The following is a 43,877-nucleotide window of genomic DNA, read 5'->3' as shown; positions in this document are numbered from 1 at the left end:
CACCATGCGGGATTTGTTGATCCTGCCGCAGCGCAACTATTTGTGAGGGAGGTAAGGGAGTAGGGGAGTAGGGGAGTAGGTAAAAAGCTCTGCCCTTGCGACCGACCCCTCACGCCTGACAATCTTCCTACTCCCCTACTCCCCTACTCCCTTACCTCCCTCACAAATCGTTGCTCTGCGGCAGGATCACCAAATCCCGAATGGTGATGTTTCTCGGCCGCGTCAGCATGAACAGGACCGCGTCCGCGACCTCGGTCGGCTGCATCAGCCCGCCGGCCGCCAGCTCGTCCTCGAGCTTCTGCTTCGGCCAGTCGCTGATCAGCGCCGTCACCACCGGCCCTGGTGCTACGGCGCCGACGCGCAGGCCGTGCTTGGCCACCTGCCGGCGCAGCGTGTGGACGAAGGCCTGGATGGCGTGCTTGGAGGCCGTGTAGATCGGCTCCCAGACGACGGGCACCAGGCCGGCGATCGAACTGGTGACGACGATGTCGCCGGTCTTGCGCCCGACCATGTGCGGCAGCACCGCGTGCACCGAGCGGAACACCGAGTTGATGTTGAGGTTCAGCATGCGGTCCCAGGCGTCGGGATCGCCGTTGAGGATCTCGCCGCCGACATAGGAACCGGCATTGGCGTGGAAGATGTCGAGCTGGCCGGTCTTTTCGAGTATGCCGGGCAGCATGGTCGCCACGCTGGCAGGGCTGGTGAGGTCGACCACCAGCGGGATCGCGCCGGAGCCAAGCTCTGCGACGACCTCCTTGAGCCTGTCCTCGGCGCGGTCGACCAGCACGACGCGGGCGCCGGCGGCAAGCATCGCCCTGGAGCATTCGAGGCCGATGCCCGATGCCGCGCCGGTGACCGCGGCGACTTTTCCCGAAAGATCGTGAGCCATGTGTACCCTTCTCGTTTGAACTGTTCAGGCGCGGCCGTGCGAAGCACGGGAACGGCGCGCCAAGGAGTCGACGATCACGGCGATGGCGAGAACGGCACCGGTGATCATGTAACGAAGCGACGAGGACAGATCGAGCAGCGTCAGCCCGCTGGCGATCGACTGGATGACGAGAATGCCAAGCAGCGCAGCAGAGCCGCTGCCGCGACCGCCGAACAGGCTCGTGCCGCCGATGACCGCTGCCGCGATGGCGTTCAGGTTCACGTCGCCGGTGCCGGCCTGCTGGCTGGCGGAAGCGAGCCTGGCGGCCGCAAGCACGCCGCCGAGCGCGGCGAAGAGCGAGCATAGCGCGAAGGCGCTGAGGTAGATGGCGCGCACCTTGATGCCGGCGCGCCGCGCCGCCTCGCGGTTGCCGCCGACGGCGGTCATCGATCGCCCCCATTTGGTCCGGGTCAGCGCATAGTTCATCGCCACGACGAGCCCGACGAACAGGCCGAACATCCACGGGATGCCGCGCGCCTGGTTGAGGTAGGCGACGATCAGCTCGAGGCCGATGGTTATGGCGGCGACGCGCAGGATGAGCCCGGCCACGGACGGCGTCGACAGGTTGGCGGCGCGACGGCGCGCGACGGTGCGAAGCCCCGTGATCAGCATCGCCAGGCCTGGGATAACCGCCAGCGTGTGCGAGACCCATTTCGGCATCACCATCAGCTGGCCGAAATCCACTAGGGCCGAGCCGTATGGCAGGTTGATCGAGCCGGTGGAGCCGAGGATATAGAGCTGCATGCCCAGCACCGCGAGCAGGCCGGCAAGCGTCGAAACGAAGCTCGGCATGCCGAGCCGGTTGAACAGCAGCGCATAGAGCGAGCCGATCAGGACGCCGAAGGCGAGCGCGGCAATGATGGCGAGCGCGACCGGCCAGCCCTGGTTGACCCATAGCGTGCCGACCATCGCCGAAGCGAAGCCGCTTATCGAGCCGACGGAAAGGTCGATCTCGCCGACCATCAGAACGCAGACGATGCCGAGCGCGATGACGCCGACCGTCGAGGAGTCGAACAGGAGGTTGACCAGATTGCTGCTGGAAACGAACACCGGGTTGAGGCTGGTGAAGACGGTCCAGATGACGACGAGGCCGACGATGACCGGCAGCGAGCCGAGATCGCCGCTGCGCACGCGATCGAGGAAGGCGCTGACCGCGCCGCCGACGCCCGCCCCATGCTTCACCCGCGCATCGGCGCGGTCGAGCGCCAGCGGGGCGGAGGCGCCTTGCTTGACGTCCGTCATGGGCGCTGCTCCCCTGCCTGCGCGCTGCCGCTGTGATCGCGCTCCATGCGCAGGCGCTCGGCGCGGCGCGACACCGAATTGTTGGACGCACCGGTGATGGCGCTGACCAGGTCCTGGTTCGAGGCGTCGGGTTCGAAGACGCCGTTGTTGCGCCCCAGCCTGAGCACCACGATGCGGTCGGCGACGGCGCGAACATCCTCCATGTTGTGGCTGATCATCACGACGCCGAGACCGCGCGCCCGGACGCGGTCGATCAGGTTGAGCACTTCGGCCGTCTGGGCGACGCCGAGGGCCGCGGTCGGCTCATCGAGGAGGATGAGTTTCGGCTCAAGCAGCAGCGAGCGCGCGATCGCGACCGTCTGGCGTTGGCCGCCGGACAGCGAGGCGACCGCCTCGCGCACGCTCGGGATGCGTGCCGACAATTCGTTGAGCAGCGTCCAGGCCCGCATCTCCATCGCCACCTCGTCCAGCCGCAGCGGGCTGAGCTCGTTGCCGAGGAAAATGTTGGCGACGACGTCGAGGTTTTCGCAGAGCGCCAGATCCTGAAAGACCGTGGCGATGCCGAGCGTCAGCGCCGCGCGCGGGTCGGGCATCGTGACCGGCCGGCCACGGAAATTGATCGTTCCCGAGCTCGGCTGGTGCACGCCGGCCAGGATCTTGACCAGCGTCGACTTGCCGGCGCCGTTGTCGCCGACCAAGGCGACGACCTCACCGGCATGGACGTCGAAATCGATATCGGTCAGCGCCGAAACGGCGCCGAAATTCTTCGATATGCCGCGCAGGCTGAGCACCAGCTCGCCGACGGAAGCCGACTCTTCGGGACTTTCACTCATGCGCCGCCTTTCTTGACAGTCGTTCCCTGGCATCCGGCCGCCGACGGGCGGCCGGATGCCATGCGATCAGTTGGTGATGCCGAGCTTCTTGCAGCCCTCGGCATAACGGTCGACGCAGAGCTCGGCGGCCGTGTTGATCTTCTTGTCGATGATCTCGGCCTTGAGGTTCTCCTGCGTCACCACAGCCGGGGTGAAGAGCTGCGAGGGCGTGTCGTAAAGCGTCATCTCGGCTTTCGGCGTCTCGCCGGACAACAGCTTGACGGCGACGTTGGCAGCGGCAGCCGCGACAATCTCGCTCGGCTTGGAGATTGTGTTGTACTGGTCGCCGGCGATGATCAGCTGCAACGCCGCGATCGTCGCGTCGTTGCCGGTCACCGGCGGAACCGGATCGACGCCGGCCGCCTTGAAGGCCGCGATCGCGCCACCGCCGGTGCCGTCATTGGCGGCGACGACGCCGAGGATCTTGGCGCCGAAGCGCGTGACCTGGCCGCTCGCCCATTGCTGGGCCTTCGGCGGCGCCCATTCCGGCGTGTCGAACTCGGCCAGGATCGGGTAGCCGCTGTTGTCGAGACCCTCGTGGATGCCCTTCTTGATCAGGCCGGCTGCGGCATCGGTCGGCGAGCCGTTGATCTGCAGCAGGCCGCCACTGGCCGGATCGACCTTGAGAGCCTTGAGATGCTCGACCAGCGAGTCGGCGATGGCCTTGCCGATACCTTCATTGTTGAAGGACACATAGAAATCGGCGGGCGCCGTCGGGATGGGCCGGTCATAGGCGATGACCTTGACGCCCTGGCTCTGCGCGAGCTTGACCAGCGAGGCGGCGGCGGTCGAATCGACCGGGTCGAGCACGATCGCCTTGGCGCCCTGCGAGATCACCGAATTGAACTGCTGCTGCTGGCGCGCCGCGTCGGCATCGGCGTTCTGGTAGATGACCTTGCAGCCCGGGCAGAGCTTCTTCATCTCGGCGACGAAGCCGGGATAGTCATGCTGTTCGTAGCGGGTCGATGCCTGGTCGGGCATCAGGAAGGCGACCGTGGCGTCGGTGACGGTGCCGGCGAATGCCGCCGTGCTGCCGAGCAGCGAGGCCGCGAAAACGGCCGCGATCGTCGATTTCAAGGCGAACGGCGATTTCCAAGCATTTCTGGTCATTCGAATGTCTCCGTTTCGAGAAATGGTTCACGATGACCTGCGCGATGGACGGCGCGTCAGGCCTTGACTGCATGTCGAACTGTTGCAAGGAGTGTGATCGGCAGCGGCCGAGGATCCGATCCCGGTAGACCGCGCGAACATCCTCCTGGACGTGCTGGATTTCAGGACAAACGATCCCCAGCACAGGGTGCCTCGCACCCCGCGTCTTTCCTTCCCTGAATTCTCTTCGTTGCGACGCAATTCCGGATAGAACTCTTCCCGGCCGGAATTTCCTTTGGCTCCTCCCGCTTCCTCCCCTGTTAGGCGGCAATCTCCGCGTTGACGTTCTGCGCCAGCAAGGCCCTGAAGCGCGAAGGCGACATGCCTTTCTGCGCCAGGAACTGGCGGTTGAAATTCGAGATGTTGTTGTAGCCGGCGGCGTAGCAGATTTCAGTGATCGACATCTGCGCCTCGCTCATCAGCAACTGGCAGGCAAGGTTGACGCGCAGCCGGTTGACATACTGCACCAGCGCCATTCCGGTATGCCGGCGGAAGCTGCGCGAGAAAGCGCTCGGGCTGCGCCCGGCGATCTCGGCGAGCGTGCCTTCGCTGAAGGGCTCGGTCAGGTGGCAGTTGATATAGGCAAGCGCCTGGTTGATGCCGGCCGACATGAAGCCGGAGGGGTCGGGCAGATAGCCGGCGCTGGCCAGCGTGCGGACATCGCCGGCGCGGTTCAATATATCGAGCACGGCCATGAACAGCGACAGGCGGCGCACGCCCTGCGCCTCGGTCAGTTCCGCCAGCAAAGGCGCCGCGAGCTCTGCCGTCGCAGCCGAAAACAGCGCGCCGCGACGGCTGGTTTCGAGGACGCCGGCGCAGGCGGCAAGTTCGGGCAGCGCGGCGGAGGCGTCGGCGATGAATTCTTCCGAGAACTGCACGACGCGGCCGCGCAACGGCACGGTCTCGCCCGGCGGCACGTCGCTGACCCAGTTGTGCGGCAGGTTGGGCCCGGTGAGCACCAGATTGCCCGGCTCGAACTCGCCGATGAAGTCGCCGACGAAATAGCGACCGGTGGTGGCGACGACCAGATGCAGCTCGTATTCGGGATGGAAGTGCCAGCGGACGGTGCGAAAAGGATAGCCGTGGGCCCAGGCCTTGAACGACTCTCCTTGTCTGATCTGGACGACTTCCAGGTCCGGATTCATCTTCCTCTTCCTCCCCGCGCGGGTCCGGTCTTGTGACCGGTTGCTGCGCTTCGTCAGGCAGACCCGTGTATTCCCACTGGCCGCCTTGATTGAAAGCTTAGGCGGCAATTGAAGCGCCTGCCACCACGGCTTGTCCACCCGACCGATACTTTTTTGACGTTTTGGAGTGGACCGAAGCAAGCCGATGTTGTGAAAGCAATTCCTTAACCATGGCGGTTCAGGATCGTCCCCTGGTCAGTGGGGACACCCTGATTGAAAAAGCCGGCGCGCCCTCTTCGCCGCCTGGCGCTGATCGCTGCGGCGGTTGCGCTGGGCACGGCGGCAAAGGCCTCGGATTTCTCCGAGCCGTGGAAGAATGCCGACCGCCCGCTGGTGATCGACGCCTACGAATACAATTCGATCGACTGGCAGCAGCTCGTCACCGACAAGCGCATCGCCGGCTTCATCAACAAGGCGTCCGACGGGTTGCCGCCGCCCTATTTCTGCTTCGGGGCCGAGGCCGACGTCAAACTCTGCAAGATGCAATGGAAACGCTATGCGGTGACGCGCGAATTGTTTCAGACGCGCAAGGTGGTGGCCAAGGCGCTTGGCCTGAAATGGGGCGCCTATCACCTCGCGCGGCCCGGCAACCCAGTCGAGCAGGCCAATAATTTCATCGATTTCGCGGAACCGGCGCCGGACGAGCTGATGGCCCTCGACATCGAAGGCATCGACGCCACGCAATGGATGTCGCTGGAGGACGCCGAGGAATTCGTGCGCCAGGTGCATCGCCGCCTCGGCCGCTTTCCGGTGCTCTATGTCAACGGCAAGACCGCCCAGTACATCGCCGAAAATCGTTACCAGTATCGCCTGCTGTCGCGGCTGCCGCTTTGGTATGCGCGCTACAAGCCGGACATCGACGTGCATTTCCCGATGGGCAACTGGCAGGGTTATGCGCTGTGGCAATTCTCGGCGCAGGCCAATTGCGGCCGTTTCCGCTGCCCCTACCGGGTACCGGGCACGCCCAACGACATCGATGTCAGCGTCGCGCCGATGAGTGCCGACCAGCTGCGCCAGGAATGGGCTTTCGGCGGCCTGCTCGACGTGCCGGCCGACTACCTCGCCTCGATCCCGGTGCCGCTCTCGCGCGAAAAAGCCCTCGCCGGCAAGGTCACCATCACCTATGCCGACGTGGCGACGCCGCCGACCTTCGAGGAGATGGTGGCGGTGCTCGGCGCGCGTTGGGAAAAATTCCGCGACGGTTTCCGCATGCCGGTGGTGAAGACGGTGCCGCAGCGGCCGGGCTTCGGCATCGTGCAGTATGTCGCTTGGAAACGCTCCGGGCAGCGCACGCCCGAGCAGATCGACGCGGCTTTCGCCGCTGCGGCCGATGCGGTCAGCACAGCCTCGACCACGCTCGACGCCAAGCGCTGACGTCTTCCAAGAACCCACAGGACATCAGCGGTGGCTGCCGAGGCTCGCATACATGCCGGTGGTGCGGAACTGCGTCGGGTTGATGCCGTAGCAGCGGCGAAAGACCTTGGAGAAGTAGTTCGCGTCCTCGAAGCCGCACAGCACCGCGACCTCCTTCACCGGCAGGAAATCCGCCTTGGTCAGGAGCTTGGCTGCGCGCTGCAGCCGCTGCTGCAGGACGAACTCCGCCGGCGGCAGCCCTTCGCTCTCGGCGAAGCAGCGCGAGAAATGAGCGCGGCTGAGGCCGCTGATCTCGACCAGCTCGGCCACCGGCAGCGGCTTGTCGAGATTGGCGTTGATGTGGTCGATGACCGGCTGCATGGCACTCTGTTTTTCGGCGAAGGCATGCGAGCCGAACACGTCGTCGTAAAGCGCCATTGCCGCCTCATAGGCGATCGCCGAGGCAGCGCCGGACGAAGCCGCACCCTTGATGAGCCGCAGGCTGCAATCGGCAAGGTGATCGATGGTCGCCGGCTGCAGCCGGAACACCGGGCCCGAGACGCTGAGGATCGATTTGTGGATGCGCAGCGCCTCCTCGCCATTCATCGAGATCCAGAAATATTCCCAGCGGTCGCCCTTGGCCAACCAGTAGCGATGATTGTGCGGCACCAGAACAAGCAGCGTGTCGTTCGCCTGCAGGCGATAGCTGCGGTTCTCGTAGCGCAATTGACCGCTGCCGCTGATCGTGTGCTGGAGCACGGTGAACGGCGTCTGGCCGCGCTTTCGCCCGTCCCAGTCGTAGGTTTCGTCCTCGCGCAGCTCGTAGCCCGTGCTGGTTGGCATGGCATGCAGGCGCTGGCGACCGCGCGGCAGCGAGATCGTGCGCATCAGCTTTCCGTTGGCGATCAGGTCCCGCAGCACAAAATTACCCTCGAAAGCATAATCCTTCTCTGGCCGCGCCGGCGAATAAGCGCATAATCAGGCCCTCAAGAACGGGAATGACCCGCGGCCGAGGAGCGGGCGGGAGGAGAAAAGCCGGATTTCCGGCTTCGAGCGGTGCGTGCGCCAAGGCACGCGGCCGTATCCTCCCTTGCTGCTCCTTGCCTAGCATTCGATTGGATCGAGGTGAAGGTGATGAGCTTCAAAATCGCTATTGTCGGCGCCGGCAGCGTCGGATTCACCAAGAAGCTGTTCACCGACATCCTGTGCGTGCCTGAATTCAGGGACATCGAATTCGCGCTGACCGATGTCAGCGAGCACAATCTAGGGATGATCAAGGCGATCCTCGACCGGATTGTCGAGGCGAACAAGCTGCCGACCAAGGTGACGGCGACGACGAACCGCCGCGAGGCGCTGGAGGGCGCGCGCTACATCATCAGCTGCGTGCGCGTCGGTGGGCTCGAAGCCTATGCCGACGATATCCGCATTCCGCTGAAATATGGCATCGACCAATGCGTCGGCGACACGATCTGCGCCGGCGGCATCCTCTACGGCCAGCGCAACATTCCGGTGATCCTCGACTTCTGCCGGGATATCCGCGAGGTCGCCGAGACGAACGCCAAGTTCCTCAACTATGCCAACCCGATGGCCATGAACACCTGGGCCGCGATCGAATACGGCAAGGTCGACACGGTCGGGCTCTGCCACGGCGTGCAGCATGGCGCCGAGCAGATCGCCGAAGTGCTCGGCGCCAAGTCGCCCAAGGAGCTCGACTATGTCTGCTCCGGCATCAACCACCAGACCTGGTTCATCGAGCTCAGATTGAACGGCCGGCCGATCGGCAAGGACGAGCTGGTCGCCGCCTTCGAGGCGCACCCGGTCTATTCGAAGCAGGAAAAGCTGCGCATCGACGTGCTGAAGCGCTTCGGCGTCTATTCCACCGAAAGCAACGGGCATCTCTCCGAATACCTGCCCTGGTACCGCAAGCGCCCCGACGAGATCACGCGCTGGATCGACATGTCGGACTGGATCCATGGCGAGACCGGCGGCTATCTGCGCTACTCGACCGAGACCCGCAACTGGTTCGAGACCGAATATCCGCAATTCCTCGAAGCGGCGTCGAAGCCGATCGACCCGGCCAGGCGCTCCAACGAGCATGCCAGCCACATCCTGGAAGCGCTGGAAACCAACCGCGTCTATCGCGGCCACTTCAACGTCAAGAACGATGGCGTGATCACCAACCTGCCGCAGGACGCCATCATCGAATCGCCCGGCTTCGTCGATCGCTTCGGCATCAACATGGCGGCCGGTATCACGCTGCCGGAGGCTTGCGCGGCCACCTGCATGGCTTCGATCAACGTCCAGCGCATGTCGGTGCATGCCGCGATCGCCGGCGATATCGACCTGTTGAAGCTCGCCGTGCTGCACGACCCGCTGGTCGGCGCCGTGTCGACGCCGGAGGAGGTCTGGCAGATGGTGGACGAGATGGTCGTCGCCCAGGCCGCCTGGCTGCCGCAATATGCCGATGCCGTCCCGGCGGCGAAGGAGCGGCTTTCGAAATCCAAGGTCAAGACCCGCGAATGGGCGGGTGCCGCGCGCCGCAGCGTGCGCTCGATCGAGGAATTGCGCGCCGAAAAGGCGGCGCTCAAACAGGCCGGCTGACCGCTCGGAACACGGACCTGCAGGAGGGCAAGTCCGTCGGAAACCAGCCACCCGAAAATAAGAGGCGGGCAACAGAGACGTCCAAACATCTGGGAGGAGACTATGAGGAGTTTTCGTAGAATTGGCATTGCCGCCGGGTTGATGCTCGGCGTCTCGGTCCATGCACTCAACGCCTTCGCGTCCGAGCCGACCGTGCCACCGGAGCCGGCGACGTTCCCGGCCGAAGGCAAGATCCATTATGTGGCGCGCGACTCCATCCTGGAGTTCAAGGCGCTGCCCGACTATCACGAGCCGGACTGGGTGACGGAGAAATACGTCAAGACCGGCAAGCTGCCGCCGGTCAAGGACAGGCTGCCCAAGGAGCCGCTGGTCTTCAAGACCGGCAACATGCCGGATGGCATCGGCGTCTATGGCGACACGATGCGCCACGTCATCGGCGGCCGGCCGGAAGGCTGGAACTACGGCGCCGGCCAGACGCAGGGCTGGGGCGGTATCGACATCGGCCTTTCCGAATGCCTGACGCGCACCGCGCCGCTGTTCCAGGTCGAGGCCAAGGACACCGAGCCGCTGCCCAACCTCGCCAGGAGCTGGGACTGGTCGAGCGACGGCCACAAGCTGACCATGCATCTGATCGAAGGCGCCAAATGGTCCGACGGCGCGCCCTTCAATGCCGACGACGTCATGTTCTACTGGGACGACGAGGTCGTCGATCCGAACGTCTCGCCGCTGAACGGCGCCACGCCGGAAACCTTCGGCGTCGGCACGACGCTGAAGAAGATCGACGACTACACCGTCGAGTGGACGTTCAAGGGGGCGTTTCCGCGGCAGTATCTCTATGCCATGGCCTATGGCACTTTCTGCCCCGGCCCCTCGCACATCCTCAAGCCGCAGCATCCGAAATATTCGAAGAACACCTACGACCGGTTCAAGAATGCCTTCCCGCCGGAATATATGAACATGCCGGTGATGGGCGCCTGGGTGCCGGTCGAATATAGGCCGGACGACATCATCGTCATGCGCCGCAACCCGTACTATTGGAAGGTCGACGAGAAGGGCAACCAGCTGCCTTACCTCGACGAGCTGCAATACAAGCTCTCGACCTGGGCCGACCGCGACGTGCAGGCGGTGGCGGGCTCGGGCGACTTCTCCAACCTCGAGCAGCCCGAGAACTTCGTCGCGTCGCTGAAGCGCGCGGCCGACCCGAACGCGCCGGCCCGGCTTGCCTTCGGCCCGCGCCTCATCGGCTACAATCTGCGCCTGAACTTTTCCGCCAACGGCTGGGGCAACCCGGACGAGCGCAGCCAGGCGGTGCGCGAGTTGAACCGCAACGAGGACTTCCGCAAGGCCGTCACCATGGCGCTCGACCGCAAGGCGCTGGGCGACTCGCTGGTCAAGGGTCCGTTCACCGCCATCTATCCGGGCGGCTTCTCGTCGGGCACCAGCTTCTATGACCGCAAGTCGACCGTCTACTATCCGTTCGACCTCGAGGGCGCCAAGGCCCTGCTTGCCAAGGCCGGTCTCAAGGACACCGACGGCGACGGCTTCGTGAACTTCCCGGCCGGCACCGCCGGCGGCAAGAATGTCGAGATCGTGATGCTGGTCAACAACGACTACACCACCGACAAGAGCCTTGCAGAAGGCGTGGTGGCGCAGATGGAGAAGCTGGGCCTCAGGGTCGTGCTCAACGGGCTCAACGGCACGCAGCGCGATGCCTCGCAATATTCAGGCCGCTTCGACTGGCTGATCCGGCGCAACGACCAGGAGCTCACCTCCGTGGTGCAGAACACCGAGCAATTGGCGCCGGTCGGTCCCAAGACCAGTTGGAACCATCGCGCGCCGGAAAGCGGCGAGGTCGACCTGATGCCGTTCGAGAAGGACCTCGTCGACATCGTCAACAAGTTCGTCGCAACGCAGGACAACGACCAGCGTGCCGAACTGATGCGGAAGTTCCAGAAGATCTCGACGGAGCATGTCTACAATGTCGGGCTGACGGAATATCCGGGCGCGCTCATCGTCAACAAGCGCTTCTCCAACATCCCGCAGGGCACGCCGATCTTCATGTTCAACTGGGCCGAGGATTCGATCATCCGCGAACGCGTGTTCGTCAAGGCGGACAAGCAGGCCAAGTATGAACTCTTTCCCCAGGAACTGCCCGGCAAGCCTGGCGATAAGGGGCCGATGGATTAAGCTTTACCCTCCCTGACGAAGAGATGTCCGGCCGCGTTGCGGCGCGGCCGGACAAAGCAGATCCTCCAAACGCATCGAATGCGCGATCGGCCAGAAAGGAAGCGGACCGTCCATGCTGCGATTCCTACTCATGCGCATAGCGTCGGCGATCCCCGTCCTCGCCATCTTGAGCCTCGTCACCTTCGCCATCATCCAGGCGCCGCCCGGCGATTATGCGGACTACATCAAATCGCAGCTCATCAACCAGGGCGGCGCTTCCTACGCCGAGGCGGACGCGCAGGCCCAGGCCTATCGGAAAGAACATGGCCTCGATAAGCCGCTGCCCGTCCAGTATCTCAACTGGATCGGCGGCATCGTCACGCGCGGCGATTTCGGCTACAGCCTCTACTACAACAAGCCGGTGGCCGATGTGGTGGGCGAACGCCTGCCGCGCACCTTGCTTCTGGCGCTGGTCTGCCATCTGCTCGCCTCGGTGCTCGGCATCACTTTCGGCATATGGGCGGCGACAAGGCAGTATAGCTGGATCGACTCGACGCTTTCGGCGATCTCATTCCTCGGCATGACGGTGCCGCGCTTCCTGATGGCGCTGGTCATCGTCTATCTGCTGGTCTTCCAGTTCAACGTCTCCGAGATCGGCTCGTTCTTCTCGCCGCAATATGGCGGCGCGCCCTGGTCGTGGGCGAAGTTCGTCGACCTGGTCAAGCATGTCTGGCCGGTGGTGGCGATCGCGACCTTCGGCGGCCTCGCCTACAACATGCGCGTCATGCGCGGCAACCTGCTCGACACGCTGAACATGCAATATGTCGAGACGGCCAAGGCCAAGGGCCTGACCGGTGGCGCCGTAGTGATGCGTCATGCCGTGCCCAACGCGCTGCATCCGCTGGTGATGTATCAGGGCGTGGTGCTGCCCTATATGCTCACCGGCGAGATCGAGACGGCGATCATCTTCGCGCTGCCGACGGTCGGCCCGGCGATCGTCGGTTCAATGGCGGTGGGCGATGTCTATGTCACGGCGACCTTCATGATGGTGCTGTCGGCGACGCTGATCGTCGGCAACATCATCGCCGACATGCTGCTCGTGCTGCTCGACCCCCGCATCCGCCAGTTCGGAGAGCGCTAGATGCTGGCCCGCGATCCCTCACCCCCGCCGCCGGCCGAAGGCACCGTAACCGAATCCGCGCACGGCAACGAAAGCTATATCGCGCTTGTCTGGCGCCGCCTGAAGCGTTCCTGGACGGGCATGGCTGGGCTTTGCCTGGTCGTGCTGCTGCTGGCCATGGCGGTGTTCGCCGAATTCCTGGCGCCGATGGACCCGAAGGCGACCGATATCGCCTTCGCTCCGCCGCAGGTGCCCAGCTTCCACGACAAGGACGGCAATTTCGCTGCGTGGCCGAGGATCTATGCGCTGGCCGAGTCGGCCGATCTCGATCCGGTCACCTTCCAGCCGATCGTCGGCCCCGACTACGACCATCCGCGGCTGCTCGGCTTCTTCGTCGAGGGCGCGCCCTACAAGCTGTTCGGGCTCATCCAGGCGGATCGGCATTTCTTCGGCTCGATGGACGGCCAGCCGGTGCATTTCCTCGGCACCGACAAGTTCGGCCGCGACGTGCTGTCTCGCGCCATCCATGGCTCGCGCGTGTCGCTGATGATCGCGCTGACGGTGGTCTTCATCATCACGGTCATCGGCACCAGCGTCGGCATGGTCTCCGGCTATTTCGGCGGCAAGTTCGATATCTGGATGCAGCGCTTCGTCGAGTTGGTGCTCGCCTTCCCGCAATTGCCGCTTTATCTGGCGCTGACGACGCTGATCCCGGTCACCGCGCCGACCAATGTCTTCCTCGGTTTCGTCATCATCGTCATGTCGGCGCTGGGCTGGGCGCAGATGTCGCGCGAGGTGCGCGGCAAGACGCTGGCGCTGGCGCGCATCGACTATGTGCGCGCCGCCATGGCGGTCGGCGCCACCGACCGGCGCATCATCCTGCAGCACATCTTCCCCAATGTGATGAGCCATGTGATCGTCGCGGTGACGCTGGCGATCCCGACGGTGGTGCTGCTGGAATCCTTCCTCGGCTTCCTCGGCTTCGCGGTGAAGCCGCCGCTGATCTCGTGGGGCCTGATGCTGCAGGACACCGCCACCTATTCGGTCATCGGCACCTATCCCTGGATCCTGTCGCCGGTCGGCTTCGTGCTGATCACCGTCTTTGCCTTCAACGCGCTGGGCGACGGCCTGCGCGATGCCGTCGATCCCTATTGAGGTGGCCGGGATGACGACGATCGCGCTCGCAGACGATTTCGCACCGGCTCTCAGGCTCGACCATGACGTCCGTCATGAGCAGCCCATCATCGACGCCCGCAACATCGAGGTCGCCTTCAAGGTCGAGCACGGCACCGTCGAGGCGGTGAAGGACGTCTCGTTCCAACTCTATCGCGGCGAGACGATCGCGATCGTCGGCGAATCCGGCTCCGGCAAGTCAGTCACGGCGCGCACCGTCATGGGGCTGTTGTCGCGCCGGGCGACGGTGTCGCCGCGGTCGAGCGTCGACTATCTCGGGCAGAATATCCTGAAGTTCCCGGAGAGCTCGCGGCGCAAGCTGCGCGGCAACCGCATCTCGATGATCTTCCAGGAGCCGATGAGCTCGCTCAACCCGATCTACACGGTCGGCAGTCAGATCGTCGAAGCGATCCGGGGGCATCGCAAGGTGAGCCGCAGGGAGGCCTGGGCAAGGGCGCTGGAGCTTTTGCGGCATGTCCAGATCCCCGAGCCGGAAGCACGCATCAAGCAATATCCGCACCAGCTCTCCGGCGGCCAGCGCCAGCGCGTCATGATCGCCATGGCGCTCGCCAACGACCCCGACGTGCTGATCGCCGACGAGCCGACCACCGCGCTCGACGTCACCGTCCAGGCGCAGATCCTCAACCTGATCCGCAACCTGCAGAAGGAATTGCGGATGGCGGTGATCCTGATCACCCACGACCTCACGGTGGTGCGTAAGTTCTCCGACTACGTCTATGTGATGCAGCATGGCGAGATGCGCGAGCACAACGTCACCGAGCAGCTCTTCGCCAACCCCCAGCATCCCTACACGCAGCGGCTGCTCGCCTCCGAGCCGCGCGGGCGGCCGCAGCCGCTGCCGGAGGGGTCCGGCCCAATCCTCGAGGCGAACGACGTGCGCGTCTGCTTCATGCTGCGCCACGGCAGTTTCCTCAAACCGGACTGGCGCGAACTGGTCGCGGTCGACGATCTCGGCCTGAAGCTCTGCCGGCATGAGACGCTGGGGCTGGTCGGCGAATCCGGCTCCGGCAAGACCACATTCGGCCAGGCGCTGCTCAGGCTGCAGGACGCAAAACGCGGTGAAATAAGCTTCGACGGCCAGCCGATCGAGAAGCTGTCGCGCGCCAAGATGCGGCCGCTGCGCGCGCGCATGCAGATCGTCTTCCAGGACCCGTTCTCCTCGCTCAATCCGCGCATGACGATCGGCCAGATCATCGAGGAAGGACTGGTCGTCAACAGGCTGGGCGCGACGCGGCGCGAGCGGGTCGAGCGGGTGCGCGAAGCGCTGGTCAGCGCCGGCATGCCCGGCAACATCCTGTCGCGCTTCCCGCATGAATTCTCCGGCGGCCAGCGGCAGCGCATCGCGATCGCGCGCGCCATCGCGCTCGAACCCGAATTCATCCTGCTCGACGAGCCGACTTCGGCACTCGACCTTTCGGTGCAGGCGCAGATCATCGACCTGTTGCGCAAGCTGCAGGACGAGCGGGGCCTCAGCTACCTGTTCATCTCGCACGACCTCAAGGTGGTGCGGGCGCTCTGCCACCGCGTCATCGTCATGCAGCACGGCAAGATCGTCGAGCAGGGACCCGTCGACGAGGTCCTTTCCAATCCCAAGACCGCCTACACCGAACGGCTCGTCAGGGCCGCTTTCGACGTGGCCTAGAAGTGCCGGAGGTTTTAGAAGTGGCAAGAAATCCCAGGATCACGTTCATCGGCGCCGGCTCGACGGTGTTCATGAAGAACATCGTCGGCGACGTGCTGCAGCGGCCGGCGCTTTCGGGCGCGACGATCGCTTTGATGGACATCAACCCGCAGCGGCTGGAAGAAAGCGCGATCGTCGTCAACAAGCTGATCGCGACGCTCGGCGTCAAGGCGAAGGCCGAGACCTATTCCGATCAGCGCAAGGCGCTTGCCGGCGCCGACTTCGTCGTCGTCGCCTTCCAGATCGGTGGCTACGAACCCTGCACCGTCACCGATTTCGAAGTGCCGAAGAAATACGGCCTGCGCCAGACGATCGCCGACACGCTCGGCGTCGGCGGCATCATGCGCGGATTGCGGACCGTGCCGCATCTGTGGAAGATCTGCGAGGACATGCTCGCCGTCTGCCCGGAGGCGATCATGCTGCAATATGTGAACCCGATGGCGATCAACACCTGGGCGATCGCCGAGAAATATCCCGCGATCAAGCAGGTCGGGCTCTGCCATTCGGTACAGGGCACCGCGATGGAACTGGCGCACGACCTCGACCTCCCCTATGCAGAAATCCGCTACCGCTCGGCCGGCGTCAACCACATGGCGTTTTATCTCAAGTTCGAGCATCGCCAGGCGGACGGCTCCTACCGGGACCTCTATCCCGATCTCGTGCGCGCCTATCGCGAAGGCCGCGCGCCGAAGCCGGGCTGGAATCCGCGCTGCCCGAACAAGGTGCGCTACGAGATGCTGACCAGGCTCGGCTATTTCGTCACCGAAAGCTCGGAGCATTTCGCCGAATACACGCCCTATTTCATCAAGGACGGCCGCGGCGACCTGATCGAGAAATACGGCATTCCGCTCGACGAATATCCAAAGCGCTGCATCGAGCAGATCGAGCGCTGGAAGGGCCAGGCGGAAGCCTATCGCTCGGCCGACCGGATCGAGGTCGAGCAGTCCAAGGAATATGCTTCCTCGATCATGAACTCGGTGTGGACTGGCGAGCCGTCGGTGATCTACGGCAATGTCCGCAACAATGGCTGCATCACCTCGCTGCCTGTCGACTGCGCGGCGGAAGTGCCGTGCCTGGTCGACGCCTCGGGCATCCAGCCGACCTATATCGGCGACCTGCCGCCGCAGCTGACGGCGCTGATCCGCACCAACATCAACGTCCAGGAACTGACGGTGCGGGCGCTGATGAGCGAGAACCGCGAGCACATCTACCACGCCGCGATGATGGACCCGCATACCGCGGCCGAGCTCGATCTCGACCAGATCTGGTCATTGGTCGACGATCTGCTTGCCGCGCATGGCGATTGGCTGCCGGCCTGGGCGCGCGGAGGCCGCAAGAGCGCGGCGGCTTAGATGCCGGCCTTCTCGCGCGCCACGGCCTGCCAGCCGATGTCGCGACGGCAGAAGCCCTGCGGCCAGTCGATACGATCGACCGCCGCATAGGCCTTGGCCTGCGCCTCGCTGACCGTCTTTCCAAGCGCGGTGACGTTGAGCACACGGCCGCCATTGGCGACCAGCGCGCCGCCATTGATGGCGGTGCCGGCATGGAAGACCTGGACGCCCTCGCCTTCCGCCTTGTCGAGGCCACGGATGACCGAGCCCTTTTCCGGCGTGCCCGGATAACCCCTTGCCGCCATCACCACGGTCAACGCCGCCTCGTCGCTCCAGCGGATGGACATATGCGCGAGCTGGCCGTCGACGGCGGCGTTGAGCAGGACGAGCAGGTCGTCCTTCAACCGCATCATCAGTACCTGGCATTCGGGATCGCCGAAGCGGGTGTTGTATTCGATCAGCTTGGGGCCCTGGTCGGTGATCATCAGGCCGGCAAAGAGGACGCCGGCGAAGGGCGCGCCGATATTGGCCATGCCGCGCATGGTCGGCTCGATGATCTCGCGCATGGTGCGCTCGGTCATTTCCGGCGTCATCACCGGCGCCGGTGAATAGGCGCCCATGCCGCCGGTGTTCGGCCCGGTATCGCCGTCGCCGACTCGCTTGTGGTCCTGCGCGGTGCCGAAGGGCAGCGCGGTCGCGCCATCACACAGGCAAAAGAAACTCGCCTCCTCGCCCGTCAGATATTCCTCGACCACGACCTCGGCGCCGGCGGCGCCGAAGGAACCGTCGAAACAGGCTTCGAGCGCGGCGACCGCCTCATCCAGCGTCATGGCGACGGTGACGCCCTTGCCGGCGGCGAGCCCGTCGGCCTTGATGACGATCGGCGCGCCGGTCTTCTCGACATAGGCCTTTGCCGAGGCGAGGTCGCCGAAGCGGCCATAGGCGGCGGTCGGGATGTTGAACCTGGCGCAAAGATCCTTGGTGAAGCCCTTCGAGCCCTCCAGCCTCGCCGCAGCCTTGGACGGGCCGAAGACGCGGATGCCCCAGGCGCGCAGATCATCGGCGATGCCGGCGACCAGCGGACCTTCCGGGCCGACCACGACGAGATCGATCTTCTTTTCCTGGCAGAAGGACGCGACGGCGGAATGGTCGGCAACGTCGAGCTTGACCAGCTCGCCGACACGGCCGATGCCCGGATTGCCGGGCGAGGCGTAGAGCTTCGTCAGCAGCGGCGAGGCGGACATCTTCCAGGCGAGCGCATGTTCGCGGCCACCCGAGCCGAGAAGAAGAACGTTCATGGCCACCTCTTGCTGATCGTCTCCCTGAACCCGCTATTGGTCCGCGGGCGATGGGTCAAGGCATCTTGGCATTTCGGCGGCAATTGCGCACGGGAACATGGCCCCCATCAAGAGGGATAAGATAAGTCCCGCGTTCGGCTAGCCTAGAGCAATTCCAGGGAGATTAGCTGAAGCCTCCTCAACCTCGTCATGTATGGGCGGAGCAAGGAGCGAAGCGGACGCGCAGACTCTAGAATCCATGCGGTTACCTTAGCCGAAGGATGCAAACGGCGCAGAATTCTGCACCGTCGCGGCGCTTCAAGGTCACGGAATTCTCGGGTCTACGCGTCCGCTTCGCCCGTGGCGAGGCAGGGCCGTTCAGCTCTGGAAAACGACTGGGAACCAATCTTCGCGCAGTTTCTGGCCGGGCTTCATGTCGTGGCCGGTATAGGGCGGCGAGGTGCGGCCGGGACGCTCGACATAATGCGCGTCGTCGCCGACCCAGCGCAGCGACAGCGCCCGGCGCCGCGCCGAGGTCATGTTGCCGCGCGCGCCGTGCGCGGTGCGAAAGTCGAACAGGATGGCGTCGCCCGGCTCCATCTCCCATTCCAGCACCTTCATCGACGGGTCGTTGTCGGGATCCGGCACCGGCAGGTAGTCGCCCTCGCCGGCATAGAAATTGTCGTCGTTCAACCAGCGCACCGGCAGGACCATCTTTTCCCATTTGTGCGAGCCGGCGATCAGCCGCAGCGTGGCCTCCTTCACCGGATCGATCGGAATCCAGAAGCTCACCGTCTGGCTGCCGTCGACGAAGTAATAGGGAATATCCTGGTGCCAGGGCGTCGGTTTCTGCGTGCCAGGCTCCTTGACCAGGACGTGATCGTGGAAGAACTGGGCGCTGCGCGACTGCATAACGGCGGCGGCGAGCTCGGCGGCCGGCGATTCGCGCACGATCCTGACGAATTCCGGGATGCGCTCCCAGTTGCAGTAATCGTCGAAGAAGCTGCCCTTGCCGCCGGCGATGTCGGAAGCCGTGGCGCTGCGGTTCTGAATGTTGCGTTCGATGCCTGCGGCGATGACGTCGACCCAGTCCTTGAAGGCGCCGCGGACACAGACCGCGCCGTCGCGCTGGTAGTCGGCAATCGTCGAGGCATCGATCTTCGGGCTGGCCATGGCGCTCGGTCTCTTTTTGTTTGACGCAATTCCGGACGGAAAACCGTGCACACTTTTCCTGGAATTGCTTTCCTTGTTTGATGCAATTCCGGACGGAAAACCGCTGCACACTTTTCCTGGAATTGCTTTCCTTGTTTGACGCAATTCCGGACGGAAAGCCGTCTCACACGTTTCCTGGAACTGCTCTTGGTTCGGTGACGCTACTATCGCAAGCGTTGAACATCGCGTAAAATAATAACTTGTCATCTAGTTTATAGTTTTTTCCTATGAGACCGACTCTCACCCAATTGCGTTATGTCGTTGCCGTGGCCCGCCATGGCAGCGTGACCGCCGCAGCGTCGGCGCTGAACGTGTCGCAGCCGTCGATCTCGGTGGCGATCGACAATGTCGAGGATGCGCTCGGCCAGAAACTGTTCGTGCGCCAGCGGGGCAGCGGCGTTGCGCTGACGTCCTTCGGCCGCAGGGCCGTCGCCAAGGCAAGGCAGGTGCTGGGCGAGGCGGACGAGCTGGCGGCGCTCGGATCGCGCGACACCGATGTCGGCGGCGAACTGATGCTCGGCTGCTTCGAGGATCTGGCTCCCTATTTCGCGCCGGCGCTGATGCGCGCCTTCGCCGAGCGCTGCCCGGCCGTCACCGTCGTCATCGGCGACGAGACCTTCGACACGCTGGGGCGGCGCCTGGCCGACAGCGCGGTCGACCTCGGCCTCACCTATGATCTCGGCCTTCCAGGCCATTTCAAGCGCATTCTCCTGCACGAGCTGCGGCCGCACGCGCTTCTGCCGGCCGGCCATGCGCTGGCCGACAAGCACGCCGTCAGCCTGGCGGAGCTCGCGCAGCATCCGCTGATCACCACCGACCAGCCGCACAGCTGGCAGCACATGCTGGACCTTTTCCTCAGCCGTGGCCTGTCACCGATCGCCCGGGCGACGACGAGCTCGTTCGAATTGCAGCGCTCCATGGTGGCCAATGGTTTCGGCGTCGCGGTCAGCTACACCAGGCCGCGTGGCGACATGAGCTATGACGGCCTGCCGCTGGTCTGCAAGCCGCTCTCCGATCCGCTGCCGATGCAGCGCATCATCCTGACGCATGACACGCGCCAGCGCCTGTCGAAGGCGGCCGCGGCGTTCATCGACGTCGCCAAGACATGGTTCGCCGGTCACGATGTTTTCACTGCTTGAGCGACACTGCGGCCGCTTGACGGCGCCACTCGCGACTGTCACTTCAACGTGATGGAACCCGTCCAGTCGAAAGCGATCCAGGGCCGTGTCGCCGACGCGCCGAGCGGCCATTGGGTCTACCGCGTGCTGCCGCGCTGGCTATGGCCCTATGCGCAGCTCGCGCGCTGGGACCGGCCGATCGGCTGGCAATTGCTGTTGTGGCCCTGCTGGTGGTCGGCGGCACTTGCCGCGGGCGCCTATCCGCGCCCGACCGACCCGCTGCTGACGCTGCTTCCGGCGCCCTGGTACCTGTTGCTGTTCTTCATCGGCGCCGTCGCCATGCGCGGCGCCGGCTGCACCTATAACGACCTCGCCGACGAGGGCATCGACAACCAGGTCGAGCGCACCCGTTCGCGGCCGCTGCCCGCCGGCAAGGTGACGCGCCGCCAGGCCTGGGCTTTCGTCATCATCCAGGCGCTGGTGGGCCTGGCCGTGCTGCTGCAGTTCAACAGCTTCGCCATTCCGCTCGGCATCGCCTCGCTGGCGATCGTCGCCGTCTATCCCTTCATGAAGCGCATCACCAGCTGGCCGCAATTCGTGCTCGGGCTCGCCTTCTCCTGGGGCGCGCTGATGGGCTGGGCGGTCGAGTTCGGCGACATCGATGACCCAGCGATCATGCTCTATATCGGCTCGATCCTGTGGGTGATCGGCTACGACACGATCTACGCGCATCAGGACAAGGAAGACGACGCCATCGTCGGCGTGCGCTCCACCGCGCGGCTGTTCGGCGACAACACCAAGACCTGGCTGGTCGGGCTCTATGGCGGCGCGCTCATTTGCTTCGCCATCGCCTTCGCCTCGGCGCAGGTGCCGGTGGTGTCGCTGGCCGGACTGATCGCCGCCGGCGCGCATATGGCGCGCCAGATCATCCGGCTCGACATCAACAATCCGGACCAGTGCCTGAAACTGTTCAAGTCGAACAACCAGGTCGGCTGGCTGATCTTCCTCGGCCTGATCGGCGGGTCGGTCTGGATATGGCTGAAGCCGCTGGTGTAGCGGGGCGCGCCCTTCTCCCCTTGCGGGAGAAGGAAAAGGCGCAGCTACTCCCTTGCGATAATCTCCTGGCCGTCGATGACGAGCCTCAAGCCAAGATTGCCGGCCTTGCGGCGGGCGAGGAAGCGCGGGCGGCGCATGGTGGAGACGCGGCCCTTGCGGCGATCCTGCGGCGGCAGCGCCTTGATGGCGACGCCGAGCGATTCTTCCAGCGTGCGGGCAATGCCGTCGGCCTCGATCAGAAGCATCGGCAGGCGATAGGCGTCGGCCCAGGCGCGCCAATCGGCGGCAACGTCCTCGAGGTCGTCGGCGACCAGAAGCGGCACCGACAGCATCGGATCATTGTGCAGGAGTTCCAGCGTCACGGTCACATTGCCGTCCGGATCCTCCATGGCGCGGGCGGCGACGCCGCGGAACGCCTTGGCGGGCAGCGCGATGATCGCCGGCACGCCGCTCATTTCCAGCATGCGGCGGATGACGGCGCCGCGCTGGTCGATGGTGAAGGTCACATCGCCATAGTCGTCGCGGGTGGCATAGCTCACCATCTGCGGCAGGCGAAACGGGTCGAGACGCATGTTGCGCCCGGCCCAGACTGGCTTCAGTCCAGTGTTCATCGATGTCTTCCCTGTTATTCCTGAGGGCCGTTTTTCCGGTTCTCTCAGGGCCGGTTTTTCCGGCCTCGTTATGGGAAGAAACATTAGCGCTGGCTTCTTACCGGCGCGCTTAAGAAAGTCGGTTAAATTTTGCTGATCTCAGGGATGGTTATCGGAATGCGACCGGCCACCAGATATGGGAAGGATCAAATAACCTTACCGGGATTCATGATGCCGGCCGGATCGAAGGCCGTCTTCACCCGCCGCATCAGGTCGATCGCCATCGGCGGCGCCGTGGCGATCAGCTCGTCGCGCTTCAACTGGCCGATGCCGTGCTCGGCCGAGATCGAGCCATGGAAGGAGCGCACGACGTCATGCACGGCCTTGTTCATGGGATGGTAGAGCTCGAGGAACGCCTCGTCCTGCCAGTCGACGGGGCGCGAGATGTTGTAGTGCAGGTTGCCGTCGCCCATATGGCCGAAGCAGACGACGCGCGCGCCGGGGCAGACCCCTTCCACCACACCGGCCGCCTTTTCGATGAAGTCCGGGATCGAGGCGATCGGCACCGAGATGTCGTGCTTGATCGAGGCGCCTTCGGGCTTCTGGCATTCGGGCAGCGTCTCGCGGAAATTCCAGAAAGCGTCGCCCTGAGCCAGGCTTGCCGATATCACCGCGTCGCCGACGATGCCTTGCTCGAGGCCGGCTGAAAGAATCTCCTCGATCAGCGCCTTGCCGTCTTCTTCGGAACGGCCGGACGAAACCTGCATCAAGATATACCAGGGCCAGTCGTCGGCCAGCGGCCGCGTGATGCCTTGCCCATGTTTCAGCGTGAAGTCGTAAGGTCTTCTGGCGATCAGCTCGAAAGCGGTGAGCGAGGCGCCGGCGCGGTCCATCGCCAAGGTGAACAGCGACAGCGCGTCTTTCGGGGACGACGGCAGGCCGGCAAAGGCGACCTCCCTGCCCTTCGGTTTCGGAAACAGTTTCAGCACCGCGGCGGTGATGATGCCGAGCGTGCCTTCGGCGCCGACGAAGAGGTTCTTCAGATCGTAGCCGGTGTTGTCCTTCTTCAATTTGCGCAGGTCATCGAACACCTCGCCGGTCGGCAGCACGACCTCGACGCCGAGGCAGAGCTCGCGCGCATTGCCATAGGCCAGCACGCCGGTGCCGCCGGCATTGGAGGACAGATTGCCGCCGATCTGGCAGGAGCCCTGGGCGGCGAGCGAGAGCGGAAACAGCCGGCCGGCGGCGTCGGCCGCTTCCTGCAGCGTCTGCAGGATCACGCCGGCCTCGGCGGTCACCGTGTTCGACAAGACATCGATCTCGCGGATGCGGTTCAGCCGCGACAGCGACAGCACGATGTCTCGGCCGGACTTGTCCGGCACCTGGGCGCCGACCAGCCCCGTATTGCCGCTCTGCGGCACGATCGGCGTTCCGGTCTCGGTCGCCAGCCGCATGATGCGGCTCACTTCCTCGACGCTGCCGGGCCTCAGCACCAGCGATGTCCTGCCATGCCAGAGGCCGCGCCGCTCGGTTATGTAAGGCGCGATGTCGGCCTGGTCGCGCAAGGCATATTTGTCGCCGACGATGGCCACGAAGCGGTCGACGACGGCGGGATCGAGATCGAAGGACTGATCGTTCATGGGTCAGAACCTAGAGCAATTCCAGGAAAAGTGCGAACGGTTTTCCGTCCGGAATTGCGTCAAAACAAAGAGATAGGCTCAAGCGGTCTTGGCACGCGGCGCGGCGGCGCGGGCAAGCCGGTCGTTGATCGCCTCGCCCAGGCCCTCGAACGGGATAGGCTCGACGGCGATGGTCGCGGCGCCGACGCGGTCAAGCGTCTGCATGAAGGCGAACAGATTGCTGGCCGCCTCGCGCAGGTCGCCCGCTTCGGAGAGGTTGCGCCATGCAACGGCCCGTTCCCAGCCTTGGGCGCGCTTGCGGCCGAAGGCAAGCAGCGCCTCGCCTTCGGCAATTTCTTCGACATTGAGCCGCATCGCGGCGCCCGGCGCGTAATGCGAAGCGAGCATGCCCGGCGCCTCGATGCCAACGGCGCCGCGCGACAATTTCGCGCCGGCCACCGCCTCGATCTCCTCGGCGCCGATGCCACCGGGCCGCAGCAGCCGCAATTTGCCGTTCTCAACCTTCACGATGGTCGATTCCAGGCCGACAGGCGTCGCGCCGCCATCGACGACCAGCTTGATCCTGCCGCCGAGATCGGCGGCGACCGCACCTGCCGTGGTGCCGCTGATCTTTCCGGAGGAATTGGCGCTGGGAGCGGCGAGCGGCCGGCCGAGCCGCGCGATCAGCTCGCCGCCGAAGCCGCGCGGCATGCGCAAAGCGATCGTATCCAGCCCCGCGGGGACCAACGGATGGATGCCGTTGTCGGCACGTTGCGGCAGCACCAGCGTCAGCGGGCCGGGCCAGAAGGCTTCGGCCAGTTTTGCCGACAGCGGATCGAACTTGGCGATACGGTCCGCCATCGCGCGATCGGCGACATGGGCGATCACCGGGTTGAAGCGCGGCCGGCCCTTCGCCTCGAAAATGCGCGCCACGGCAACGCCGTTGGTGGCGTCGCCCGCCAAGCCGTAAACCGTCTCGGTCGGGATGGCGACGACGTCGCCGCCCTCGAGCAGCGCGAGGGCCTGCTCCAGAGCCTCGCCAATCGCCAGTATCTCAGCCAATTTCGCCACCAGTCCTGACGCATGTTGCCCAAAAGTGTGCAGCGGTTTTGGGACAACAACATGCATGAAACAAAACCTAAAGCGCGTCGATTGAATCCGTTTCAACGCGACGCGCTTTAGACATGCCGGTCCCGTAATACGGCCGCCTCCATCGGGCAAGTGCGGGCATTGGCGATTTATCAATCCCTAAAATGTTAAGTTTCCGAGCAAGCCGGCCTCAATGTGCCGGCCCTAAGGTGCGGGTTCGGTGCGGTTGCGGGCTTGGGAGTTGTTGTGATGCGTCTGCTTGGAGCGTTCGGTATCAGCCTTTTGGCGATGAACGGCGCGGCACATGCTTCGTCGATCGTCGTGCTTGGCGCCTCGACCTCGACGCCTTCGTTCATCAGACTGACTGCGATCGAGCCGGCCAAGCTGTCCGGGGCCATGACGCCGTCGATGATAGCGCTCGGCGATCCTATGCCCGCCGTCACCGACGAAAAGGTCGCGGCAATCCCCGAGAAGTCGGGGCACCGGCTGGCCCCGATGATCATTCGCGGCGGCATTGTCGGCGGTGCTTTCGCAACGCCGGCGGCAACCGCGTCGGCCAAGCCCGCAACACCGACGACCACACCCGCCGCCACCGCGCCGGCAAACGGCACTTCGCCGGCAACGCCCGCGAACGGCACCGCCTCGAACGGCAACAGCAAAACCGGCAGCCAGCCGGCCGCGACAGCCAGTGCATCGGGTGGCTCGCAGCCGCAAAACACCCCGTCAGTGCCGCGCGCCGGCAAGGCGATGTAGATCACACTGCATACCGCCTCGATGTGCTAGGCGCTTAACTCTGTCCGATTCCCGTCACCGGGATCGGGCACGATGGGGCTGGCGTTCAACAAGGGGGTTTCATGACTGTTTCGAAAGCAATGGCGGTTGCCGGGCTGGTGGCTGCAACGACACTGGGTGCGGGTTCGGCGCGGGCCGACGACATGCTCGGCTCCTACGTCGCGCGGATTTCCGATCGCGACCATCGCGCCAGCGACGGCTATCCGCTCAGCAGCGAGGCGCAGATGGTGCGGCAGGACCGCGCCAACTGGCATAAATTCCACCGGCGCGACAGCGACGACCAGGGCGATTCCTGGTTCCGCAGCGACGGCTCGCGCGCCGACCTGCAGCGCATGCTGGAACGCGGCGGCGCGATGAGCAGCTCGACCCGGCGCGCCATCATCAATGGCGAGCCGCTGATCGAGGTCGACGTCTATCCGGATAGCGTGCGGGTCAGCATCGTCGAAGATTGACGAATCAAACTTCCTGATTGCCGAGCCTGACGAAAAAGGGCGACGCGTAACGCGCCGCCCTTCATGCTTCAGACGGCAGGAGACGGCTCAGGCCGCTTCTTCCTTGTCGTCATCGTCGGACTCGTCGGCGTCGTCTTCATCCTCGTCGCCATCTTCATCCTCGTCGTCGCCCGAGGCTTTGGCTTCTTCGTCGGCGTCATCGTCTTCGTCGTCGCCGTCTTCGTCGTCATCTTCATCCTCGTCGTCCGACTCATCGTCGGCCGAGGCCGTGGCTTCCTCGTCATCGCCTTCTTCCTCGTCGTCTTCGGAAGGATCGGCAGATTCGACCGCTGCAGCGGCGGCATGGTCGAGGAGGTTTTCGGAAGCGGCTTCGATGCCCTCGGCGGCGGCCGGGGTTTCTTCAATCAGGTCGATATCGTCAACGGAATTCATGGCATGCCTCCGTGGTTGGGAACGCATTGTTGTCCCACGCAGAGGTCATCGTCATATGACTGTAAGCCGGCTCTGGCGCATTAAATTTCGGACGCCAAATTGTTCAAGCCTGCCCGCATCCTAGTGGATGCGAGCAGTGCCGAACGCATGACTTTTCGAGCCGTCAACCGACGATTTTTGAAAAATCCGCGACTTGATCGGTGGCGGCGCGGATGCGGGCGAGCAGTGCCAGACGATTGGCGCGCATAGCCTGGTCCTCATCATTGACGAGAACGCCCTCAAAGAATGAATCAACCGGTTCGCGCAACACGCTAAGCGCCAGCATGGCAGCGGAAAAATCTTCGTTCTGAATTGCTTGGCCGGCTTCCTTCTCAGCATGATTCACCGCGGCATAGAGCTTCTTTTCCGCTTCCTCGCGGAACAATGCCGGCTCAACGGTTTCAGCGACGGCTGTTTTCTTCTTCTCCTCGGCGGCCAGGATGTTGGCGGCGCGCTTGGTTCCGGCAAACAGGTTCTTGCCTTCCTCGGTGTCGAGCAGCGAGCCCAGCGCCTCGACGCGGCGCACGATCTGCAAGAGGTCGTCGGACCGCGGCGTGATGACGGCATCGATCAGGTCGTGCCGCGCGCCCTGGTCGCGGAGGTAGACTTTCAAGCGGTCGTGGAAGAAGGCCAGTAGGTCGGACGATTGGCCCGCGCCGCCTTTGAAATTTGCGAAAGCCTTGGCGAAAACAGACGTCAGCGCCAGACGAATGCGGTTCTCGATGAGGATCCTGACCACGCCCAGCGCAGCGCGGCGCAGCGCAAACGGGTCCTTGCTGCCCGTCGGCTTTTCATCGATCGCCCAGAAGCCGGTGAGCATGTCGAGCTTGTCGGCCAGCGCCACGGCAACCGAGACCGGATCGGTCGGCACGCGGTCGGATGGGCCCTGCGGTTTGTAGTGCTCCTCGGCGGCCGCCGCGACCGACGGATGCTCGCCCTGCAGCAGCGCGTATTTGCGGCCCATTGCTCCTTGCAGTTCCGGAAACTCGCCGACCACCTCGGTTTGCAGATCGGCCTTGGCGAGCACCGACGCCCGGGCGACGAGCGCGCTGTCGGCGCCGACGATCGGGGCAAGCTCCTCGGCCAACCGCTTGATGCGCGCGACCCGCTGCCCTTGTGTGCCCAGCTTGGCATGGAAGGTGACGTTGAGATGATCGAGCCGCGCCATGCGCTGGTCGAGTGGCTTCTTCAAATTGAGATCGAACTTCGCCGCGGATTCCTTGAGCTGCTCAAGGTCCGGCAGGTCGCCCTGGTCGGTCCGCCAGAAATAGAGCGCGTCGGACAAGCGCGAACGCACCACCTTGCCGTTGCCGTAGGCGATCTCCCGGCCGCCGTCCTTGGCCTCGATATTGGCGGTGAGGATGAAGCGGTTCGAAAGCTCTTCGCTGGTGGCCTGCGGCCGGGTGACGAAGCATTTCTGGTTGGCGCGGATGGTGAGGCGGATCACCTCGCTCGGGATGGTGAGGAAATCCTGCTCGAACTCGCCCATCAGCACGACCGGCCATTCGACCAGGCCGGAGACTTCCTCCAGCAGGCCTTCATCCTCGACCAGGTCGAGGCCGTTGGCAAAGGCGACGTTGCGGGCATCGGCGAGGATGATCTCCTTGCGCCGGTCGGCATCGAGCACGACCTTGGCCGCTTCGAGCTTAGACACATAGTCGTCGAAGCGGCGCACGGTGATGGCGCCCGGCGCATGGAAGCGGTGGCCATAGGTGATGTTGCCGGCGCGGATGCCGTCGATCTCGAAATCGACCACCACTGGCTCCTCGGTCTCCGGGCCGAAGGTGCAGACGATCGACTGCAGCGGCCGCACCCAGCGCAGCGCGCCGGGTTTTGCCGAGGCCGGCCCCCAGCGCATCGATTTCGGCCACGGGAAGTTTTTGACCATACCCGGCACCAGCTCGGCGATGATCTCTTCGGCGGCCCGGCCCGGCTTCGAGATATGAGCGACGTAGAAGTCGCCCTTCTTCGGATCGGAATGGACATGGGCGTCGGCGATCGATGAAAGCCCGGCCTTGCGCAGGAAGCCTTGCACCGCCTGCTCGGGCGCCGTGGTCGAGGGACCCTTGATCTCCTCGCGAATGTCCTTGGAGCGCGCGGTCAAGCCCCTTATGTCGAGGGTCAGGCGCCGCGGCGTCCAGTATTCGCGCGCCGCCTCATAGGTCAGACCCGCCTCGACCAGACCGTCGGTCAGCATCTTCCTGAGGTCGCCGGCAGCCTTGCGCTGCATGCGGGCGGGGATTTCCTCGGAGCGAAGTTCGAGCAGCAAGTCGGGCATAATTGAGCTCCCTACCCTCCCCTCGATGGGAAGGGCCGGCGCGTCAGCGCCGTAACGAATGGGCGGGAAATAGCAACTCGGCCGGCCGCTGTCACCCCGCTAGCAGATCGCGTCGTCGACCGATTTCGCGGAATTTTTCGGCCCGCTGTCGGAACGGCGCCGGCCTACCCGTCCTTGGAGCAGAACTTCCCATGAACCGAACGCTGCGCTGAAGCGACAAACGCTCAGGCAGAGACCTATTGGCTGAACGACGATGAAGACGGCATCGAGAACCCTGCAGATCCTGGCGCTCAGCGCCTGCTTCGCCGCCCAGGCGCATGGCACGATCACGATGCCGGGGATCAGGCAGGCCATGCGCACGATCGACGGCGCGACGGCGCAGATCGTATTGCCGGTCGTCACCGCCATCGAACCCGTGAAGGCCGTATCGGTTTAAGCCGCCGCCAGCCCACCCGCCCGTGTCTTCAGGAACGCCTCGCCGCAAGCCTTGGCCAGATTGCGCACGCGCAGGATGTAGCTTTGCCGCTCGGTGACCGAGATCACGCCACGAGCATCGAGCAGGTTGAAGACGTGGCTTGCCTTGATGCACTGGTCGTAGGCCGGGAAGACCATGCGGTGCATCGCCAGATTGTCGCTCGGCTTCGGCGTGCCGGCATCGAGCAGCGCCTTGCACTCGGCCTCGGCGTCCTCGAAATGCCTGAGCAGCATCGCGGTGTTGGCGAATTCGAAATTGTGACGCGAATATTCCTGCTCGGCCTGCAGGAAGACGTCGCCGTAAGTGACCTTCTCGGCGCCCTCGCGGCCGTTGAAATTCAGGTCGTAGACATTGTCGACGCCCTGAACATACATGGCGAGCCGCTCCAGCCCATAAGTCAGTTCGCCCGCCACCGGCGCGCATTCGATGCCGCAGACTTGTTGGAAATAAGTGAACTGCGAGACTTCCATGCCGTCGCACCAACACTCCCAGCCGAGGCCCCAGGCGCCCAGCGTCGGGCTTTCCCAGTCGTCCTCGACGAAACGGATGTCGTGCAGCAACGGATCGACGCCGATCGCCTCGAGCGAGCCGAGATAGAGTCCCTGCAGGTTCGGCGGATTGGGCTTCAGGATCACCTGGTACTGGTAATAATGCTGCAGGCGGTTCGGGTTTTCGCCGTAGCGGCCGTCCTTCGGCCGGCGCGACGGCTGGACGTAAGCGGCGTTCCAGCGCAACGGGCCGAGCGCGCGCAAGGTGGTGGCCGGGTGGAAGGTGCCGGCGCCGACTTCCATGTCGTAGGGCTGCAGGATGAGGCAACCATAGTCCGCCCAGTAATTGTGCAAGGTCAGGATCAGCCCCTGGAAGGAGCGGCTGGGATGCATATGGGCGGGGATCTCGATGGTCACGGCGGCCTCGGAAAGCGCAGGATGACGCTTCCCTAGTTGCCGGGCCGGCGAGCGTCAAGGCGGTGGCTCATGTCCGGCAAGGCGGAAAGCTTTGCCGCACGCTGGCCCATTGCCGTCGAGAGCCGGTCGCCGTTTGCTCCATTCCGCGTCAACGACAGAGGTTTCGCTATGTCCGGTCCACGTACCGTCCGACCCGTCACAAGGCACGATTATGAGCAATGGCTGCCGCTGTGGGACGGCTACAACGCGTTTTACGGGCGCTCCGGCCCAACGGCGCTTGCCGGCGAGATCACGCAGATGACGTGGTCGCGCTTCTTCGACGCCTATGAGCCCATGCATGCGCTGGTGGCCGAGCGCGACGGCAACCTTCTCGGCCTCGTCCACTATCTCTACCATCGCTCGACGACGTCGATCGCGCCGAGCTGCTATCTGCAGGATCTCTTCACCACGGAGGCGGCGCGCGGCCAGGGCGTCGGCCGGGCGCTGATCGAAGGCGTCTACGAACGGGCCGGCCGAGCGGGCGCGAACCGCGTCTACTGGCTGACGCATGAGACGAACCACACGGCGATGCAGCTCTACGACAAGGTCGGCGAGAAGTCCGGATTCGTCGTTTATCGCAAGATGTTCTAGTTCCTCGACATAGGGATTTTGAAAGTCGTCATTGTCGACGGGCAAGTTTTTTCGCCGGTCATTTCCGTGAAGCCGGCACAAACGCCGAGGATTGGCTGAGGCCACCCGAACCTCGTCATTCCAAGGCGGAGCAGCCGCGAAGCGGCGTCGCGGAGACCCTGGAATCCATGCCGTGACCTTGATCAAAAAGTGCAGCGGAGCAGAACTCTGCACCGCCGCAGCGCTCATGCGTCACGGAATGGATCCTCGGGTCTGCGCGTCGCTACGCTCCTTGCTCCGCCCGTGGATGACGATCGCGATGGGCGTTTCGGCCAATCTCCAACGCATGCCGCCTGCCAACGCAAACACAGATTTCTCCGCCAGAGCGTTTCACCGTTTCACGGAAACGGCGAACCGCTCTATCCCTTTGTTTTTACGCAATTCCGGACGGAAAACCGCTCACACTTTTCCTGGAATTGCTCTACGGACTGGCGTTAGCCGATATTCAAGTAGGGCCGAACCGACCTAAGCTCGGCAGACGCCAAGCCGAAACGAAAACGGGGCTCGACGAGCCCCGTTTTCTTGAACGTCGACGAAAGTCGCTCAGCCTTTCGGCGCGGGCGTCGGCTCCGGCTTCACTTTCGGGGTTTCCTGCGCGGTGCTGGATTCGATCGGCGGCAGGCCCTTGAGCAGCTTCTGCTGCAAGGTGGCGAGCACATCAGGATCCGGCTTCAGGTCGCGCGCCTGGGTCCACTGATAGGTGGCCTCCAACTTGCGGCCGACGCGCCAATAGGCATCGCCGAGATGGTCGTTGAGGACCGGATCCTCAGGCTTCAGCGAGACGGCGCGCTCCATCTCGCGCACGGAGTCGTCGAAGCGGCCCATGCGGAAATAAGCCCAGCCTAGCGAATCGACGATGTAGCCGTCGTTCGGCCGCAGGTCGACGGCCTTCTGGATCATCGCCAGGCCTTCCTTGAGGTTCATGTTCATGTCGACCCAGGAATAGCCGAGATAGTTCATGACCTGCGGCTGGTCGGGCTGCAGCTCCAGCGCCTTGCGGAAGTTCGGCTCCGCCTTCGGCCATTCCTTCAGCCGCTCATAGGCGATGCCGCGCTGGTAGAAGATGTTCCAGTTGGCGGCGGTCGGCGTCTTCAGCTGCTCGACGGCCTTGTCGTAGAGATTGGCGGCCGAGCGGAAATCTTCCTTCGAGCCATAGACGCCGCCAAGCGCCAGATAGGCGCGCATGTCTTCCGGGTGCTTGTCGAGATAGGCCTTGAGGTGGGAAATCGCCTCGTCATGTTTGTCGAGATCGGCGAGGTTGAGGCCGATCTGCAGGTCGGAGAGCTCCTTCAGCGGCGAGGACGCCGGGATGCGGCGGTAGAGCGCGACGGCGCCTTCGCCGTCCTTGAGCTGCTCGGCAACGGCGGCAAGCTGCACAAGGGCGGCGTCGCTGTCCGGCTTCAGCGCCAGCGCGTATTGCAGGTAAAGCCGCACGAAAGGCTCGCCGCCGCCGCGGTTGAGCGCGGTGGCAAGGTCGAGCAGGATTTCGGACGCGCCGTCGGCCGGACCGGCCACCAGCGGCTCGATCTTGTCGCCCTTGGCGATGCGGTCGCGCAGCGTGGTGATCTCGAGCTTGCCCGGCGCGAAGGCCTCGGCCTGGTTCAACACCGCCAGCGCCTTCGACTTGTCGCCTTTGCGGGCGAGGAACGAGGCATAGGCCTGGGCGTTGCGCATCCAGGTTTCGGGCGCGGAGCCGCCGGCCGTGGTATCGGCCATCGTCGCGGCGTAGATCTCGTCGGCCTTGTCATTCAGGCCGGCGGCGTCGGCGATCAGCGCGCGGTGGAACGACTTGAACAGGCCGAACCAGTCCGGACCCTTGAGCTTGTCGATGGAATCCATGGCCTCGGACGCGTTGCCGGCGCCCTCCTTGGCCCAGCCGTCCATGACGCCGGAAAGCAGACGGTCGAGATCGGATTCGAGCGAGAGCTTCAGCCAATACTGCGCCTTGGCGTAGTCCTTCTTGTGGAAGGAATCGATGGCCAGCGCCAGACGCGAGAAGCGCTCGACATCCGGCACTTCCTTCAGCTTGTCGGCATAGACCAGCGATTCCTCGAAGCGGCCTTGCGACACCAGGGCGAGCATCAGGCTCTGCTGCAGATCCTTGTCGTCCGGCGCAAAGGCCAGCGCCTGCTTGTAATAGGCGATCGCGTCGTCGAGGTCGTTGTCGCTTTCAGCGATATGGGCCGCAAGATAAGCGCCCGAGAAAGACGTGATCTGCAGCGGTTGGGCATCTTCCTTGGCCTGGACCGGCAGCACCCAAAGCGCCACACCGGCCAAAAATGCCAGCCTCGTCAGCCAGCGCGCACGTCCTTGCCGCATCGTATCCCTTTCAGCCAGACGCGATCCCGCCCTTGGCGGACCGCCCACAGACTCGATCTTTTCCGGTCAAAGCATGGCCTTTTTGGGGTCGAGCTTCAATCGCCGAGCGAATCACAATGCAATCATCCGGCTTAAAAAACGATGCCGCGCCACCGAATAATCCCGCGCGGAGGCCCGGGATGCCCATGCAGGCATCGGATTGCCCAGATCAGGATGACGTTCCGTTGAATCGTCACCCCGATCTAGCTCCTTGTTGGAGCATGATCTTTTCCGAAAACCGGGTCCCACTTTTCGGGATCATGCTCTAAAGACGCGTATCGCTAAACCCGCCGGCGGCAACCGTGTCACACAGGCCGGACCATTCGCAGCCGGAGCACGCCTGGCGCGTCAGGCCGGCGGCAAAAGCCTTCCGCATCCCTGCCAGGCTGGAGGCGTCCAGCACGAACCGGTCGCCGTCCTCGATCGGCCGGCCCAGCAGCTCGCTGATGTCCCGCGCGGCGAGCCCATCCCGCTCGGCGGCGCTTTGGCGCAGGCAATGCGGCTCCGGTTCGCCGAGCAGCGGGGCGCAGATGTCGTCGGGACCGGAAACGATCACCACCCCCTCGCCCTCGCCCAGCCGCTTCACCACCTTGTCGTAGTTGGCGGTGAAGGCGGGCGAATAGCCCTTGCCGACATAGGTCAGCAGGCAGAGCAGATGATGGGCGCGCAGCCTGACGGTCATCTGCTTCGGAGCTTAGCGGGGATCGGCCGGCCGGTTGCCCGAAACCAGCTTCAGTGTCGCAGCGCCCAGCGCCGACTTGAGCAGGCCGCCGACGATGAAGGGCAGGAAGCCGAAGGTGATGGCCTTCTCGGCGCCGATCATGACGGCAAGCCACGCCGTGCCGAGAACCAGGCAGAGCAGGTTGCCGATCAGCATGGCGGCGAAGGCAAGCAGGACGCGGTTGCCGTTCCAGCCGCGTTCGGCCAGCCAGCCGACGACGGCGCCGACGACCGGGAAGGCGAAGAGATAGCCGCCGGTCGGACCAACGAAATGCTGTATGCCGGCAGCCCCGCCCGCCAGCACCGGAAACCCTGCCGCGCCTTCGACCAGCCAGGCGGCAATGGTGAGCGCGCCGAAGCGCCAGCCATAGAGGGCACCGACCAGCGTGACGGCGAAGGTCTGCATCGTCACCGGCACCGGCACCATCGGCACCTCGATATAGGACGACAGCGCCAGGAACAGCGAGCCGAGAATCACGGCGCCGATCTGCCAGGCGAGCGAACGGCTGTGCAGCCGCAACGGGCTGAAGGAGGGCTTGTAGGTCGAAACGGCTGCGTTGGTCACGGTGTCTTCCCTGGCTGATCTGAAATTATAGATAATTTCTTCGTTCGATCTATTATCGAATCCATATTTTCGGGAAGATGGCAAGCCCCAGGGAGTTCGTCATCCTAGGGTGGAGCGACGCGAAGCGGAGCGAAGACCCTAGGATGACGAAGCTGGGGTCTCGACCAATCGCATCTGCCCAGCTCGCTACCCCACGATGGCGAAGGCGTCGCGGGTCCTGCCGGAGGCGGTCTTGACCGGCTTCTGGCCGATCCATTGTACGTGACGACCGAGGGTCGCGGCGGCCGATTCGGTGTTGCCTTGCCTCAGCGCGCCGAGGATCGCGCGATGATCCTGGTCGGTGCGGGTTTCCCACTCGGAACGCCAGGCCGCGAACAGGAAGCGCGCACTCGCCGCATGCAAATCGTCGATGGTGGAGAGCAGGCGCGGCATGTTGCAGGGCGCCAGGATCAGCCGGTGGAAGGTGCGATTGGCCTCTTCCCAGGAGCGCACGTCGCGGGACTTGTCGCCGGCCTTGGTCGCCTCCTCGGCAAGGTCGAGGATCGACGCCGTCAGATGCGGCGCGGCATGGCGCAGCGCCAGCACTTCGAGCGCGGCGCGCATCTCGGCCACTTCCCTGACCTCGCCGAGATCGAAGGAGGCGACGCGCACGCCGCGCCTAGGCTCGCTGATCGCCAACCCTTGAGCCTCGAGGCGGCGGAAGGCCTCGCGCACCGGGACATGGCTGGTGTTGAATTCCTCGGCGACATGGTCCTGGCGCAGCCGCGAGCCGGGCTCGATGGCGCCCGAAATGATGCGGTCCGCCAGTTCCTTGCTGATGCGGACGGCGATCGTGTCTTCTGTGCTGGCCATATTTTATAGATAATTTGCCGAGCCGCCCTTTGTCGAGACGGACAAAGCAGGATTCACAGGCGCGCCCTGCCCGGCGGACGCCAGGCACGCAAGAAGCCGAAAGATCAGTTCACCCGGCTGATGCAGAAATCGATGACGTCGATCAAAGCCGACTTCTGCGGCGTCGCCTCCAGCGGCGCCAGCGCATCGCGGGCGATCTCGCCGAAATGGCGCGCGCGGCCGATCGTGTCGGCAATGGCGCCGTGGCGGGCCATCAGGCCGATCGCCTTTTCGAGCCCGGCATCGTCGGCGACATTGTCCTCGATGGCGCGCTTCCAGAAGGTGCGCTCGGCCTTGGTGCCGCGCCGATAGGCGAGGATCACCGGCAGCGTCACCTTGCCCTCGCGGAAATCGTCGCCGACATTCTTGCCGAGATCCTTGCTCGAGCCACCATAATCCAGCGCGTCGTCGATGAGCTGGAAGGCAAGGCCGAGATTCATGCCGTAGGAGCGCAGCGCCGCGCGATCGGTGCGCGAGGCCTGGGCAATCACCGGCCCGACTTCGGCGGCGGCCGAAAACAGCGCCGCGGTCTTGGCCTTGATGACGGCGAAATGCTCGTCCTCCGTGGTTTCGAGGTTTTTGGCCGCGGCAAGCTGCATCACCTCGCCCTCGGCGATGATGGAGGCAGCGGCCGACAGGATGTCGAGGGCTTCGAGCGAACCGACCTCGACCATCATGCGGAAAGCCTGGCCGAGCAGGAAATCGCCGACCAGCACGCTCGCCTGGTTGCCCCAGATCATGCGCGCCGTCTTCTTGCCGCGGCGCAGCGCGCTCTCGTCGACCACGTCGTCATGCAGAAGCGTCGCCGTGTGCATGAACTCGACCGCGGTGGCGAGCTTGACATGGCCTTCGCCGGCATAGCCGAACATCTGGGCCGCGGCGAGCGTCAGCATGGGCCGCAGCCGCTTGCCGCCGGAGGAGATCAGGTGGTTGGCGATCTCCGGGATCATCTCGACGTCGGAGCCGGCCTTGGACAGGATCAGTTCGTTGACCCGCCCCATGTCGGTGGCCGTCAGATCGATCAGATCCTTGATGGAAGCGGGTTCCCGCTTGCCTTCGATGTTGAGAACGACACCCACCACGACAACTCCCGTCTATCTAACGCGCACGAGTTAACGCGCACGACGGCACCCTTAATCCCCCTCCGACTCTAGGGCGGCACAACCGGGCACGGCAAGAGGCGAATTGGCGCGGCTCAGCCGACGGTGTGTCTATCCGCACGTTTACAGGAACGCCGCAACCTGCGATTTTCGTTCCATGATCGAGCTTGTCCGCACCAATGACGCCGTCGTCATCTCCTTTGTCGAATCGCTGATGCGCGACGCCGGCATCGCCTGTTTCGTCGCCGACCAGAATATGAGCGTGCTCGAAGGGTCGATCGGCCTTTTGCAGAAGCGCGTCATGGTCGACGCCGACAAGGCCGACGTGGCGCGCCGCATCCTCAAGGATGCCGGCATCGAAAACGAAATCCGCCAGAAATAATGGCAGCGACGATCGCCCCAGATACGCCGGCGCACACGGTCGATGCCTTCCATCGCGGCCGCTTCTGGCTGGTGCAGCCGAGCCGGGGCGGTCATCGCGCCGGCATGGACGCCATGATGCTGGCGGCCGCCATGCCGGCCGGCTTTTCCGGCCGGCTCGCCGATTTCGGCGCCGGCGCCGGCGCGGCAGCCCTTGCCGTGCTGTCGCGTTGCCCTGCGGCGCGGGCCGTGCTCGTCGAGCGCTCGGCCGAAATGGCCGGGTTCGCTGCCGCCACGCTTTCGCATCCGGGCAATGCGCATCTCGGCGACCGCGCCTCGGTGCTGACGGCCGACGTCACGCTGACCGGCCGGGCGCGCGCCGAAGCCGGGCTTGCCGACAATTCCTTCGACTTCGTCATCATGAACCCACCTTTCAACGCCGCCGAGGACCGCTCGACGCCGGACGCGCTGCGCCGGCAAGCGCATGTCGCCGAGGAGGGGTTGTTCGAGCGCTGGATCAGGAGCGCGGCCGCCGTCGCGAGGCCACGCGGCGGCCTGGCCGTCATCGCCCGGCCCGAGCAACTGGTCGCCATCCTCGACGCGATCGAGGGGCGCTTCGGCGATGCCGAGATGCTGTGCGTGCATCCGCGGCCGGACGCGGCGGCGATCCGCATTGTCGTCAGGGCCACGCTCGGGGCGCGCGGAAAATTGTCGATCCGCCCGCCGCTCACCTTGCACGGGCCGTCCGGCAACGAGCCGGCGGAGCGGACGGAAATGATCAATAACGGCCTGGCGTCGCTATTCGGCGATTGATCCGGGACTGGCGATGCGGCATTGCCGTTGGCCAGCGAATTCCTACATGCCAAAGCGAATGACGCCTGAGAGACATGACCAACCTGCCTGATCTCATCTTGCTGCTTCGCATTTTGTCCGGAGACACCCGTTCGTGAAACGCCTCTTCAATCGCCTGCTGCCGAAATCCTGGCGCTCGACGGTCGTGACCATTCCGGTCGTGCGGCTGCAAGGCACCATCATGGCCGGCGGCGGCCAGTTTCGGCCGAGCCTGTCGCTCGCCTCGACGGCCGGCCTCATCGAAAAGGCGTTCGGCTTCGACGCGCCGGCGGTCGCCATCTCGATCAATTCGCCGGGCGGCTCGCCGGTGCAGTCGCGGCTGATCTTCAAGCGCATCCGCGACCTGGCGTTGGAAAAGAACAAGAAGGTGCTGGTCTTCGTCGAGGACGTCGCGGCTTCCGGCGGCTACATGATCGCGGTCGCCGGCGACGAGATCTTCGCCGATCCGTCCTCGATCGTCGGCTCGATCGGCGTGGTCTCCGCCTCGTTCGGCTTCCCCGAACTGATGAAGAAGATCGGCGTCGAGCGGCGCGTCCACACCGCCGGGCAGAACAAGGCCGTGCTCGACCCGTTCAAGCCGGAAAAGAAGGAAGACGTCGAGAGGTTGAAGGCGCTGCAGCTCGAAGTGCACGAGACCTTCATCGACCTCGTCAAGGAGCGGCGCGGCAGCAAGCTCAAGGACGATCCGGATCTGTTCACCGGCCTGTTCTGGACCGCCAAGCGAGGGCTGGAGCTCGGCCTTGTCGATGCGCTGGGCGATATGCGCGGCGTGCTCAAGACCCGCTTCGGCGACAAGACGCAGCTCAAGCTGATCACCGCGCCGCGCGGTCTGTTTGGCCGTTTCGGCCTGTTCGGCTCGCGCGCATCGGTGCCCGATATTGCCGCGGCCGTCGTCGGCGGCGTCATCGATGCGGCGGAAGAGCGCGCGCTGTGGGCACGCTTCGGGCTTTGAAAAAGCCATGAATGCGGCTAGCATGGTGACTTGACCGACCCATTCGGCCGGCCTTGCCGCGCGAAACGCGGGAGGAGTTTTGAGATGCCGCAGATCATTTTCTTCGCCGTTGTCGGCGCCGCCGCTTACTTTGGTTACCGCGCTTTCGTGCGCGAGGCCGAACGCGTGACGGCCAAGATCCGGCGGACCGAGAAACAGGCGGCGAACGGCACGATGGGCACGCTGGTCAAGGATCCCAAGACCGGCGAATACCGTCTCGCCAAGGACTGATCCCATCTCGCCAGCAGCCGACATTCTTGAGCCCGGCACAGAGGTCCGGACGTGGCTTGCGCCTGCCAAGATCAACCTGGCGCTGCATGTCACCGGACAGCGCGCCGACGGTTATCACCTCATCGACAGCCTTGCGGTCTTCACCCGCTTCGGCGACCGGCTCGAAATCGAGCCGGCGGAGCACGACGAATTCTCGGTCTCCGGCCGCTATGCCGCCGGCCTGCCGCTCGACGGCGATAATCTGGTGGTGAAGGCGCGCGATGCCTTGCGCCAGGAAGCCGGTGCGCCGCATGCGCCGCCGGTCGCCATCAGGCTGGAGAAGAACCTGCCGATCGCCTCGGGCGTCGGCGGCGGCTCCAGCGATGCGGCGGCCGCGCTCAACGGCCTGGCGCGGCTCTGGAAGCTCGAAATCGACGACAATTCGCTGGCCCGGATCGGGCTCTCGCTCGGCGCCGATCTGCCGATGTGCCTCAAGGGCAAGCCTCTGGTCGCGCGCGGTATCGGCGATGAGGTGTCGCCGCTCTCCGCATTTCCGGCGCTGGGCCTCGTTCTGGTCAATCCGGGCGTCGCGGTCTCGACGCCGGAGGTGTTCAAGGCGCTCTCCCGTCGCGACAACGAGGCGCTGCCGCCGCTGCCGAAGCGCCTCGACTTCCACGCCATCCGCAACTGGCTGGAGACGACGCGCAACGACCTCGAACCTGCCGCGCGTTCGATCCGGCCGGCGATCGGCGAAGCGCTGAAGGCACTGAAAAAGGCCGACGCCGCGTTCACACGCATGTCGGGCTCCGGCGCCACATGCTTTGGGCTGTTCGAGACCGGCAATGTCGCCAAGCGCGCGGCGATCGAGATCCGTGCGCGACACCCCGACTGGTTCGTCGCCGCGACGCGCAGCATGGAGGTGAGCGATGGCGAAGCCTGACGAAAGCCGGCCTTTCATCCCGGTGCGCATCGCGGTGCTGACCGTGTCCGACACGCGCGGCCTCACCGACGACAAATCCGGCCAGACGCTGGCCGACCGCATCGCGGAAGCCGGCCATACCCTTGCCGCGCGCGATATCGTGACCGACGACCGCGACAATATCCGCGAAAAGGTTCTCGGCTGGTCGAAGGACGACAATATCGACGTCGTCATCACCACGGGCGGCACCGGCTTCACCGGCCGCGACGTGACCCCGGAGGCGCTGGAGCCGATCTTCGAAAAGCGCATGGACGGCTTTTCGGAAGTCTTCCACCGCATCTCCTATGACAAGATCGGCACCTCGACGATCCAGAGCCGGGCGACCGGCGGCGTCGTCAACGCCACCTTCGTCTTCGTGCTGCCGGGCTCGCCCGGCGCCTGCAAGGACGCCTGGGACGGCATCATCAAGGCGCAGCTCGACTACCGGCACATGCCCTGCAACTTCGTCGAGATCATGCCTCGGCTGGACGAGCATCTTCGGCGTGGCGGCAAGCCTGGTGCATAACTAAAGGCAAAACACCCCGATCGGTATCCGGTTCGCAGGCGGAACGGCACTGCCGCCTTCGCGACGTCATTCCGAAGCCGGTGCTTGCAAAGTACCTTGTGCAAAGCGAACAAGGGACCCGTGCCATGACCGTTCACAGCGGCGGCTGCCACTGCGGCAACATCCGCCTGAGCTTCTCCACCGCGCTCGATCCGGCCGCGCTGGAAATCCGCGCCTGCCAATGCTCGTTCTGCACCCGGCACGGTTCGCGCGCCGCCGCTGACCCGAACGGCAGGCTGGTTATCTCGGTCGCGGACAGGGATCGCCTGCAGGTTTACCGCTTCGGCCTGCGCACGGCCGACTATCTCGTCTGCCGCGACTGTGGCGTCTATGTCGCGGCAATCGCCGGTGAGGACGACGACGCCACGGCGGTCGTCATCGTCAACGCGCTCGACGAGCGCGAGCGGTTCTCGTGCGAGCCTGTCGCTGTCCGGTTCGACACCGAGACGCGCGAGCAACGCCTCGCCAGGCGCCGCAGCGCCTGGATGCCTGTCGAAATTCAAGGGATTTAACGAGCAGGGACCGCGCTTTCTTCCTCCTCCCCTTGTGGGAGAAGGGACAGCTGGCATCACTTCGGCGGAGCGACCCAGATCTCGGCGTTCAGCTTTCTGGTAGCCAGGCCGCGCGCCAGGGCTTCGGCGCTGCGCGCGCTCTTTGCCAGAGCCGACGCCTGCCGTTTGCTGATGACGAGCCCCTCGGCCAGCGCACGGTTGCTCGAGAATACCCTGGCCAGGAACGGCGCACGATTGGCGCGGGCGCGTGAAAAGCGCGCCGACATGCTCTGCCTTGCCGTGTGGGCGACGACCTCGTCGATCCAGCCTTCGGAGAGCCGGGCGCCGGGTTCCAAAAGCAGCAGCCAATCGCCCTTGGCCTGGCCGATGCCGGCGCCGATGCCGCCGGTCACATAGTGGCAGCCGGCATGCTCGGCCACCCGATGCGTGTGGTCGGTCGAGCCTTGATCGCAGACGATCACATCGCGCACCACGCCTTCGACCGCGCCGCCGACGAGCGAGGCGAGCGTACGGGCAAGCCCCTCTTCGTCGTTCAAGGTCTCGATGAGAACGCTGAGCATCCTTAGCCGAATAGCGGAAAGCCGCGGCTTGCGCCAGTTACGCTTTCAACCGAAAAAGTTCTTGCTTTGTTCTCATCGGCAAAATAGGAATAGTTTCATGAACAGAGCGATTCGACAGCCTGCCGACAGTCCATGGGAGAGGGCGAAAATGGAACAGATCGTGCGCGCCGACATTGCCGCTTTCGGAGTAGGCAGAGCCGAAATGGCAAACGCGATGATAGAACAGAGCGGCATGCGTGTGCGGCCCGACCGCAATCGCGGCCGCTCGGCCGGCATCAACCCGTCCGGCCGGTTCGAGCCGGTCAGCCGTCATGTCTTCGACGACGGCTGGAACTCGCTGGAAGAACTGCCGCCGTTCAAGACGGAAGTGCAGGTCGAGAAGCCGCGCACGATCATCACCCGCAACGAGTCGCCGGACATTTCCTTCGACCGTTCGATCAATCCCTATCGCGGCTGCGAGCATGGCTGCGTCTACTGCTTCGCCCGGCCGACGCATTCCTTCATGGGCTTGTCGCCGGGGCTCGATTTCGAATCGAAGCTGTTCGCCAAGCCGGATGCGGCGCGCATGCTGGACCGGGAATTGTCGAAGCCCGGCTACCAGCCGCGCACCATCGCCATCGGCACCAACACCGATCCCTACCAGCCGATCGAGAAGCAATACCGGATCATGCGCGAGATCCTGGAAGTGCTGGAGGCGCGCGGCCATCCGGTCGGCATCGTCACCAAGTCGGCGCTGGTGACGCGTGACATCGACATCCTGTCGCGCATGGCCGAACGCGGTCTTGCCAAGGTGGCGCTGTCGGTGACGACGATGGACCGCATGCTGGCGAGAACGATGGAACCCCGCGCGTCGACGCCGACGAAACGGCTGGAAGCGATCAGGCAGTTGTCGGATGCCGGCATCCCGGCCTCTGTGATGGTCGCGCCGATCATCCCCGGCCTCAACGATCCGGAGATGGAGCGCATCCTCGATTCGGCCAGAGCCGCGGGAGCCCGGGAAGCCGGCTACGTTATCCTGCGCCTGCCGCTCGAAGTGGCGCCGATCTTCAAGGACTGGCTGCTGCGCCACTATCCGGACCGCTACCGGCATGTGATGTCGCTGATCCGTTCGATGCGCGACGGCAAGGATTACGATTCCGAATGGGGCAAGCGCATGAAGGGCGCCGGTCCCTATGCCTGGCAGATCGGCCGCCGCTTCGAGATCGCCGCCAAGCGGCTAGGCCTCAATGTCGAGCGGCGGCAGCTTCGCACCGACCAATTCGTCGCAGGCTCTGGCGCCGGCGAGCAGCTGATGCTGCTTTGACACCTGCGCCGGCCATGACGAGCCGGCGTCAAGCAATTCCAGGCAAAGCGATTTTCCGTCTGGAATTACCATTTGTTTCGAAATTCCGTCCGGCCACTGTCCCCCGGCCGCGAGACGGTGCCTTCCCGGTCCGACGCCCCATCCGACCCGGAAGGACTTGCGGAGAATCGGAGCCGATGCGAACCTCGTCGCACCATGGCTCGCGCGCGTTCCGATTCTCCGCTTCTCTTTGAAATGGTCGAGAAGCCCGACTTCTCGATCGAGACGAAGGCGATGGCCGACGGGCTGTGGCCAGTCGCCGGCATGGATGAAGCGGGCCGCGGTCCGCTCGCCGGGCCGGTTGTGGCCGCAGCGGTGGTGCTCAACCCCGCCAACATTCCGGAAGGCCTCGACGATTCCAAACGCCTCACTCACTTGCAGCGCGAGGCGCTGTTCCTCAAGATTCTCGGCTCGGCGCTCAGCGTCTCGATGGCCTCGATCAGCGCCGAAGGCATCGACAACAGCAACATCCTGAAAGCCAGCCTGGAAGCGATGCGCCGCGCCGCCGCCGGCCTATCCTTGCGGCCGAAGCTCGCCCTGGCCGACGGCCGCGACGTTCCGCCTGGCCTCGCTTGCGAAGGCCGGGCGCTGATCAAGGGCGACCAGCGTTCGCAGTCGATCGCCGCCGCCTCGATCATCGCCAAGGTGATGCGCGACCGCATGATGTGCGGCTGCGGCGGACATCACGAGCACTACGGTTTCGAAGTGCATATGGGCTATGCGACGGTCCGGCACCGGACCGCCATCGAGGCGCATGGGCCGGTGGCGAGATTGCATCGGGCGTCGTTCGCGCCGTTCCGGTTGGGTGGGGTCGAGATGGCTGAGGAAGAGAGCTTCGCCGGGCTGGAGTGATAGCTAATCTCCCCCTTCGGGCGGAGATGTCCGGCAGGACAGAGGGGGCGCTGTGCCGCCGACTTAACAGTGCTTGGGTTCCTCGCCCCGCCAAAGGCGGGGAGAGGTGGCCGCGAAGCGGACGGAGAGGGGCTTCGTAGGGCGCTCCCCTCTCCGTCTCGGCTTCGCCGAGCCACCTCTCCCCACCGTCGTGGGGCGAGGAACCTTGATCCTGCGG

42 protein-coding genes are annotated in these 43,877 nt (G+C 64.6%); 22 read left to right on the top strand and 20 right to left on the bottom strand.

What is annotated here, in order from left to right; genetic code table 11:
• Positions 1-160: 160 nt before the first annotated feature.
• From FJ471_RS19625 to FJ471_RS19605, 5 genes are all read right to left on the bottom strand, one after another.
• Entirely contained in the window at positions 161-889 is a 729-nt protein-coding gene (locus tag FJ471_RS19625) for an SDR family oxidoreductase (RefSeq protein WP_140805940.1), read from the bottom strand.
• Positions 890-913: 24 nt separating this feature from the next.
• Entirely contained in the window at positions 914-2,170 is a 1,257-nt protein-coding gene (locus FJ471_RS19620) for a sugar ABC transporter permease (protein ID WP_140805938.1), read from the bottom strand.
• Positions 2,167-3,003, bottom strand: coding sequence for an ATP-binding cassette domain-containing protein (locus tag FJ471_RS19615; protein WP_140805936.1), 837 nt, complete (start codon positions 3,001-3,003; stop codon positions 2,167-2,169). Before FJ471_RS19615 ends, FJ471_RS19620 begins: the two co-directional genes overlap by 4 nt.
• A 66-nt stretch (positions 3,004-3,069) precedes the next feature.
• Entirely contained in the window at positions 3,070-4,152 is a 1,083-nt protein-coding gene (locus tag FJ471_RS19610; RefSeq protein WP_140805934.1) for a sugar ABC transporter substrate-binding protein, read from the bottom strand.
• Positions 4,153-4,451: 299 nt separating this feature from the next.
• Positions 4,452-5,336 carry an AraC family transcriptional regulator gene (locus tag FJ471_RS19605; protein WP_140805932.1) on the bottom strand — a complete coding sequence of 295 codons (885 nt, stop codon included), beginning with the start codon at positions 5,334-5,336 and terminating at the stop codon, positions 4,452-4,454.
• 252 nt (positions 5,337-5,588) lie between these two features.
• Here FJ471_RS19605 and FJ471_RS19600 point away from each other — a divergent pair, with 252 nt between their 5' ends.
• Positions 5,589-6,749, top strand: a complete 1,161-nt coding sequence (locus FJ471_RS19600) for a glycoside hydrolase family 25 protein (RefSeq protein WP_140805930.1) — start codon at positions 5,589-5,591, stop codon at positions 6,747-6,749.
• 24 nt (positions 6,750-6,773) lie between these two features.
• Here FJ471_RS19600 and FJ471_RS19595 read toward each other — a convergent pair whose 3' ends face one another.
• Positions 6,774-7,616, bottom strand: a complete 843-nt coding sequence (locus FJ471_RS19595) for an AraC family transcriptional regulator (RefSeq protein WP_140805947.1) — start codon at positions 7,614-7,616, stop codon at positions 6,774-6,776.
• 246 nt (positions 7,617-7,862) lie between these two features.
• Between FJ471_RS19595 and FJ471_RS19590 the strand changes: the two genes are divergently transcribed.
• From FJ471_RS19590 to FJ471_RS19565, 6 genes are all read left to right on the top strand, one after another.
• On the top strand, positions 7,863-9,329 hold the full coding sequence (locus FJ471_RS19590) for an alpha-glucosidase/alpha-galactosidase (RefSeq protein WP_140805928.1): 1,467 nt from the start codon (positions 7,863-7,865) through the stop codon (positions 9,327-9,329).
• Between the two features lie 102 nt (positions 9,330-9,431).
• Entirely contained in the window at positions 9,432-11,516 is a 2,085-nt protein-coding gene (locus FJ471_RS19585) for an ABC transporter substrate-binding protein (RefSeq protein ID WP_140805926.1), read from the top strand.
• 112 nt (positions 11,517-11,628) lie between these two features.
• Positions 11,629-12,636: an ABC transporter permease gene (locus FJ471_RS19580; RefSeq protein WP_140805924.1), complete on the top strand. Its 1,008-nt coding sequence runs from the start codon at positions 11,629-11,631 to the stop codon at positions 12,634-12,636.
• The gene (locus FJ471_RS19575) at positions 12,637-13,770 is read left to right on the top strand and encodes an ABC transporter permease (protein ID WP_140805922.1); all 1,134 of its coding nucleotides are present in this window, start codon (positions 12,637-12,639) and stop codon (positions 13,768-13,770) included.
• Between the two features lie 10 nt (positions 13,771-13,780).
• Positions 13,781-15,451, top strand: a complete 1,671-nt coding sequence (locus FJ471_RS19570; RefSeq protein ID WP_140805920.1) for an ABC transporter ATP-binding protein — start codon at positions 13,781-13,783, stop codon at positions 15,449-15,451.
• A gap of 20 nt (positions 15,452-15,471) precedes the next feature.
• Positions 15,472-16,842, top strand: coding sequence for an alpha-glucosidase/alpha-galactosidase (locus FJ471_RS19565; RefSeq protein ID WP_140805918.1), 1,371 nt, complete (start codon positions 15,472-15,474; stop codon positions 16,840-16,842).
• On the opposite strand, the gene purD is transcribed toward FJ471_RS19565, so the two are convergent.
• Both purD and FJ471_RS19555 read right to left on the bottom strand, forming a co-directional pair.
• Positions 16,839-18,119 carry a phosphoribosylamine--glycine ligase gene (gene purD / locus FJ471_RS19560; RefSeq protein WP_140805916.1) on the bottom strand — a complete coding sequence of 427 codons (1,281 nt, stop codon included), beginning with the start codon at positions 18,117-18,119 and terminating at the stop codon, positions 16,839-16,841. The two genes, FJ471_RS19565 and purD, sit on opposite strands and share 4 nt — an antisense overlap.
• A gap of 357 nt (positions 18,120-18,476) precedes the next feature.
• The gene (locus tag FJ471_RS19555; protein ID WP_140805914.1) at positions 18,477-19,271 is read right to left on the bottom strand and encodes a phytanoyl-CoA dioxygenase family protein; all 795 of its coding nucleotides are present in this window, start codon (positions 19,269-19,271) and stop codon (positions 18,477-18,479) included.
• A gap of 266 nt (positions 19,272-19,537) precedes the next feature.
• Here FJ471_RS19555 and FJ471_RS19550 point away from each other — a divergent pair, with 266 nt between their 5' ends.
• Both FJ471_RS19550 and ubiA read left to right on the top strand, forming a co-directional pair.
• The gene (locus FJ471_RS19550; protein ID WP_140805912.1) at positions 19,538-20,449 is read left to right on the top strand and encodes a LysR family transcriptional regulator; all 912 of its coding nucleotides are present in this window, start codon (positions 19,538-19,540) and stop codon (positions 20,447-20,449) included.
• A 51-nt stretch (positions 20,450-20,500) separates the two neighbouring features.
• The gene (gene ubiA, locus FJ471_RS19545) at positions 20,501-21,484 is read left to right on the top strand and encodes a 4-hydroxybenzoate octaprenyltransferase (protein WP_140805945.1); all 984 of its coding nucleotides are present in this window, start codon (positions 20,501-20,503) and stop codon (positions 21,482-21,484) included.
• A gap of 44 nt (positions 21,485-21,528) precedes the next feature.
• Here ubiA and FJ471_RS19540 read toward each other — a convergent pair whose 3' ends face one another.
• The 3 genes from FJ471_RS19540 to FJ471_RS19530 all read right to left on the bottom strand — a co-directional run bounded on the left by FJ471_RS19540 (position 21,529) and on the right by FJ471_RS19530 (position 24,755).
• Positions 21,529-22,095, bottom strand: a complete 567-nt coding sequence (locus tag FJ471_RS19540; RefSeq protein WP_140805910.1) for a DUF6101 family protein — start codon at positions 22,093-22,095, stop codon at positions 21,529-21,531.
• A gap of 185 nt (positions 22,096-22,280) precedes the next feature.
• On the bottom strand, positions 22,281-23,714 hold the full coding sequence (locus FJ471_RS19535) for an FAD-binding oxidoreductase (protein ID WP_140805908.1): 1,434 nt from the start codon (positions 23,712-23,714) through the stop codon (positions 22,281-22,283).
• Positions 23,715-23,792: 78 nt separating this feature from the next.
• On the bottom strand, positions 23,793-24,755 hold the full coding sequence (locus tag FJ471_RS19530) for an L-threonylcarbamoyladenylate synthase (protein ID WP_246684769.1): 963 nt from the start codon (positions 24,753-24,755) through the stop codon (positions 23,793-23,795).
• A gap of 276 nt (positions 24,756-25,031) precedes the next feature.
• Here FJ471_RS19530 and FJ471_RS19525 point away from each other — a divergent pair, with 276 nt between their 5' ends.
• Positions 25,032-25,535 (top strand): hypothetical protein, encoded by a 504-nt coding sequence (locus tag FJ471_RS19525; RefSeq protein WP_181179574.1) that lies wholly within the window; start codon positions 25,032-25,034, stop codon positions 25,533-25,535.
• A 101-nt stretch (positions 25,536-25,636) separates the two neighbouring features.
• On the top strand, positions 25,637-26,026 hold the full coding sequence (locus tag FJ471_RS19520; protein ID WP_140805904.1) for a hypothetical protein: 390 nt from the start codon (positions 25,637-25,639) through the stop codon (positions 26,024-26,026).
• Between the two features lie 87 nt (positions 26,027-26,113).
• Here the strand turns inward: FJ471_RS19520 and FJ471_RS34860 are convergent, their stop codons facing one another.
• Positions 26,114-26,458 (bottom strand): ATPase, encoded by a 345-nt coding sequence (locus tag FJ471_RS34860; RefSeq protein ID WP_181179570.1) that lies wholly within the window; start codon positions 26,456-26,458, stop codon positions 26,114-26,116.
• Between the two features lie 163 nt (positions 26,459-26,621).
• On the bottom strand, positions 26,622-28,775 hold the full coding sequence (gene glyS, locus FJ471_RS19510; protein WP_140805902.1) for a glycine--tRNA ligase subunit beta: 2,154 nt from the start codon (positions 28,773-28,775) through the stop codon (positions 26,622-26,624).
• A 253-nt stretch (positions 28,776-29,028) separates the two neighbouring features.
• On the opposite strand from glyS, the gene FJ471_RS19505 reads away from it, so the two are divergent.
• Positions 29,029-29,211, top strand: coding sequence for a hypothetical protein (locus tag FJ471_RS19505; protein WP_140805900.1), 183 nt, complete (start codon positions 29,029-29,031; stop codon positions 29,209-29,211).
• Here FJ471_RS19505 and FJ471_RS19500 read toward each other — a convergent pair.
• Entirely contained in the window at positions 29,208-30,131 is a 924-nt protein-coding gene (locus tag FJ471_RS19500) for a glycine--tRNA ligase subunit alpha (RefSeq protein ID WP_181179578.1), read from the bottom strand. The two genes, FJ471_RS19505 and FJ471_RS19500, sit on opposite strands and share 4 nt — an antisense overlap.
• A 192-nt stretch (positions 30,132-30,323) precedes the next feature.
• Here FJ471_RS19500 and FJ471_RS19495 point away from each other — a divergent pair, with 192 nt between their 5' ends.
• Positions 30,324-30,785 (top strand): GNAT family N-acetyltransferase, encoded by a 462-nt coding sequence (locus tag FJ471_RS19495; protein WP_140805896.1) that lies wholly within the window; start codon positions 30,324-30,326, stop codon positions 30,783-30,785.
• A 582-nt stretch (positions 30,786-31,367) separates the two neighbouring features.
• Here FJ471_RS19495 and FJ471_RS19490 read toward each other — a convergent pair.
• From FJ471_RS19490 to FJ471_RS19470, 5 genes are all read right to left on the bottom strand, one after another.
• Positions 31,368-33,143: a tetratricopeptide repeat protein gene (locus tag FJ471_RS19490; RefSeq protein ID WP_140805894.1), complete on the bottom strand. Its 1,776-nt coding sequence runs from the start codon at positions 33,141-33,143 to the stop codon at positions 31,368-31,370.
• 304 nt (positions 33,144-33,447) lie between these two features.
• Entirely contained in the window at positions 33,448-33,864 is a 417-nt protein-coding gene (locus tag FJ471_RS19485; protein WP_140805892.1) for a DUF1284 domain-containing protein, read from the bottom strand.
• Positions 33,865-33,876: 12 nt separating this feature from the next.
• The gene (locus tag FJ471_RS19480) at positions 33,877-34,467 is read right to left on the bottom strand and encodes a biotin transporter BioY (RefSeq protein ID WP_140805890.1); all 591 of its coding nucleotides are present in this window, start codon (positions 34,465-34,467) and stop codon (positions 33,877-33,879) included.
• A gap of 186 nt (positions 34,468-34,653) precedes the next feature.
• Positions 34,654-35,319 (bottom strand): GntR family transcriptional regulator, encoded by a 666-nt coding sequence (locus tag FJ471_RS19475; protein ID WP_140805889.1) that lies wholly within the window; start codon positions 35,317-35,319, stop codon positions 34,654-34,656.
• Positions 35,320-35,423: 104 nt separating this feature from the next.
• Positions 35,424-36,437, bottom strand: coding sequence for a polyprenyl synthetase family protein (locus tag FJ471_RS19470; protein WP_140805942.1), 1,014 nt, complete (start codon positions 36,435-36,437; stop codon positions 35,424-35,426).
• 178 nt (positions 36,438-36,615) lie between these two features.
• Here FJ471_RS19470 and FJ471_RS19465 point away from each other — a divergent pair, with 178 nt between their 5' ends.
• The 7 genes from FJ471_RS19465 to FJ471_RS19435 all read left to right on the top strand — a co-directional run bounded on the left by FJ471_RS19465 (position 36,616) and on the right by FJ471_RS19435 (position 40,906).
• A complete protein-coding gene (locus FJ471_RS19465; protein WP_040991013.1) occupies positions 36,616-36,840 on the top strand; it encodes a DUF2007 domain-containing protein in 225 nt (74 codons plus the stop codon).
• Positions 36,840-37,631: a methyltransferase gene (locus tag FJ471_RS19460; RefSeq protein WP_140805888.1), complete on the top strand. Its 792-nt coding sequence runs from the start codon at positions 36,840-36,842 to the stop codon at positions 37,629-37,631. Before FJ471_RS19465 ends, FJ471_RS19460 begins: the two co-directional genes overlap by 1 nt.
• Positions 37,632-37,764: 133 nt before the next feature.
• Positions 37,765-38,622: a S49 family peptidase gene (locus FJ471_RS19455; RefSeq protein WP_140805886.1), complete on the top strand. Its 858-nt coding sequence runs from the start codon at positions 37,765-37,767 to the stop codon at positions 38,620-38,622.
• A gap of 84 nt (positions 38,623-38,706) precedes the next feature.
• Positions 38,707-38,892: a membrane protein gene (locus FJ471_RS19450; RefSeq protein ID WP_027164591.1), complete on the top strand. Its 186-nt coding sequence runs from the start codon at positions 38,707-38,709 to the stop codon at positions 38,890-38,892.
• Between the two features lie 22 nt (positions 38,893-38,914).
• The gene (locus tag FJ471_RS19445) at positions 38,915-39,811 is read left to right on the top strand and encodes a 4-(cytidine 5'-diphospho)-2-C-methyl-D-erythritol kinase (RefSeq protein WP_140805884.1); all 897 of its coding nucleotides are present in this window, start codon (positions 38,915-38,917) and stop codon (positions 39,809-39,811) included.
• On the top strand, positions 39,798-40,355 hold the full coding sequence (moaB, locus tag FJ471_RS19440) for a molybdenum cofactor biosynthesis protein B (protein WP_140805882.1): 558 nt from the start codon (positions 39,798-39,800) through the stop codon (positions 40,353-40,355). The genes FJ471_RS19445 and moaB overlap by 14 nt, the downstream gene beginning before the upstream one ends.
• Before the next feature lie 125 nt (positions 40,356-40,480).
• Positions 40,481-40,906 (top strand): aldehyde-activating protein, encoded by a 426-nt coding sequence (locus FJ471_RS19435; protein WP_140805880.1) that lies wholly within the window; start codon positions 40,481-40,483, stop codon positions 40,904-40,906.
• A 56-nt stretch (positions 40,907-40,962) separates the two neighbouring features.
• Here the strand turns inward: FJ471_RS19435 and FJ471_RS19430 are convergent, their stop codons facing one another.
• Entirely contained in the window at positions 40,963-41,466 is a 504-nt protein-coding gene (locus FJ471_RS19430; protein WP_140805878.1) for a glycosyltransferase, read from the bottom strand.
• A 148-nt stretch (positions 41,467-41,614) separates the two neighbouring features.
• Here FJ471_RS19430 and FJ471_RS19425 point away from each other — a divergent pair, with 148 nt between their 5' ends.
• Both FJ471_RS19425 and FJ471_RS19420 read left to right on the top strand, forming a co-directional pair.
• The gene (locus FJ471_RS19425) at positions 41,615-42,769 is read left to right on the top strand and encodes a PA0069 family radical SAM protein (RefSeq protein WP_140805875.1); all 1,155 of its coding nucleotides are present in this window, start codon (positions 41,615-41,617) and stop codon (positions 42,767-42,769) included.
• Between the two features lie 195 nt (positions 42,770-42,964).
• Positions 42,965-43,660: a ribonuclease HII gene (locus FJ471_RS19420; protein ID WP_140805873.1), complete on the top strand. Its 696-nt coding sequence runs from the start codon at positions 42,965-42,967 to the stop codon at positions 43,658-43,660.
• Positions 43,661-43,877 lie beyond the last annotated feature (217 nt).

The sequence above is a fragment of the Mesorhizobium sp. B2-7-1 genome (genome assembly GCF_006440735.1).
In the GTDB taxonomy this organism is placed as follows: Bacteria; Pseudomonadota; Alphaproteobacteria; order Rhizobiales; family Rhizobiaceae; genus Mesorhizobium.
The sequence above is the reverse complement of the archived record's forward strand: the minus strand, read 5'-3'. Positions and strand labels throughout refer to the sequence as shown.

Excerpts from the sequence above, each read along its gene's own strand:
- FJ471_RS19625 (WP_140805940.1), bottom strand. The coding sequence starts at position 889 with ATGGCTCACGATCTTTCGGGAAAAGTCGCCGCGGTCACCGGCGCGGCA.
- FJ471_RS19620 (WP_140805938.1), bottom strand. The coding sequence starts at position 2,170 with ATGACGGACGTCAAGCAAGGCGCCTCCGCCCCGCTGGCGCTCGACCGC.
- FJ471_RS19615 (WP_140805936.1), bottom strand. The coding sequence starts at position 3,003 with ATGAGTGAAAGTCCCGAAGAGTCGGCTTCCGTCGGCGAGCTGGTGCTC.
- FJ471_RS19610 (WP_140805934.1), bottom strand. The coding sequence starts at position 4,152 with ATGACCAGAAATGCTTGGAAATCGCCGTTCGCCTTGAAATCGACGATC.
- FJ471_RS19605 (WP_140805932.1), bottom strand. The coding sequence starts at position 5,336 with ATGAATCCGGACCTGGAAGTCGTCCAGATCAGACAAGGAGAGTCGTTC.
- FJ471_RS19595 (WP_140805947.1), bottom strand. The coding sequence starts at position 7,616 with ATGCGCACGATCTCGCTGCCGCGCGGTCGCCAGCGCCTGCATGCCATG.
- FJ471_RS19590 (WP_140805928.1), top strand. The coding sequence starts at position 7,863 with ATGAGCTTCAAAATCGCTATTGTCGGCGCCGGCAGCGTCGGATTCACC.
- FJ471_RS19585 (WP_140805926.1), top strand. The coding sequence starts at position 9,432 with ATGAGGAGTTTTCGTAGAATTGGCATTGCCGCCGGGTTGATGCTCGGC.
- FJ471_RS19580 (WP_140805924.1), top strand. The coding sequence starts at position 11,629 with ATGCTGCGATTCCTACTCATGCGCATAGCGTCGGCGATCCCCGTCCTC.
- FJ471_RS19575 (WP_140805922.1), top strand. The coding sequence starts at position 12,637 with ATGCTGGCCCGCGATCCCTCACCCCCGCCGCCGGCCGAAGGCACCGTA.
- FJ471_RS19570 (WP_140805920.1), top strand. The coding sequence starts at position 13,781 with ATGACGACGATCGCGCTCGCAGACGATTTCGCACCGGCTCTCAGGCTC.
- purD (WP_140805916.1), bottom strand. The coding sequence starts at position 18,119 with ATGAACGTTCTTCTTCTCGGCTCGGGTGGCCGCGAACATGCGCTCGCC.
- FJ471_RS19555 (WP_140805914.1), bottom strand. The coding sequence starts at position 19,271 with ATGGCCAGCCCGAAGATCGATGCCTCGACGATTGCCGACTACCAGCGC.
- FJ471_RS19550 (WP_140805912.1), top strand. The coding sequence starts at position 19,538 with ATGAGACCGACTCTCACCCAATTGCGTTATGTCGTTGCCGTGGCCCGC.
- ubiA (WP_140805945.1), top strand. The coding sequence starts at position 20,501 with ATGGAACCCGTCCAGTCGAAAGCGATCCAGGGCCGTGTCGCCGACGCG.
- FJ471_RS19540 (WP_140805910.1), bottom strand. The coding sequence starts at position 22,095 with ATGAACACTGGACTGAAGCCAGTCTGGGCCGGGCGCAACATGCGTCTC.
- FJ471_RS19535 (WP_140805908.1), bottom strand. The coding sequence starts at position 23,714 with ATGAACGATCAGTCCTTCGATCTCGATCCCGCCGTCGTCGACCGCTTC.
- FJ471_RS19525 (WP_181179574.1), top strand. The coding sequence starts at position 25,032 with ATGCGTCTGCTTGGAGCGTTCGGTATCAGCCTTTTGGCGATGAACGGC.
- FJ471_RS19520 (WP_140805904.1), top strand. The coding sequence starts at position 25,637 with ATGACTGTTTCGAAAGCAATGGCGGTTGCCGGGCTGGTGGCTGCAACG.
- FJ471_RS34860 (WP_181179570.1), bottom strand. The coding sequence starts at position 26,458 with ATGAATTCCGTTGACGATATCGACCTGATTGAAGAAACCCCGGCCGCC.
- glyS (WP_140805902.1), bottom strand. The coding sequence starts at position 28,775 with ATGCCCGACTTGCTGCTCGAACTTCGCTCCGAGGAAATCCCCGCCCGC.
- FJ471_RS19505 (WP_140805900.1), top strand. The coding sequence starts at position 29,029 with ATGAAGACGGCATCGAGAACCCTGCAGATCCTGGCGCTCAGCGCCTGC.
- FJ471_RS19500 (WP_181179578.1), bottom strand. The coding sequence starts at position 30,131 with ATGCATCCCAGCCGCTCCTTCCAGGGGCTGATCCTGACCTTGCACAAT.
- FJ471_RS19495 (WP_140805896.1), top strand. The coding sequence starts at position 30,324 with ATGTCCGGTCCACGTACCGTCCGACCCGTCACAAGGCACGATTATGAG.
- FJ471_RS19490 (WP_140805894.1), bottom strand. The coding sequence starts at position 33,143 with ATGCGGCAAGGACGTGCGCGCTGGCTGACGAGGCTGGCATTTTTGGCC.
- FJ471_RS19485 (WP_140805892.1), bottom strand. The coding sequence starts at position 33,864 with ATGACCGTCAGGCTGCGCGCCCATCATCTGCTCTGCCTGCTGACCTAT.
- FJ471_RS19475 (WP_140805889.1), bottom strand. The coding sequence starts at position 35,319 with ATGGCCAGCACAGAAGACACGATCGCCGTCCGCATCAGCAAGGAACTG.
- FJ471_RS19465 (WP_040991013.1), top strand. The coding sequence starts at position 36,616 with ATGATCGAGCTTGTCCGCACCAATGACGCCGTCGTCATCTCCTTTGTC.
- FJ471_RS19460 (WP_140805888.1), top strand. The coding sequence starts at position 36,840 with ATGGCAGCGACGATCGCCCCAGATACGCCGGCGCACACGGTCGATGCC.
- FJ471_RS19450 (WP_027164591.1), top strand. The coding sequence starts at position 38,707 with ATGCCGCAGATCATTTTCTTCGCCGTTGTCGGCGCCGCCGCTTACTTT.
- moaB (WP_140805882.1), top strand. The coding sequence starts at position 39,798 with ATGGCGAAGCCTGACGAAAGCCGGCCTTTCATCCCGGTGCGCATCGCG.
- FJ471_RS19435 (WP_140805880.1), top strand. The coding sequence starts at position 40,481 with ATGACCGTTCACAGCGGCGGCTGCCACTGCGGCAACATCCGCCTGAGC.
- FJ471_RS19430 (WP_140805878.1), bottom strand. The coding sequence starts at position 41,466 with ATGCTCAGCGTTCTCATCGAGACCTTGAACGACGAAGAGGGGCTTGCC.
- FJ471_RS19425 (WP_140805875.1), top strand. The coding sequence starts at position 41,615 with ATGGAACAGATCGTGCGCGCCGACATTGCCGCTTTCGGAGTAGGCAGA.
- FJ471_RS19420 (WP_140805873.1), top strand. The coding sequence starts at position 42,965 with ATGGCTCGCGCGCGTTCCGATTCTCCGCTTCTCTTTGAAATGGTCGAG.